The organism is Streptomyces sp. NPDC046215 (assembly GCF_040646215.1).
GTDB lineage: Bacteria > Actinomycetota > Actinomycetes > Streptomycetales > Streptomycetaceae > Streptomyces > Streptomyces stramineus.
Genome location: NZ_JBEYZW010000023.1, coordinates 1 through 55,714 on the forward strand (window position 1 = coordinate 1; position 55,714 = coordinate 55,714).

Consider the following 55,714-nt stretch of genomic DNA (forward strand, 5'->3'; position numbering starts at 1 on the left):
CATCGAGGCACGTTGGGGGCGGTGCAGCTATGGCCAGGGGGGTTCCACAACTGGAGCGGCTGGAGCCGCATGTCCGGTTGGTCGTATGTTGTTCCGGGTGCCCTCGCGGGCGCCCGGACGCTCCGGCTCTTCGCCGGGGCGGATGTACGAAGCCGGTCGAACAGCCGAGAGAGGCACCCCCCATGGTCGAGATCAAGACCCCGGACCAGATCGCGAAGATGCGCGAGGCGGGGCTGGTCGTCGCCGCCATCCACGCGGCCACCCGGGAGGCGGCCGTGCCCGGTGCCACGACCAAGGACCTCGACGAGGTCGCCCGCAAGGTGCTGGCCGAGCACGGCGCGAAGTCGAACTTCCTGGGCTACGGGGGCTTCCCGGCCACCATCTGCACCTCGGTGAACGAGGTCGTGGTCCACGGCATCCCCGACACGAAGACCGTCCTGAAGGACGGCGACATCATCTCCATCGACGCCGGCGCCATCGTGGACGGCTGGCACGGTGACGCGGCCTTCACGGCCTTCGTCGGCACCGGTCACGCTCCGGAGCTGATCGAGCTGTCGCGCGTGACCGAGGAGTCGATGTGGGCCGGCATCGCGGCGGTGAAGAACGGCAACCGCCTGGTCGACATCTCCAAGGCCATCGAGGGCTACATCCGCCGCCAGCCGCGCCCGGCCTCGGGGAAGTACGGGATCATCGAGGACTACGGCGGGCACGGCATCGGCTCCGAGATGCACATGGACCCGCACCTGCTGAACTACGTCTCCCGCAAGCGCGGCAAGGGCCCCAAGCTGGTCCCGGGCTTCTGCATCGCGATCGAGCCGATGGTGAGCCTCGGCACGGCCCGCACGCACGTTCTGGCGGACGACTGGACGGTCCTCACGGACGACAAGACCTGGTCCTCCCACTGGGAGCACTCCGTCGCCCTGACGGAGCAGGGGCCGCTCGTCCTGACGGCGGTGGACGGCGGGCGCGCCAAGCTGGCGGAGTACGGGGTGACGGCGGCGCCGGACCCGCTGGCGTAGCCCGTCCCGGCGGGTCGTGGCTGCACCACCGCTGCGCGGCGGTGTCCTCAAACTCCCCCAGCTACCGCTGGGAGGTGCCCCCAGACGGGCTGTTTTGGCTGAGCTCAGCCGATACCAGCCCGTCCGGGAGCACCCCTAGGGGCACTCCCAGCGGAAGCCGGGGGAGTGACTGCCGTCGGCGTAACGATCTCCGCGGCTGGGCAGTCACCCCTGGATTAGTCTTTCGGGTTGCCCTGGCGTAGACTGACGCGTCGGCTCTCGTGTATCTGCATGCCTGCGTTCGTACGGTGTGCGTATTCGAGAGTCGATCAAGGTAGCCGATTCGAAAGGCGAAGCGTGGCCAAGAAGCAAGGTGCCATCGAGATCGAGGGCACCGTGATCGAGTCTCTGCCGAACGCAATGTTCAAGGTGGAGCTCCAGAACGGTCACAAGGTCCTCGCGCACATCAGCGGCAAGATGCGGATGCACTACATCCGCATCCTCCCCGATGACCGGGTTGTGGTGGAGCTTTCTCCCTACGACCTGACGCGTGGCCGGATCGTCTACCGCTACAAGTAGATCTTGTCGGAGCCCCCGTTTTCGTGGGGCGACGGCACTGACCCGGAGAACCTGACATCCCATGAAGGTCAAGCCGAGCGTCAAGAAGATCTGCGACAAGTGCAAGGTGATCCGCCGCCACGGTCGGGTCATGGTCATCTGCGACAACCTGCGCCACAAGCAGCGCCAGGGCTGACGCAGAACCTGCATTTCGCAGTTCTTCGCGCGACGCGAGCAAAAACGTACATACGCAGAGCCCGTCCAGCCATGGCTGGCGACACCTCCGGCGGGGGCCGGGGACCCGGAACGTACCTCGTACGGCGGCCGGGACCGGCTCTGCGTCAGACCCCCGAGAACATCTGGAGCCATTGAATGGCACGCGTTTCCGGTGTTGACATCCCGCGTGACAAGCGCGTGGAGGTCGCACTCACCTACGTCTTCGGTATCGGCCGCACCCAGTCGCAGAAGACCCTCGAAGCCACTGGTGTGAACCCCAACACCCGCGTTCGCGACCTTCCCGAAGAGGACCTGGTCAAGATCCGCGAGTACGTGGACGCCAACCTCAAGACCGAGGGTGACCTCCGTCGCGAGATCCAGGCCGACATCCGCCGCAAGGTCGAGATCGGCTGCTACCAGGGTCTGCGTCACCGTCGTGGCCTGCCGGTCCACGGTCAGCGCACCAGCACGAACGCTCGTACCCGCAAGGGCCCGCGTCGCGCCATCGCCGGCAAGAAGAAGCCGGGCAAGAAGTAGTCCGCAGCGGACGCTCATCAGCGGTCTTCGCTGTAGGACCGACCACCTCCCTCCATCAGGAGTAAGACATGCCCCCCAAGGGTCGTCAGGGCGCCGCCAAGAAGGTGCGCCGCAAGGAAAAGAAGAACGTCGCTCACGGGCACGCCCACATCAAGAGCACGTTCAACAACACCATCGTCTCGATCACGGACCCCTCGGGCAACGTGATCTCCTGGGCCTCCGCCGGTCACGTCGGCTTCAAGGGCTCGCGCAAGTCCACCCCCTTCGCCGCGCAGATGGCCGCCGAGTCGGCCGCCCGTCGCGCGCAGGAGCACGGCATGCGCAAGGTTGACGTCTTCGTCAAGGGTCCGGGTTCCGGTCGTGAGACCGCCATCCGTTCGCTGCAGGCGACCGGCCTCGAGGTCGGCTCCATCCAGGACGTCACCCCCACCCCGCACAACGGCTGCCGTCCGCCGAAGCGCCGCCGCGTCTGATCCGGGGGCCGCGAGGCCCGCTGATCATCTTCGCGCCGCTTGAACGGCACACGGGCGGTACGGCTCCTTCGGGCCGTGCCGCCCGTACCCTTGACCTAGGCATCAAATAGTGGGTGCCTAAGACTGGAAGGCAACATCTCATGCTGATCGCTCAGCGCCCCTCGCTGACCGAAGAGGTCGTCGACGAGTTCCGCTCCCGGTTCGTGATCGAGCCGCTGGAGCCGGGCTTCGGCTACACCCTCGGCAACTCCCTGCGTCGTACGCTCCTCTCCTCGATCCCGGGTGCGGCGGTCACGTCCATCCGCATCGACGGTGTCCTGCACGAGTTCACCACCGTGCCGGGCGTCAAGGAGGACGTCACCGACCTCATCCTGAACATCAAGCAGCTGGTCGTCTCCTCGGAGCACGACGAGCCGGTCGTGATGTACCTGCGCAAGCAGGGCCCCGGCCTGGTCACCGCTGCTGACATCGCCCCGCCGGCCGGTGTCGAGGTCCACAACCCCGACCTGGTGCTCGCGACCCTGAACGCCAAGGGCAAGCTGGAGATGGAGCTGACCGTCGAGCGCGGTCGCGGCTACGTCTCCGCCGTCCAGAACAAGCAGGTGGGCCAGGAGATCGGCCGTATCCCGGTCGACTCCATCTACTCGCCGGTGCTCAAGGTCACGTACAAGGTCGAGGCGACCCGTGTCGAGCAGCGCACCGACTTCGACAAGCTGATCGTCGACGTCGAGACCAAGCAGGCCATGCGCCCGCGCGACGCCATGGCGTCCGCCGGTAAGACCCTGGTCGAGCTGTTCGGTCTGGCCCGCGAGCTCAACATCGACGCCGAGGGCATCGACATGGGCCCGTCCCCCACGGACGCCGCCCTCGCCGCCGACCTGGCGCTGCCGATCGAGGAGCTCGAGCTCACGGTCCGCTCGTACAACTGCCTCAAGCGTGAGGGCATCCACTCCGTGGGTGAGCTCGTCGCCCGCTCCGAGGCCGACCTGCTCGACATCCGCAACTTCGGTGCGAAGTCGATCGACGAGGTCAAGGCGAAGCTGGCCGGCATGGGCCTGGCCCTCAAGGACAGCCCGCCCGGATTCGACCCCACCGCCGCCGCGGACGCCTTTGGCGCCGACGACGACGCGGATGCGGGTTTCGTGGAGACCGAGCAGTACTGATCGGTCTTCGGCTGCGGACCGGTTTCGGCCCGTCGCGCCCACGCGGCGGAGCCGCAGATCGATTCCGCCCCGCGCCCCTTCGGGGGCGCGGTTTCCGGCAGGCGGCCGCCTGCTCGGATACTGACTCCGGTACCTGATACGGCCGGGGCAGACACCTAGGAGAAACACCATGCCGCGTCCCGCAAAGGGTGCCCGTCTGGGCGGCAGCGCCGCGCACGAGAAGCTGCTCCTGGCGAACCTCGCCAAGTCGCTCTTCGAGCACGGCCGCATCACCACCACCGAGGCCAAGGCCCGTCGCCTGCGCCCCGTCGCCGAGCGTCTGATCACCAAGGCGAAGAAGGGCGACATCCACAACCGTCGCCAGGTGCTGCAGGTCATCACGGACAAGAGCATCGTGCACACGCTGTTCACCGAGATCGGTCCGGGCTTCGCCGAGCGTCCGGGTGGCTACACCCGCATCACGAAGATCGGTAACCGTCGTGGCGACAACGCCCCGATGGCCGTGATCGAGCTCGTCGAGCGCGAGATCGCGAAGAAGGCCACCGTCGCCGAGGCCGAGGCGGCCACGAAGCGCGCGGTCAAGGAGTCCGAGGCCGCGGCCGAGGCTCCGGCCGAGGAGTCCAAGGACGCCTGACGCATCTGATGCGTGAACGGACGGGCCCGCTCCCTTTCACCGGGGGGCGGGCCCGTCCCGCTTTTTCCGTGGCTGTGTTGTACAGAAGAAGGAATTCTCGGTGAGTGACGAGGTTGAGCCCGGCTTCGTACGGGTGCGGCTGGACCTGTCGTACGACGGCAAGGACTTCTCGGGCTGGGCCAAGCAGCGCACCCAGCGCACGGTCCAGGGCGAGATCGAGTCGGCGCTGGCGACGGTGATGCGGCTGAAGGAGCCGGTCGAGCTGACGGTCGCCGGCCGTACGGACTCGGGTGTGCACGCCCGCGGGCAGGTCGCGCACGTCGATCTGCCGGCCGAGGTGTGGGCCGAGCACGAGGAGAAGCTGCTGCGCCGGCTCGCCGGCCGGCTGTCGCACGACGTGCGAGTGTGGAAGGTCGCGGAGGCGCCGGCCGGTTTCAACGCGCGGTTCTCGGCGATCTGGCGGCGGTACGCCTACCGGGTCACCGACCACATCGGCGGTGTCGACCCGCTCTTGCGCGGTCATGTGCTGTGGCACGACTGGCCGTTGGACGTCGAGGCGATGAACTCCGCGTCCAGGCCGCTTCTCGGCGAGCACGACTTCGCCGCGTACTGCAAGAAGCGCGAAGGCGCGACGACCATCCGCACGCTGCAGCAGCTGAGTTGGGAGCGCGACGCGTCCGGTGTGGTCACCGCGACCGTGCGGGCCGACGCCTTCTGCCACAACATGGTGCGGTCGCTGGTGGGCGCGCTGCTGTTCGTCGGCGACGGGCACCGGCCGGTGGACTGGCCCGGCAAGGTTCTCGCCGCCGGCGTGCGCGACTCGGCCGTCCATGTCGTCCGGCCGCACGGCCTGACGCTCGAAGAGGTCGGCTACCCGGCCGACTCCGAGCTGGCCGCGCGCAATATCGAGGCACGCAACAAGCGGACGTTGCCGGGGGCAGGGTGCTGCTAGGGCCTGTTCGGCGGGCCTCGGGAACGCCGGAGGGCCGGTAGCCGCTGACCTCAGCGGCTACCGGCCCTCCGGCTGATGTTCCGTCAAGCCGCCTCAGGTGCCGGGCAGTTGATGGCCAGATCGCTGTTGACCGTGAAGTACGGCTTGATGCCGTCGATCTTCGGGTAGAGGTCGGTCTTGTTCCGGTCGACGATGTCACCGATGAGCCGGGCGACCTTGATCGGCTCGGCGTCGGGGGTCAGCCGCAGGGCCACGTCCCAGACGGTGTTCTCGTCACCGGCGCGGGCGGCCCGCAGCTCGGCGTACGGCAGGGTCACGCTGAAGGACGTGGCGTCCACGACGGTGACCTGCGCCGTGACCTTCTCGGCGGCTTCGACGCGCGGCGTGCACACCACGACCGGGTTGCTGTCGGAGGTGAACTCCGTGCCGTGCAGGGTGCCTTCGACGGTCAGGGCGGTGTCGCTCTGCCGGACCGCGCGGGCCTCGGCGTGTGCCGTGCGGTGCCAGGCGCGCAGGGCGAGGAAGCCGTCGACGGTCGGGTAGGGCACCCACCAGGTGAACGGCGCGCCGGGCAGCGGCTCCAGCTCCACCAGGCCGCGGCCCTCGGCGAGGTGCGAGACCACGCGGCGGCGGGCGCCGTCGTCGCCCCGGACGACGTGCAGGTCCCAGCGGCCCTCGCCGAGCCGCAGCTCACGGCGGTCGAGGACCGCCGTCCACGGGCCCTTGGGGGTGGCCGGTGCCGTGAGGGGCACGCTGACGGGCTTGCCCTCCTTGCGGCGGGTGACCGTCAGGGACAGCTTCTCGCCGGAGAGGCCCTTGCGGTCGACGGAGACGACGATGTTGCCGTCGGCGTCGACGCGGCAGGAGGCGGTGCAGCGCAGCGGCTTGCGGACGATGTCCTTGATGACCGCCTTCACCGCGGGCGTGGCGGGCTTGGCCACGGAGCGGCGCAGCGGGCGGAGGATCTTGCCGGCGGTGCGGCGCAGCATCTTCGACAGCGGCACGGGCGCGGGCTTGCGCTCACCCACCGTGTCGCCGGCGCCGGCTGCGGCTCCGGCGGCCGGGGCGGTGCCGGTGCCGGTGTCGCCGCCGAGGCTCGCGATGAGCTCCTCGTAGCGGCGGGCGATGGCGTCGGGGTGGTAGCGCTCGGCGGAGACGCGGGCGGCCCGGCCCATGGCGCGCCGCAGCTCGTCGTCCTCGATGAGCTTGAGGAGGCCCTTGGCGATGCCGTCGGCGTCGCCGACGGGCACGAGGAGGCCGTCCTTGCCGTCGCTGATGATCTCGCCGGGGCCGTGCGGGCAGTCGGTGGCGACGACCGGGACGCCGCAGTTCATGGCCTCCACGATCGTCATGCCGAAGGACTCCTCGCGGGAGGTCACGGCGGCGATGGAGCCCTTGGCCCACTCGGTCTCGATGGGGGAGTGGGCGCCCATGAGCGTGACGTGGTCGTTGAGGCCGAGGGTGTCGATCTGCTCGCGCAGCTTCGCCTGCTGGGGGCCGCGGCCGTAGATGCGCAGCTTCCAGTCGGGGCGGGTGGCGGCCACCGTGGCCCACGCCTTGACGAGCAGGTCGTAGCGCTTGACCGGGATGAGGCGGCCCGCGGCGACGACGAGCTTGGCGCTGCCGTCGGAGGGCTCGACCTCGGAGGCCGGGACGCCGTTGGGCAGGGCGATCAGCTTGGTCTTGATCCCGGGGAACTGCTCGCGGTGGGTGGCGGCGTCCGCGTCGGAGACGGAGGTGTGCGCGTCCAGGTGCGGGATCGCGAGGTCCTGGGCGGCGCGGATGTTCGGCTCGTGGGTGCCGTAGATCCGGTGCTCCTGGCCGATCCGCAGGTAGCGGTCCTGCCCGTACTCGGCGAGGTACATCACCAGGCCGGGGCGGGTGGCGATCACGACGTCGGCGTCGGTGCGGGCGAGGTGCTCGGCGACGCGCTTGTCGGTGAGGGCGCTGAAGTGCGCGCCCTTCGCCTCGACGGGCGGGACGAGCGCGCTGTCCTGCTGGAGCAGGGCGTTGTCCCGGTCGGCGCCGGTCTCGGCGCGGGTGTCGATGAGGTGGACGAGCTTCACCTTGCGGTGCAGGGGGAGCTTGGGCGTGCCACCGGTCCGGTGGATCGACACGATCTCCACGTCATGGCGCGTCGCGAGCGCGCTCGCGACGTTGAACGTGGAGCGGATCGTGCCGCCGATGCCGTAGGCGTTCTGCAAAAGGAAAGAGATCTTCATGGCGGTGTGTGCGCGGCCGGTCCGTCTCGGGCGCCGCGTCCGTCCTTCCCCCTGGCCTGGGTGTCCGGGTCATCCCTTGTAGGCGGACCGCTCGGCCGTGGGTGGTCGAGTGCGGTCCGAACCGTCGATTAAGACCGTTGGGAGGGATTTCGGTTGCCTGCGAAGGCTACATTGTGGCCTGAGTCACAGCCCTGGAGTCAAGGGTGACCGGCGTCCGCCGGGCCGCGGGCGCCTGCCCGTTGCCGCCGGGACGAATGCAGCACGCGGACGAACGTAGCCCATCCGTTCGGACGGGCGGGGCCCGGGGGCCGCCCGGAAGGATCAGACGGGCCGCCGCGTCGGACAGCCGTCCAGAGGGTAACCGTGCAACCGGGCGTGGCGTACGGCCGGACCCCCGGGGCGCTGGGAGGGTGGGCACGTGAAGGCGATGGTGGCGGTCTCCGCGGTCGTGGCCCTCGGGCTGGCGGCCGGGTGCAGCAGTGGCGGCGGCGTCCCGTCCGGGTCCGGTGGGTCCGGGCGTCCGGGCGGCGGCAGGGGCGAGGGCAAGGATTCGGGCGAGACCGTGCGGGTGCTGAGCCCCGCCCAGCTCAGACACGTGGAGCTGGGGCCCCGCGAGGTGCCCGGCTTCCTGATCGAGCGGGCGTCCGCGCTGGCCGCGGGCGGCGGCAGGCCCCGCACCGACAGCGAGCCCTGCCGGCCGCTGGTGGACGCCCTGGGCTCCCAGCCGAGCCCCGCGCCCGCCGCGTCGGTGGTCAACACCTTCGCCAAGGCCCGGGAGGACCAGCACTTCGAGGGCCTGCTCGGCATGATCAGGGTCTCGACGTACGGGCGGGACGGCGCGTCCGCCACGGTCGACGGCCTGCGGTCGGCCGCCCGGGCCTGTGCGCACGGCTTCCGGATGCGCACCGGCGAGGGCGAGCAGCAGAAGTTCGAGTCCGTGCGCGCGCTCCCGGCGCCGGAGCTGGGGGAGGACGCGGTGGCCTACCGCCTGGAGAACGCGACGGACCGGGCCCCGAGCCTGATCACGGTCGTGCGCTCCGGGTCCACGCTGTCGATGTTCTTCGCCACGAGCCTCTCGGACCCGGACGGCGTGGAGATCCCGCCGGAGCTGGTGCGGGCGCAGGTGGCGAAGGTGGAGCGGGCGGAGAAGAAGGCCCCCACGGTGCCGCCGCCGCCTTCGACCCCGGGGCCCGGTGAGGGCGGCGAGGCCGGGGACAGCGTCGGCTGACGGCCCCCGCGGCCGTCGGCTACGCCTGTTTCTTCTGGCTCGGCTTCGCCACCGACGCGTCCGCCTGCTGCTGCGCCCGGATCATGATGCGGCGGAAGGTGTAGCCCGCCACGTCCCGGCCGGCTTGCAGCGCGTCCTTGTCCTCCGAGGTCACGGCCTTGCCGTTGGTGTAGCCCGCCACGGTGAAGTACGCGTAGCGGCCCTCCGCGTTGCTGGTCAGCCGGCAGGCCGTGGACCGGCAGAAGGACGCGACGTCGTCGCCGGAGAGGGATTCGATGTTGCCCGCGGACTGCTCCTTGGCCTTGTCCGCCGCGGCCTTGGTGTCGAAGACGGCGACGCCGACGGTGACGGCGACCCCGTCGCGCACGTAGGTGGCGCGCAGGACCTTGCGACAGCCGTTGCCGGTGAGGACGGAGCCGAGCTCGCCCTGCGCGGCGGTGGCGCACTTCTCGGTGGTGGCCGTCGCGGCGCGCTGGTACTTGCGCTTGTCGAGCACCGGCTTGGTGTGCGGGAAGAGCGTCTTGGTGCTCAGCGGTGCCTTGTCCTTATCCGCGCTCGCGATGAAGTCCCGCGGGTTGGGCGGCGGAGGCGGGGCGACCTGGGAGAACGAGGGCTCCGGGGTCTTGGAGGCGCCGGGGACCTTCGCGGGGGCCGGGCCGGACGCCTGCTCGCTCTTGTGCGAGCCGGCGACGGTCACCGCCACGAGCGCGGCGATCACCCCGGCGGCCACGACGCCGCCGCCGGCGAACAGCAGCCGCTTGCGGCGCCGGCCGCGCTGGGCGCTGTCGTCGGCGAGCGCGGCCCAGTCCGGCGTCTGCGGCGCGGGCGGCACCGCGCCCCACGGCGGGGGCGGCGCCGGCGGCCCCTGTGGCGGCGGTGCCTGCGGCGGTGGGGGCCCCCACTGCGGTATCGGCTGGTGCGGATCCCCCGGGGCCCCGTGCGGCCCTCCCTGCCCAAAGCTCATGGCGTGCATCGTAAACCGGGTTGGTCGCAGCCCCCTCCGACGGAGAGAATCCCCCCATGGGACATGTGGAAGCGGGACACCTGGAGTACTACCTGCCGGACGGCCGGGTTCTGCTCGGCGATGTCTCCTTCCGGGTCGGCGAGGGGGCCGCGGTCGCGCTCGTCGGCGCCAACGGCGCGGGGAAGACGACACTGCTGCGGCTGCTCGCTGGTGAGCTCCAGCCGCACGGCGGCTCGGTCACCGTCACCGGCGGGCTCGGGGTGATGCCGCAGTTCGTCGGCTCCGTGCGGGACGACCGCACCGTCCGTGACCTGCTGGTCTCCGTCGCCGGGCCGAGCATCCGGCAGGCCGCGGCGGCCGTGGACGAGGCCGAGCACGCGATCATGACGCGGGACGACGAGGCCGCGCAGATGGCTTACGCCCAGGCCCTCTCCGACTGGGCGGAGGTGCGCGGGTACGAGGCCGAGACCACCTGGGACATGTGCACGATGGCCGCCCTCGGCGTCCCCTACGAGCAGGCCCAGTGGCGCCAGGTGCGCACCCTCTCCGGCGGTGAGCAGAAGCGGCTCGTCCTGGAGTCGCTGCTGCGCGGCACGGACGAGGTGCTGCTCCTGGACGAGCCGGACAACTACCTCGACGTCCCCGGCAAGCGCTGGCTGGAACAGAAACTGCGCGAGACGAAGAAGACGGTGCTGTTCGTCTCCCACGACCGCGAGCTGCTGGCCCGCTCAGCCGAGAAGATCATCAGCGTCGAGCCGGGCCCGGCCGGGTCGGACGTGTGGGTGCACGGCGGCGGCTTCGCCACGTACCACGAGGCCCGCAAGGAGCGCTTCGCGCGCTTCGAGGAGCTGCGCCGCCGCTGGGACGAGAAGCACGCCCAGCTGAAGAAGCTGGTGCTCAGCCTCCGCCAGGCCGCGTCCATCAGCCATGAGCTGGCCTCCCGGTACGCGGCCGCGCAGACCCGGCTGCGGAAGTTCGAGGAGGCCGGCCCGCCCCCGGAGCCGCCCCGCGAGCAGGACATCCGGATGCGGCTGCGCGGCGGGCGGACCGGTGTCCGCGCCGTGACCTGCGAGGGCCTGGAGCTGACGGGCCTGATGAAACCGTTCGACCTGGAGGTCTTCTACGGCGAGCGGGTCGCCGTCCTGGGCTCGAACGGCTCCGGCAAGTCCCACTTCCTGCGGCTGCTCGCCGGCGGGGACGTGGCCCACACGGGCCGGTGGAAGCTGGGCGCCCGGGTCGTGGCCGGCCACTTCGCGCAGACCCACGCCCACCCCGAGCTGCTGGGCCGCACCCTCGTCGACATCCTGTGGACCGAGCACGCCAAGGACCGCGGCGGGGCGATGTCCGTGCTGCGCCGGTACGAGCTGGAGAAGCAGGGCGACCAGCCCTTCGAGAAGCTCTCCGGCGGTCAGCAGGCCCGCTTCCAGATCTTGCTCCTGGAGCTGGCCGGCACGACGGCGCTGTTGCTGGACGAGCCGACGGACAACCTGGACCTGGAGAGTGCGGAGGCGCTGCAGGAGGGCCTGGAGGCGTATGAGGGGACGGTGCTCGCCGTCACCCACGACCGTTGGTTCGCTCGTTCGTTCGATCGTTTTGTGGTGTTCGGTGCGGACGGGCTCGTCCGGGAGGTTCCGGAGCCGGTGTGGGACGAGGCGCGGGTGGACCGGGCGCGGTAATACCGCCGGGCCCGCCCGCGGGGCCATCCGGGTGGCCCCGCCCGGGAGCCGGTGGGACCATGTTTTTGACCCTGCCGGTGCAGGACGGGTACTCTACGAGTTCGTTATGCGTATTGGCTTGGTCGTTCTCACGCGAGGGGCCCTTACGCTTGTCCACCCGGCCGATGACCAGCGGCTGGCAGGCGGGTTGCGTCCCCGTTTGTCGCCAAGGCTGTCGTGATCGTCCAGGTGGCCTTGTCAGGACCCGTCCCCTCGGCCCTTGTGGGCTTGGGGAGACCCCACTCTGAAGAAGCGAAGGCTACGACCGTGCGTACGTTCAGCCCCAAGCCCGGCGATGTCCAGCGCCAGTGGCACATCATTGACGCGCAGGACGTTGTCCTGGGCCGTCTGGCCTCTCAGGCCGCCAACCTTCTCCGCGGCAAGCACAAGCCTGTGTACGCGCCGCACGTTGACACCGGTGACTTCGTCATCATCATCAACGCCGACAAGGTGCACCTGTCCGGTAACAAGAAGACCCAGAAGCTGGCGTACCGCCACTCCGGCTTCCCGGGTGGTCTGCGCTCCGTCCGTTACGACGAGCTGCTCGACAAGAACCCCGAGAAGGCCGTCGAGAAGGCCATCCGGGGCATGGTGCCCAAGAACTCCCTCGGCCGCCAGATGCTCTCGAAGCTGAAGGTGTACTCGGGCAGCGAGCACCCGCACGCCGCTCAGATGCCGGTCCCGTTCGAGATCACCCAGGTCAAGCAGGGCTAGTCCCGGCCACCGCCGACCAGACAGAAAGTATCTGAGGAGAATCGTGGCTGAGACCACCGCCGAGACCCCCGTCGTCGAAGACGAGGCCGTCGAGGAGTACACCACCGAGACCGAGGTCGTCGAGTCGGAGTACACCTCCGAGTCCCTCGCCTCCCGCTTCGGTGACCCGCAGCCGGCCGCCGGCCTGGGCCGTCGCAAGAACGCCATCGCCCGCGTCCGGATCGTCCCGGGCACCGGCAAGTGGAAGATCAACGGTCGCACCCTTGAGGACTACTTCCCCAACAAGGTGCACCAGCAGGAAGTCAACGAGCCCTTCAAGGTGCTCGAGCTCGACGACCGCTACGACGTCATCGCCCGCATCGCGGGTGGCGGCGTGTCCGGCCAGGCCGGCGCCCTGCGCCTCGGCGTGGCCCGTGCGCTGAACGAGGCGGACGTGGACAACAACCGCGGCGCGCTCAAGAAGGCCGGCTTCCTCTCCCGCGACGACCGTGCGGTCGAGCGCAAGAAGGCCGGTCTCAAGAAGGCCCGCAAGGCTCCGCAGTACAGCAAGCGCTAAACACGCGCTTCGCTGCTCCTGCTCGAACGCCCCGGCGGCACGATCCGTGCCGCCGGGGCGTTCGGCTATCGACGGCACGGGGCGTATACCTGGATGTACCCGGATGCAACGCTCCGGTCCCGGACTCGACATCTTTCTCTGCGGGGGCCTCGCGGGCCCCTACTCCCGCGTTTTTTCGGAGGACACCAGTGGGACGACTCTTCGGTACGGACGGTGTGCGCGGCGTTGCCAACGCAGATCTGACGGCTGAGCTCGCGCTCGGCCTCTCGGTCGCCGCGGCGCACGTGCTCGCCGAGGCGGGCACGTTCGAGGGCCACCGCCCCGTGGCCGTGGTCGGCCGAGATCCGCGTGCGTCCGGGGAGTTCCTGGAGGCCGCCGTGGTGGCCGGGCTGGCCAGCGCGGGCGTCGACGTCCTGCGGGTGGGCGTCCTGCCGACGCCGGCCGTCGCCTACCTGACCGGTGCTCTGGGCGCCGACCTCGGCGTGATGCTCTCCGCGAGCCACAACGCCATGCCGGACAACGGTGTCAAGTTCTTCGCCCGCGGCGGCCACAAGCTCGCCGACGAGCTGGAGGACCGCATCGAGCGCACCTACCGCGCCCACGCCTCCGGTGAGCCCTGGGACCGGCCCACCGGCGCCGGCGTCGGCCGGGTCCGCGACTACGACCAGGGCTTCGACAACTACGTCGCCCACCTGATCGGTGTGCTGCCCAACCGTCTCGACGGCCTCAAGGTCGTCATCGACGGCGCCCACGGTGCCGCCGCCCGGGTCTCCCCCGAGGCGTTCGCGCGCGCCGGCGCCGAGGTCATCACCATCGGCACCGAGCCCGACGGCCTCAACATCAACCACGAGTGCGGCTCCACCCACCTGGACAAGCTGCGCGCCGCCGTCGTCGAGCACAGCGCCGACCTGGGCGTCGCCCACGACGGCGACGCCGACCGCTGCCTGGCCGTGGACGCCAAGGGCGAGGAGGTCGACGGCGACCAGATCCTCGCCGTCCTGGCCCTCGCCATGCGCGAGGCGGGCTCGCTGCGCAAGAACACCGTCGTCGCCACCGTGATGTCCAACCTGGGCTTCAAGCTGGCCATGGAGCGCGAGGGTGTCGACTTCATCCAGACGGCGGTCGGCGACCGCTACGTGCTGGAGGAGATGAAGGCCCACGGCTACGCCCTGGGCGGCGAGCAGTCCGGGCACGTCATCGTCCTCGACCACGCCACCACCGGCGACGGCACCCTGACCGGCCTGATGCTGGCCGCGCGCGTCGCCGCCACCGGCCGCACCCTCGCGGATCTCGCCGGGGTCATGGAGCGGCTGCCGCAGGTCCTGATCAACGTCCGCGATGTCGACAAGAGCCGGGTGAACTCCTCGCCGGAGCTCGCCGCGGCCGTCGCCCACGCCTCCGACGAGCTGGGCTCCACCGGCCGGGTGCTGCTGCGCTCCTCCGGCACGGAGCCGCTGGTGCGCGTCATGGTCGAGGCCGCGGACATCGAGCAGGCGCGCGCGGTGGCGCAGCGGCTGGCCGACGTCGTGAAGTCGACGCTCGGCTAAGGCCTTTCCGGCGGGAGGTGGGTGCACCACCGCTGCGCGGCGGTGTCTCAAATGCCGGACGGGCTGAAAGCCCGTCCGGCATTTGAGGACGCGCCCGCAGGGCGCTCGCCGCCGCAGGCGGCAACGACGCGCCGCAGTCAGACGGCTCGCCGCTGTCGCGCCCAGGACCACTTCTGGGCGAGGAGCGTCAGCGTCCCCGCCGCGATGATCCCCAGCAGGTTCAGCGCCAGCTGCACCGCCGAGCCGCGGGTCTCGGACCAGTTCCCGTACGACAGGGCGACGGCCGCGTTCGCCGCGGCCGGCACGGTCGTCACCGAGATCGCCACCCCGATCAGTGCCCCGGACTTCGCCGAGGTCAAAGAGAGAATGCCGGCGATTCCGGCCAGGAACGCCACCACGAAGGAGAAGGCGTCCGGCTGCCAGATGAACGCGGTCTGCGGGCGGTCGCCGAGGAACCTGGCCTCGTCGAAGAGCCCCAGCGCGTCCATCAGCACGCTGAAGCCGCCGGTCAGCAGCATCGCCGCGGGGAAGCCCACGAGCAGCGCGATCAGCGAGCGCCACGCCAGCCGCGGCGCCCGGCGCACCATGGCCGTGCACAGCCCGGCCAGCGGGCCGAACTCCGGGCCCACCGCCATGGCGCCCACGATCAGGATCGCGCTGTCGATCATCACGCCGCAGGCGGCGAGCATCGTGGCGACGGTCAGGAACGCCAGGAAGGTGACGGTGAGCGTCGACTCCTCGTGCGTCTCCTCGACGAGCGACTCCCAGACGATCGCGTCCGCGCCCTCGCCCGGCGCGTCCCGCTCCGCCCGGTCGGCGCTGCGGGAGAGCGTCAGGCCGACGTTCTCGGCCGAGATCGCGCCCCACTCCGGCAGGCCGGTCGCGCGCAGCCGCTCCAGCAGCTCGTCGGCGGCCTCCCGTGCCACGTCGCACAGCACGACGTCGCCCCGCGGGTCGCGGGCGGCCCCGGTGAGTACGGCCAGATGGGTGGTGCCGACGCTCTGCTCCACGAGGGCGACGATCTCGTCGGTGCGGTCGGCGGGAGTGATCATCCGCAGATGCAGCAGGGGCACCTGGTGGGTCCGTCCTGTCGGGCCGGGCGTGCCGGGCGGGTCAGAGCTTGCGCAGGGAGAGCCGCTGGACCTTGTGGTCCGGGCCCTTGCGCAGGATGAGGTTGGAGCGGCCGCGGGTGGGTGCCACGTTCTCCAGCAGATTGGGCTTGTTGATGGTGCGCCAGTTCCGGTGGGCGTACTCCAGGGCCTCCTCCTCGGAGACCTGGGTGTACCGGCGGAAGTAGGAGTCCGGGTCCTGAAAGGCCGTCAGGCGCAGCTTCTTGAAGCGCTCGTAGTACCAGCGCTCGATGTCCTCCGAGCGCGCGTCGACGTAGACGCTGAAGTCGAAGAAGTCGGCGAGCCCGACGCGGGTGCGCCCGTCCTTGCCGGGGAGGGCCGGCTGGAGGACGTTGAGGCCCTCGATGATGAGGATGTCCGGGCGGTGCACGGTCAGCCGTTCGCCGGGCACGATGTCGTAGATGAGGTGGGAGTAGACGGGCGCGGTGACCTCGTCCTTGCCGGCCTTCACGTCGGCGACGAAACGGGTCAGGGCGCGCCGGTCGTAGGACTCGGGGAAACCTTTCCGCGACATCAGGCCGCGGCGGTGCAGCTCGTCGTTGGGGAGCAGGAAGCCGTCCGTGGTCACCAGTTCGACGCGGGGGTGCTCGGGCCAGCGGGCCAGCAGCGCCTGGAGCAGCCGGGCGGTGGTCGACTTGCCCACCGCGACACTGCCCGCGACCCCTATGACGAAGGGGGTGCCGGGCTGTGAGCCGTGCCCGCGGTCGCCCGCCTCGCCCAGGAAGGTGTTGAGGGTGCCGCGCAGCCGGCTCGTGGCCTCGACGTAGAGATTGAGCAGCCGGGACAGCGGCAGGTAGACGTCCCGGACCTCGTCGAGGTCGATGACGTCGCCGAGCCCGCGCAGGCGCTCGACCTCTTCCGCTGTCAGGGGCAGCGGGGTGTTCTCCCGCAGGGCGCTCCACTCGGCGCGCGTCAGGTCCACGTAGGGCGACGAGTCGGCGCGGCGGCGTTGCTGCGGGTGCTCTGTGGTGGTCGGCACGTCGCCCATTGTGCGCGGGTGAGGCCCGGCGTTCACTTCCGGGGGGTGCTCGGTACGGGTGTTCTTGTGCGGTTCGGGTGGCTCGTGCGGCACCGGACGGTGAAGTTCGGCAGCGAGCCTGTACCTACTGGCCGGTCAGTACTAGCGTCCCAGCCTCCGCGCCCCGACCACGCTAGGGATGCCGTGTTCGCTCTGCTGCTCGTACGGGCCGCCGCCCGCCGGATCGTCTGCCGTGACCCCCGCCCCGCCGCCCGGGCCGCGCACCGCCCGCACCGCCCCCGCGTCCGCCGCCGCGCCCCGGACGACTTCGCCGCGCGGGTGTGCGGCGAGCTGGCGGCCGAACTGCCCGAGGAGGACCTGGGCCAGGACCTCGCCGACTGCCTCGACCGCTATGAGCTGGGCAGCAAGCCGCGCTGCGAGGAGGTGGAGTACCTCGAACTCCTCCAGGAGGCCATCGACCGGATCGAACGCGGGCGTTGAGCCGTTGGGGCCACCCGCGGGGCCGCCCGGGCCGTACGCTGCTCCGCATGTGCGGAATCGTTGGCTATGTGGGAGGGCAGTGCGCCCTCGACGTCGTATTGGCAGGGCTGCGGCGGCTGGAGTACCGCGGCTATGACTCGGCCGGGGTCGCGGTGCTGGCCGACGGCGGCCTGGCGGCCGCCAGAAAGGCGGGCAAGCTCGCCAATCTGGAGAAGGAGCTGGCCGACCGGCCCCTGCCGTCCGGCCCGACCGGCATCGGCCACACCCGGTGGGCCACCCACGGCGGCCCCACGGACGCCAACGCCCACCCGCACCTCGACAACGCCGGGCGCGTCGCCGTCGTCCACAACGGCATCATCGAGAACTTCGCCGCCCTGCGCGCCGAGCTCGCCGAGCGCGGCCACGTCCTGGGCTCCGACACCGACACCGAGGTCGTCGCCCACCTGCTCGCGGAGGCGTTCTCCTCCTGCGGCGACCTCGCCGAGTCGATGCGGCAGGTGTGCCGGCGGCTGGAGGGCGCGTTCACGCTCGTCGCCGTCCACGCGGACGAGCCGGACGTCGTCGTCGGCGCCCGCCGCAACTCCCCGCTGGTCGTCGGCGTCGGCGACAACGAGTGCTTCCTCGCCTCCGACGTGGCCGCCTTCATCGCCCACACCCGCGAGGCGATCGAGCTGGGCCAGGACCAGGTCGTGGAGCTGCGCCGGGAGGGCGTGACCGTCACCGACTTCGACGGCGCCCCCGCGGAGGTCCGCGCCTACCACGTCGACTGGGACGCCTCGGCCGCCGAGAAGGGCGGCTACGACTACTTCATGCTGAAGGAGATCGCCGAGCAGCCGAAGGCGGTCGCCGACACCCTGCTGGGCCGCATCGACGCGGCGGGTTCGCTCTCCCTGGACGAGGTCCGCATCCCGGCCTCCGTGCTGCGCGAGGTCGACAAGGTCGTCATCGTGGCCTGCGGCACGGCCTACCACGCGGGAATGATCGCCAAGTACGCCATCGAGCACTGGACGCGGATCCCGTGCGAGACGGAGCTGGCCAGCGAGTTCCGCTACCGCGACCCGATCCTCGACCAGCGGACGCTGGTGATCGCCATCAGCCAGTCGGGCGAGACGATGGACACCCTGATGGCGCTGCGGCACGCGCGCGAGCAGGGCGCCCGGGTCCTGGCGATCTGCAACACCAACGGGTCGACGATCCCGCGCGAGTCGGACGCCGTGCTGTACACGCACGCGGGCCCGGAGGTCGCGGTCGCCTCGACGAAGGCGTTCCTGACCCAGCTCGTGGCCTGCTACCTGGTCGCCCTGTACCTGGGCCAGGTGCGCGGCACCAAGTGGGGCGACGAGATCGTGTCGGTGATCCACGAGCTGTCGGAGATCGCGACCCAGGTGGACGAGGTACTGGAGACCATGGAGCCGGTGCGCGAGCTGGCCCGGTCCCTGGCCGGCAAGAACACCGTCCTCTTCCTCGGCCGCCACGTGGGCTACCCCGTGGCCCTGGAGGGCGCGCTGAAGCTCAAGGAGCTCGCCTACATGCACGCCGAGGGGTTCGCGGCCGGGGAGCTCAAGCACGGGCCGATCGCGCTGATCGAGGAGGACCTGCCGGTGGTCGTCGTCGTCCCCTCGCCGCGCGGCCGGTCGGTGCTCCACGACAAGATCGTCTCCAATATCCAGGAGATCCGGGCGCGGGGGGCGCGCACCATCGTCATCGCCGAGCGGGGCGATACGGCCGTCCGCCCGTACGCCGACCACCTCATCGAGATCCCGCCGACCCCGGTGCTGCTCCAGCCCCTCGTCGCCACGGTGCCGCTCCAGGTCTTCGCCTGCGAGCTGGCGACCGCGCGCGGCAACGAGGTCGACCAGCCGCGCAACCTCGCCAAGTCGGTGACCGTCGAATGATCATCGGAGTGGGGATCGACGTCGCCGAGATCGACCGCTTCGGCGTCTCGATGCGCCGCACGCCGGGCATGGCCGAGCGGCTGTTCGTCGAGCGGGAGCTGTACCTGCCCAGCGGCGAGCGGCGGGGCACGGCCTCGCTCGCGGCCCGCTTCGCGGCCAAGGAGGCCCTGGCGAAGGCCCTGGGCGCCCCGGCGGGCCTGCTCTGGACCGACGCCGAGGTCGTGACGGAGGACAGCGGGCAGCCCCGGCTGGTCGTCTCGGGCACGGTGGCGGCGCGGGCGGAGCTGCTGGGGGTGCGGTCCTGGCACGTCTCGCTGAGCCACGACGCGGGGGTGGCGTCGGCGGTGGTGATCGCCGAGGGATAGCGGGACCGGCCCGGGATGTACCGCTCCGACCGGGCCCGAACCGCGCATGTCGCCTTTCCCCACGCCGCTCCAACTTCCCTCCCGTATCGTCGGATCGGCTGTTCGGCTGTTCGGCGAGGGACGGGGCGGGGGACGAGGCATGCATCCGGCGAGGGAACGGATCGCGGCCGTCTTCGGGCGGCGCCAGGGCAGCGGCTACCTCCTCACGCCGCGGCTCGTCCTGACCGCCGCACACGTCGTCGGCGACTGCGAGACGCCCCGGGTGATCGTGCCGGGCGGCGCCGGGCCGGTGCGCTGCCGCCTCGCGTGGGCGCGGGACGACAGCCGCCGCTGTGACGCCGCGCTGCTGACCGCCGAGCGGGATCTCGTCCCCGAAGAGGCGGCGGCCGCCTTCGAACCGCTGGTCTGGGGCCGCTCCTACGACCTGAGGGCGTGGCCGGGGGCCCAGGCCGTCGGTTTTCCGCAGGTCCAGCGGGACGCCGAGGAGGAGCTCGACACCGAGCAGGTCGTGGGCACCTTCAAGCCGGGCAGCAGCATGCTCAGCGGCCGGCACGTCCTCGACAGCGAACACCGCGCGCCGGAGCCGCCCGACGGCGGCGGCTCGCCGTGGGCGGGGATGTCCGGCGCCGCGGTCTTCGTCGACGGGCTGCTCGCCGGGGTGGTGTGCGCGGACCCGGCCGGCTGGGGGCACGGGCGGCTGACGGTGACGCCCTCGGCGACGCTCTGGTCGGACTTCCAGTTCCTCAAGGAGTGCCTCCTGGCCGGGCACAAGCCGGAGTCGCGGTCGCTGACCTCCCACCGGGAGCTGGAGATCGAGGCGTTCGAGGGGAGGCTGCGGGACTACGTCGTGGGGAAGGCCGGTGAGCTGACGATCATCGGGCTCACCCTCTCCGACAGCGAGGGGGAGAGCTGGCCCCTCGACGCCGCCTATCTCAGCCTGGAGCTGACGGACACGGACCCCGACCGGGCCGTGGCCGCGGAGGGCTTCGGGGCGGCGGAGGCGGGTTCCCGGCCCGGTCCGGCGCCGCGGCGGGCGGAGGAGGCGCTGTCCGGGCGGCGGCGGGTGCTGCTGCGCGGGGCCGCGGGTTCCGGGAAGACGACGCTGCTGCAGTGGCTCGCCACGATCACCGCGCGCGGTGACCTGCCGCCCGGGCTCGGGCACTTGAGCGGCTGCATGCCGCTGCTCCTGCCCCTGCGGACCCTGATCCGCCGGGGCGAGCTGCCCCGGCCCGAGGAGTTCCTCGCCACCGCCGCCGCACCGCTGGCCGGGCTGCCCGCGGCACAGGGGTGGGCGACGCGCCGGCTCGCCGAGGGAACGGTCCTGCTGCTCGTCGACGGGGTGGACGAGGTCCCCGAGGCCGACCGTCGCCGCACCCTGAGCTGGATCAAGGACCTGCTGGCCGCCTACCCCGACGCGCGGTACGTGCTGACGACGCGCCCCTCCGCCGTACGGGAGGGCTGGCTCGCGGACGCCGGGTTCACGGAGCTGGAACTGCTGCCGATGGGCCGCGGGGACGTCCTGGCCTTCATCGACCGCTGGCACACGGCCGCCGGAGCACAGCGGAACGCGCAACTGCGCGAGATGGGGGAGGCCCTGGCCGCTGCGGTCGTCGCCAAGCGCGACCTGGGGAGGCTGGCCACCAACCCCCTGATGTGCGCGCTGATCTGCGCCCTCAACCGCTCCCGGCGCGGCTACCTGCCGCACGGCCGGATGGAGCTCTACCGCGCCGCGCTGGAGCTCCTCCTCGTCCGCCGGGACCGCGAGCGCGACATCGCCGTCGGCCTGGAGAGCCCGGAGCTGGAACAGGCGCAGACCGCGCTGCTGCGGAAGATCGCCTACTGGCTGATCCGCAACGGCCGCCACGAGATCGCCTGGCACAAGGCCGTGGAGATCCTGGAACGGGCGCTGCCCGCGATGCCGGCCGTCGCGGCACGCGGCAGCGCGGAGGACATCCTGCGCCATCTGGTACTGCGCAGCGGCCTGCTGCGCCAGCCGACGAGCGGCACGCTGGACTTCATTCACCGTACTTTCCAGGACTACCTGGGCGCCCAGGCCGCCGTGGACGACTGGGACTTCGACGTCCTGGTCGAGCACGCGCACGACACCCAGTGGGAGGACGTCCTGCGGATGGCGGTCGGGCACGCGGCGCCGCGCGCCCGGGCGGAGCTGCTGCACCTGCTGCTGGAGCGGGGGGACCGGGAGGAGCCCGCCCGGCACCGGCTGCACCTGCTGGCCGCGGCCTGCCTCGAACACGCCACGGAGGTCGACCCGGAGATTCGGACCCGGGTGGAGAAGGCCGCGGCGGAACTGGTCCCGCCGCGGGATCCCGAGTCGGCGAAGGAACTGGCGGCGGCGGGCCGCGTGGTGCTGGATCTGCTGCCGGGGCCCGAGGGGCTGGAGGAGGAGGTGGCGCACGCGGTGGTCGTGGCGGCGACGACGGTGGCGGACGACCACGCGATCCCCCTGCTGTCCCGCTACGCGACCCACCGCTCCCTCCGGGTCCGGGCCCAGCTCGCGTGGGCGTGGGACCGTTTCGACACGGAGCAGTACGCGGAGGCGGTGATCGGGAGGCTGCCGTACGCGGATGAGGGGGAGGGGGAGCTGCGCTTCGTGGCGAAGTCAAGGGAGCACGAGCGGATGCTCAGGAAGCTGGGCGGGAGCCGGCTGGTGCAGTACCGGGGCTTGGACGCCACCACCCAGAACCTGACTGACTTCCTGGTGAGGCTTCCCGGGCCCCGCCAGAAGTAGTGCCGCTCACTCGTTCCGGACCGTGAGTGGCACGCGCATGGTCATGGATTGATGTCGAGCAGCCGTACGGGGTGGTTTTCCCAGCGCTTGGGCGCGGCCGTGGCGATGAACGCCCCATCCGGTCGTTCAGGCATCGGCTCCGCCGCGTACCGGGTGTGCGCGACAGCCCAGCTGTCGTCGCGGGCGACGGCCAGGGCGGCGGGCAGGTCCAGGTCGAGAACGGTGATGCCGGGCATGGAGACGAGGTGCTCGGCGGCGCCGGGTCGGGCCCGGTCCGCTTCCACCAGGGCACAGGTTGTGACGTACACGTACCAGCCTGCTTCGGCATGTGCACGGTGAATGAGTCGGGAGACGACGAAGTTGCCCTGCCCGGCGGCGACCATGGCCGTCTCGTCGAGCAGGACATGGATCTGATCGCTCACCGCATGGCCTCGGCGAGGCGCCGGTCCAGCTCGGCGTCCAGTCGCGCCTCTTCGTCCGCGGTGGGGTTGTAGCCGTTCCACTCGTACAGCAGCTGTCGGGCCCGTTCGGCCCGTTCGGCCCGTTCGGTCGGGGTGAGGGCCTGTTCGGCCAGGCGGGCAAGGTAGGCGCGCAGCGACAGACCTTCTGCCGCGGCTACCTCTGCGAGGCGATCGCGGGCGTCGGTGGAGATGCGGATGTTGGCGTCAGCCATGCTCGGTCCTTCCGGTCGTCCCGTCAGGGTACGGGTACGCACCCGTACCCGTCATCCCCCGATCGGGCGTACCTCACCCACCACCTCCCGCCACACCCCCCGCACCGCCTCCGCCACCCCCGACGCCGTCAGGGGCGCCGTGCCCAGGGAGCGGGCCGCCAGGCCGTGGAGGTAGGCGGCCACCGACGCCGCGTCGAGGCCGCGCAGGCCCGACGCCAGCAGGGCGCCCGTCAGGCCCGACAGGACGTCGCCGCTGCCGGCCGTCGCCAGCCACGGCGTGCCCGTCGGGTTCACCCGGACGGGCGCGGAGCCCGAGGCCACCACCGTCGTCGAGCCCTTGAGGAGGGCGGTCACCCCGTAGCGCTCCGCCAGCGTCCGGGCCGCGTGCAGGCGCGCCGACTCCACGCGCTCGCGGGTCAGGCCCAGCAGGACGGCGGCCTCCCCGGCGTGCGGGGTGAGGACCGTTTCCGCCTCCCGGGACCGGATCTGCTCCGCCGACAGCAGCCGCAGGCCGTCGGCGTCCACCAGAACCGGCACGTCGGAGGCCAGGACGTCGGCCAGAGCCTTCGGCGCGTCCGGGTCGTCGCCGGCGCCGGGGCCGATGACCCACGCCTGGACGCGGCCGGCCTTCGACGGGGGGCCCGCCGAGACGAGCGTCTCGGGGAAGCGGGCGAGCACGGCCTCCGCCGCCGGGCCGACGTACCGCACCGCCCCCGCGCCGCCGTGCAGCGCGCCCGCCACGGCCAGGACCGCCGCGCCGGGGTAGCGGGCCGAACCCGCGACGACGCCGACGACACCGCGCCGGTACTTGTCGCTCTCGGCCCCCGGGCGCGGCAGCAGCGCGGCCACGTCGGCGTGCTGGAGGGCCTCGGCGTCCGGCCGGGCCGGGAGCCGCAGGCCGATGTCGACCAGGCGCAGGGCGCCCGCGTGCTCGCGCGCCGGGTCGATGAGCAGCCCCGGCTTGTACGCGCCGAAGGTGACCGTCGCGTCGGCCCGTACGGCCGAGCCCCGGACCTCGCCGGTGTCCGCGTCGACGCCGCTCGGCAGGTCGACGGCGACGATCAGCGCCCGCCCGGCCGCGGCGGCCCGTACCAGCGCGTCCGCGTCCGGGCGGAGCCCGCCCTTGCCGCCGATGCCGACGATCCCGTCCAGGACGAGGTCGGCGCGGCGGACGGCCTGGTCGGCGGCCTCCGGCGAGGCGACGGTCCCGCCCGCGGCCCGCAGCGCGGCCAGGCCGCCCGCGTGGGTCCGGTCGGGGGCGAGGAGCACCGCGCGCACCCCGGCGCCGCGCCGGGCGAGCCGGGCGCCCGCGTACAGGGCGTCGCCGCCGTTGTCGCCGCTGCCGACGAGCAGGACCACCCGGGCCCCGTACGTGCGTCCCAGCAGGCCGGCGCAGGCGGCGGCGAGCCCGGCGGCGGCGCGCTGCATCAGGGCGCCGTGGGGGAGTTCGGCCATGAGCGTGCGCTCGGCGGCCCGGACGGTCTCGACGCGGTGGGCGGTCCTCATGCCCCCCAGTGTGACCTTCGGCCCGCTCCCGCGCCCCGCCGAATCGGACACCCCTGCTTGTCCGGAAATATGGGGGATTGCTCGCTGCCCCTCACCTCCTGCCCCGGCGTCCTGAGACACTGACGGGGATGAACGAGACACCGATGCGCGCCCGTGCCCAGGTCGACCTGGCCGCCCTGCGGGCCAATGTGCGCACCCTGAAGGCCCGCGCGCCCCAGGCTCAGCTGATGGCCGTGGTCAAGGCGGACGCGTACGGCCACGGGGCGGTGCCCTGTGCCCGCGCGGCGCGCCAGGCCGGTGCGGAGTGGATCGGCACGGCCACTCCGCAGGAGGCGCTCGCGCTGCGCGCGGCGGGCGACACGGGCCGGATGATGTGCTGGCTGTGGACGCCCGGCGGCCCCTGGCAGGAGGCCGTCGAGGCCGATGTCGACGTCTCCGTGAGCGGCGTGTGGGCCCTCGACGAGCTCCTGCCGGCCGTGCGCGCGGCCGGGCGGCCCGCCCGCGTCCAGCTGAAGGTCGACACCGGTCTGGGGCGCAACGGCTGCCAGCCCGCCGATTGGCCGGAATTGATCGCGGCCGCCCGGGCCGCCGAGGACGCGGGCCTGATCCGCGTCACCGGCCTGTGGTCGCACTTCGCCTGCGCGGACGAGCCCGGCCACCCCTCCATCCAGGCGCAGCTCGCCGTCTTCCGGGAGGCCGTGGCGTACGCCGAGAGCCGGGGCATCGCTCCCGAGGTGCGGCACATAGCCAATTCCCCGGCGACCCTGACCCTCCCCGAGGCCCGTTTCGACCTCGTCCGGACCGGGATCGCGATCTACGGCGTCTCTCCGAGCCCGGAGATCGGCACCCCCCAGGACTTCGGCCTCAGGCCGGTCATGACCCTCTCGGCGTCCCTGGCCTTGGTCAAGCGGGTACCGGCCGGGCACGGTGTCTCATACGGGCATCACTACGTCACCCCCGGGGCCACTACTCTCGCTCTGGTTCCCCTCGGGTACGCGGACGGGATCCCGCGGGCCGCCTCCGGCACCGGCCCGGTGCTGATCGGCGGCAAGTGGCGGACGGCCGCGGGCCGGGTGGCCATGGACCAGTTCGTGGTCGACCTGGGCGGCGACACCGCCGAGGTGGGTGACGAGGCGGTGCTGTTCGGCCCGGGCGACCGGGGCGAGCCGACGGCCGAGGACTGGGCCCGGGCCACGGGAACCATCGCCTACGAGGTCGTCACGCGCATCTCGAACCGCGTTCCGCGCGTCTATGTCGGTGAAGAGCCGGACATGGACCGGAACGCGGCCGGGCACACGCACGCAGATGTGCACGCGAACGTGGACGATGTGAACGTGAACGACGTGGACGATGTGAACGTGGTCGGGCAGGAGAGCTAGGACACGGGGGCACGGCATGAGCGACAGCACGGGCAGCGGCCGGGACGTGGTCGATGCCGTGGCGGGCGGAACGGGCACCTGGCGGCGCGGCGCGGGCGTGGCGGGAGCCGCGATCGGCGTCGTGGCGGCGGGGGCCGCGGTCGGGGTGGCCGTCGAGCGGCTGACGGTGGGGCGCGGCATGCGCCGCAAGGCGCGGCTCGCCCTGGACGCGGCGGGCCCCTACGGGACGCTGCGCGGCACACCGGGCCGGGCGGTCGCCGCGGACGGCACGGAGCTGTACTACGAGGTCGACGAGATCGCCGACCACGCCGCCGCGGGGCCCGCGGGCGCGGCCTCCGGGTCCGCGGAGTCCGCCCCGCGCGAGCCGGGCAGGCGCCTCTTCGGCCGCCGCCGGCCGCCGCTGACGGTGGTCTTCAGCCACGGCTACTGCCTCGGCCAGGACGCCTGGCACTTCCAGCGGGCCGCCCTGCGCGGCGCGGTGCGGACCGTCTACTGGGACCAGCGCAGCCACGGCCGCTCCGCGCGGGGGCGCACCGACCCCATTTCCATCGACCTCCTGGGCCGCGACCTCAAGGCCGTCATCGACGCCGCCGCCCCCGAGGGCCCGCTGGTCCTGGTGGGGCACTCGATGGGCGGCATGACGATGATGGCGCTGGCCGCCCAGTACCCCGAGCTGGTCGCCGAGCGCGTCGTGGGCGCCGCGTTCATCGGGACCTCGGCCGGCCGGCTCGCCGAGGACACCTACGGCCTGCCGGTCGCGGCGATGAACGTGGTCCGCCGCCTGCTGCCGGGGGCCTTCAAGCTGATGTCCGCCCAGCCCGAACTGATCGAGAAGGGCCGGCGGGCCACCGCCGACCTCTTCGCGGGGATCGTCAAGCGCTACTCGTTCGAATCCGAGGACGTGGACCCGGCGGTGGCGCGGTTCGCCGAGCGGCTGATCGAGTCGACGCCGGTCGACGTGGTCGCCGCGTTCTACCCGGCGTTCGCCCTGCACGACAAGGTGGAGGCGCTGTGCGCCTTCGACCACCGGCCGGTGCTCGTCCTGGCCGGGCAGCAGGACCTGATCACGCCCAGCGCGCACAGCGAGGCCATCGCCGAAGCGCTGCCGGACGGCCGGCTCGTCCTCGTGCCGGACGCCGGGCACATGGTGATGATGGAGTACCCCGACCTGGTCTCCTCCCACCTGGCCGAGCTGCTGGTGGCGGCCGGCGCCTCCGGGGCGCGCGACGGGCGGCGCCACGCGGCCGGAGCACGGCAGTGGGGCTGAGCCCCGTACCATCGGGGGGTATGAACGCCCCGCATGCCCCTTCCGCCGCCGTTACCGCGCAGGTCACCGTCAAGTCCGCCGAGGACATGCGGGACTTGGGTCGCAGACTGGCCGCGCTGCTGCGCCCCGGCGACCTGGTCCTGCTCACGGGTGAGCTGGGAGCCGGCAAGACGACGCTGACCCGCGGGCTGGGCGAGGGGCTCGGCGTGCGCGGCGCCGTCACGTCCCCGACGTTCGTGATCGCGCGCGTCCACCCGCCCCTGGGGGGCGGCCCGGCCCTCGTCCACGTCGACGCCTACCGCCTTTCCGGCGGCCTGGACGAGATGGAGGACCTGGACCTGGACGTCTCGCTGCCCGAGTCCGTGATCGTCGTGGAGTGGGGCGACGGCAAGGTCGAGGAGCTGTCCGAGGACCGGCTGCACGTCGTCATCGAGCGGGCGGTGGGCGCGGACGCCCTTGCGCTGCCGGAGGCCGACGACGTGCGGGGGGTGACCGTGACCGGGGTCGGCGCGCGGTGGACGGGCGTGGACCTCTCGCCGCTGGGCTGACCGGTACGGGCGCGCGCCCGCAAGGTTCCGACAAGCCGTCGGGAAGATGTTGCGCGGGCGGTATCCGGCGTGGTCACATGGAGGCAGAGACACGGTTAGGTCTACCTAACCTTGCCCATCTGTCCCAGGAGGCACTCATGCCGGGTCAAGAGCCTGCTGACGCCGTGGCGAACCGCTCCGGGAACGACGCCGATGAGCGGCCCCCCTCGATGCGCGACCTCCTCGCGGCGTGCGCGGCGGCGGACGCGGTCTCGACCCCACCGCGGGCGCCCGCGGCGCCGTCGGCGCCGGAGGATCGCCCGAGGGAACGGGACGCGGCGTAACGGCACCGGGGCCGCGAGAATTCACCCGCCCGTGTGAGGGTGTGCGGCGGCGCGCGGCCTTTCCATGACGATGGCGCCCGGCGGCCGGGTGGGGTGTGCCCTTCCGCCGCGATGGCGCTTGGCCGCCGCCGTGGTGCGGTGCGGCGGGCGAGCTCGGCCGGCGTGGCATCCCGGCCCCGGGGCCGGTCCGGCACCGCCGGATCGCGCCGTTGCGGCGGGTTTGGGTTGCGGCCCTCGTTGATCTAGGCGATGACGCTCCGCGTCAATTCCCGCCGCGACGGCGATTCGCCACGATGTTGCTGTTCGGCGGTGCCGGACGGGCGGGGCTGCCGGGAGCCCGCTGCCCGGCCCTTCTGCCGCGATGGCGCTTGGCCGCCGTGGTGCGGTTAGGCGGGCGTGTTCTGCCGCGCCACCTGCACCGTCGTGTCACCCCGGCCCCTGGGGCCGGTTCGGCACCGCCGGGCCACGCCGTTGTGCGGGCGCGCCGTCGCGGCGGGTCCGGGTTGTGGCCCTGCGCCGCCCCAGGCGGCGACGTGTCGCCCCGCCTTCTCCGCCGCGTCGCCGCCCAGGCGAAGACGCTCCGCGTCAATTCCCGCCGCGACGGTGATCCGCCACGACGTTGCCGTCCGGCGGTGTCGAATCGGCAGGAGGGCCTGGAACCCGTCGCCCCGCCAGTCGGCGGGCCGGGCCTGCCGGCTCCGGCTGCCGCGCGGGTCAGCGGGCGTGGGCTGCCGTGCCACCGCCTTCACTGCCGCGGCATCCCGGCCCCGGGGCCGGTTCGGCACCGCCGGATCGCGCCGTTGTGCGGGGGCGCCGTTGCGGCGGGTTTGGGTTGCGGCCCTCGTTGATCTAGGCGATGACGCTCCGCGTCAATTCCCGCCGCGACGGCGATTCGCCACGATGTTGCTGTTCGGCGGTGCCGGACGGGCGGGGCTGCCGGGAGCCCGCTGCCCGGCCCTTCTGCCGCGATGGCGCTTGGCCGCCGTGGTGCGGTTAGGCGGGCGTGCCCTGCCGCGCCACCTGCACCGTCGTGTCACCCCGGCCCGCGGGGCCGGTTCGGCACCGCCGGGCCACGCCGTTGTGCGGGCGCGCCGTCGCGGCGGGTCCGGGTTGCGGCCCTGCGCCGCCGCAGGCGGCAGCGTGTCGCCCCGCCTTCTTCGCCGCGACGCCGCCCAGGCGAAGACGCTCCGCGTCAATTCCCGCCGCCATGGTGATCCGCCACGACGCTGCCGTCCGGCGATGCCGAACCGGCAAAAAAGCTCCCGACCCCGCCGGCCCCGCCAGTGCCCCGGTGCCGAACCGGCAAAAACTCCCCAAAGCTCCAGAACCCGGCGCCCCGCCGGCCAGGCGCCCGTTACGGGACGACCACAACCGGCGTCTTGTTCACCGCGAACTCCCACATCGCCCTGCCGTCCGCCGGCCTCTCGCGGATGCCGCCCGTCTTCTTCGTCGACGACGGGTTCGGCGACGAGCCGTCGACCGCCGCGCTGAAGCCGAAGACGATGCCGTTCTTGTCCTGGTGGAAGCGCACGATGTGCTCGACCGGGATGCCGTCCGAGCCGGTCGCGTTCGGGTCGCGGGAGGTCACCTTGTACGGGCCCGGCGGCGGGTTCACCGTGCTGGGCGCGACCTCGAAGGTGCGGGTCGCCTTCCCGTCCGCGCCCACCAGCCACACCCGCTTCCGGGCGAGCCCGTAGACGACCCGCGCCCCGGTGCCGGAGTTCGCCGGCACGGCCGTCGCGTCCGCCTCCTGCTTGCCGGGCTTGTCCGCGGAGCCCGCGTCCGGCCCCGAGTCCTTGGCGGAGGGCGAGGCCGCGGCGGCGCTCGGGCGGTCGGGTGCGGCCTCGGCCTGGAAGGCGAGGAATCCGACCGCGGCCAGGGCCGCGGTCGTGAGCGCGGCCACTATGGCCCCCGAGCTGCTGCGTGCCACGGCTGCGCACCCTTTCGTCCTGCGTACGGCTATGCGGCTGACCGTAGCATTCGCGTACGCCCCCGCCGCGCCCTCGGCGCGGGCGGGCGCGGGCGCCGTCCGCCCCGTGGCGCGCCGTAGGCTGTCAGTGTGCTGCTGCTCGCTCTTGATACCGCCACCCCCGCCGTCACCGTCGCCCTCCACGACGGCGACAGAGTCATCGCCGAATCGCGCCAGGTGGACGCCCGCAGGCACGGTGAGCTGCTGCTCCCCGCCGTGGACCGGGTGCTCGGCGAGGCGGGCCACACGCTGGACGCCGTGACCGGCATCGTCGTCGGGGTCGGCCCGGGCCCCTACACCGGCCTGCGCGTCGGCATCGTGACCGCCGCCACCTTCGGCGCCGCCCTCTCCGTGCCCGTCCACGGCCTCTGCTCGCTCGACGGCATCGCGTACGCGGCCGGGCAGGCGGGGCTGGAGGGCGAATTCGTCGTCGCGACGGACGCCCGGCGCAAGGAGGTCTACTGGGCCCGCTACGCCGACGCCCGCACCCGTGTCACCGAGGCCGCCGTGGACCGCCCCGCCGACCTCACCGAGCCGCTCGCCGGCCTGACTGCCATCGGCGCGGGCGCCACCCTCTACCCCGACGCCTTCACCGACGTCCGCGCGGACATGCCCGAGCACCAGTCGGCGGGCGCCCTGGCCGCGCTCGCGGCGGAGAAGCTGCGCACGGGCGGGGAGTTCCTGCCGGTCCAGCCGCTGTACCTGCGCCGCCCCGACGCCCAGGTGCCCGCGAACTACAAGGTGGTCACCCCCAAGTGACCGCGACGGTGCAGATCCGTGAGATGCGCTGGTGGGACATCGGGCCGGTGCTGGAGCTGGAGCGCGCCCTCTTCCCGGACGACGCCTGGTCCAAGGGTTTGTTCTGGTCCGAGCTGGCCCACGCGCGCGGCGCCAACGCCAACCGCCGCTACGTCGTCGCCGAGCGGATCGGCGGCACCGACGAGCCCGCACCGGCCGCAGGCCCGCCGGCCGCCCCGGGCGCCGGGGACTCCGGGGCGGCCGGCCGTCACGTGGGCGCGAGCAGCGCGCCGGACACCCCCGCGGGCAGCCGTATCGTCGGCTACGCGGGCCTCGCCGCCATCGACGGCACCGGTGACGTCCAGACGATCGCGGTCGCCTACGACCACTGGAGCACGGGCCTGGGCGCCCGTCTTCTGGCCGAGCTGCTCGCCACCGCGACGGCCTTCGAGTGCCGCGAGGTGCTCCTGGAGGTGCGGGTCGACAACACCCGCGCCCAGCGGCTCTACGAGCGGTTCGGTTTCGAGCCGGTCGGGGTGCGCCGCGGCTACTACCAGCCGGGCAATGTGGACGCCCTCGTCATGCGGCTGACCAAGGACGCCGACACCGGCGACACCCCCGGCCCCTCCGATTCCCCCGATGTTTCACCTGAGCAAGGAACGACCAATGGCTGACTCCCGCGGTGGACCGCTCGTACTCGGCATCGAGACCTCGTGCGACGAGACCGGCGTCGGCATCGTCCGCGGCCACACCCTGCTCGCCGACGCGGTCGCCTCCAGCGTCGACGAGCACGCCCGCTTCGGCGGCGTCGTCCCCGAGGTCGCCAGCCGGGCACACCTGGAAGCCATGGTCCCGACGATCGAGCGGGCCCTGAAGGAAGCGGGGGTGAGCGCGAAGGACCTCGACGGCATCGCGGTCACCGCGGGCCCCGGCCTCGCGGGCGCCCTGCTCGTCGGCGTGTCGGCGGCCAAGGCGTACGCGTACGCCCTCGGCAAGCCGCTCTACGGCGTCAACCACCTGGCCTCGCACATCTGCGTCGACCAGCTCGAACACGGCCCCCTGCCCGAGCCGACGATGGCCCTGCTGGTCAGCGGTGGCCACTCGTCGCTGCTGCTGGCGCCCGACATCACCTCCGACGTCCGCCCGCTGGGCTCGACCATCGACGACGCGGCGGGCGAGGCGTTCGACAAGGTCGCCCGCGTCCTGCACCTCGGCTTCCCCGGCGGGCCGGTCATCGACCGCTACGCCCGCGAGGGCAACCCCGACGCGATCCGCTTCCCCCGCGGCCTCACCGGCCCGCGCGACCCGGTCTACGACTTCTCCTTCTCCGGTCTGAAGACCGCCGTCGCCCGGTGGATAGAGGCCAAGCGGGCCGCGGGCGAGGACGTGCCCGTCGCGGACGTGGCCGCGTCCTTCCAGGAGGCGGTCGTGGACGTCCTCACGCGCAAGGCCGTCCGCGCGTGCAAGGACAACGGCGTCGACCACCTCATGATCGGCGGCGGTGTCGCGGCCAACACGCGCCTGCGCGCCATGGCCCAGCGCCGCTGCGAGGACGCGGGCATCACGCTGCGCGTGCCGCGCCCGAAGCTGTGCACGGACAACGGCGCGATGGTCGCCGCGCTCGGCGCGGAGATGGTGGCGCGGGGCCGGTCGGCGTCCTCGTGGGACCTGTCGGCGGACTCGTCGCTTCCGGTGACGGAGACGCACGTCCCCGGCCACCACGACCACGACCATGACCGCGACGGCGAGGAGGGGCACTCCCACTCCCACGGACACGGTCACGGCCATGGCCACACGCACGACCACGACCACGTCCACGAGCTGAGCAGGAAGAACCTTTACGACGCGTAGGGCCTTCGGCTCACGAGGGGGCCGGGGCCTCGGCCGAGGCCCCGCTCAGCCGGACGACGGCGGCGTGCGCCTCGTCCGGCGTCTCGGCGAGGGCGACCGCGGCACGCAGGTCGTCCGGGGTGTGCGCGTACCGCGGGACGGACGGGACGGGCGGGGCGTCGTGCTCATGCATCACATCGGCGCTCATACCGGGATGATTTCGCGACAGGGGCCCCGAAGGCGGTAAGACGCGCTGGGGGACGGCCGATTGAGCTCCTGAGCTTCGGGCCCCGGGGGTCGGAACCCGAGCTCTTTTTCTGAGGAATGGACGGCGGGTGAAACCCACCCGCCCTCCCAACCTCCGCGTATACCACGCGGGTTCACTTTAGGTGAGCGGCTTGCGACGACGCGTTGCGGCGCCCTACCGTTCAGGACAGCAAACGACCCCGGCGGTGTTGACAGCACCTGACCCGGGGTCTGACCAGCAAGATCGACACACCGAGTAAGGAAACCGATCTCATGGCTTCCGTCTACCCTAACGCCGGCGCGCCCTCCGCGCAGCCCCACCCCACCGCGAGCCCCGGCTACGGCAAGCGCAGCGCCCCCGGTCAAGCCCCGCGCAGCCGCAGCGACTTCGCACACCTGCCCGCCCGTGAGGCGTCGATCGCGACGTTCGTCGACCGCCTGCCCGACGGCGCGGCCATGGACGCCAAGACCCTCGCCGCCCACATCCCCGCCTACGGCCAGGCGGCCTGCCGCACCGCCGTGAAACGCCTGTCGGAGGCGGGCCACCTGCGCAGAGTGCGGGAGCACCGCAAGAGTGACAGCGGAAGCCTGCACTGGGTGACGCGGACGTACTTCTCCCGGACGCCGCGGGACGACGCCTGGTGGAACGCGTTCCTCAAAGGGGACGTCCCTGGAGCGGGAACGGGAGCGGTGCCACCCGTGGCGGCGCGGCCCGCGCGCTCGGCCGCGTACGACGCGCTCGCGTCGACCGGCCGGGCCGACCCCAGGATGACGCTGTCGGCGTCGGACTGCCGCGCCCTCGAAGAACTGGCCGGAGAATGGCTCGCCCGCGGCTCCACACCGGCCGACCTCGTCCGTGAACTGACCGCCGGACTCCCGCCCGTGGTGCACCACGCGGCGTCCCTGGCCCGCAACCGGCTCACGGCCAAGATGCCGCCGGAACCCCTGGCGGCGCCCGCCCCGGCCGCCGCGCCCCTGCGCGTCATGGAGTGCACGGTCTGCCGCACACCGGGCCGCCCGGAGGCACTCCCGGGCGGCCTCTGCCGCGACTGCCGGGGCGAGCCGCGGCGGGAGTTCCCCCAGGGCATCCCGCCGGGAGAGATCCACCGCCGCGTGGCGGCGATCCGCGCGGCCGTCCGCACCACGGAAAGGAGCATCAGATGACGACCTCGCGATCCGCGCCCCCTGCGGGGGCGCAGCCCACGTTCCTCCATGCCACCGGCAAGGCGCAGATGTCGGCAGCGGACTTCGAGGAGCTCGCCCGGACCGCCCCGGAGGGCGTGAAGTTGGAATTCACCAAGGGAAAGCTTGAGGTCAAGCCGGTGCCGGACGGGGATCACGACGACATCGCTATGTGGCTCGTAGAGCAGTGCCTGCGGCTGCGCCCTGACTTGTGGCTGTATCGGGAACGGCGCCTGAGGGTCGAGGACGGCGGCAAGGGCCGCTCGATCCCGGATGGCACGCTCGCACCACGGAAGCACTTCCGCGGGAGGCAGGACGAGTGGCCCGATCCGACGGACGTCCTGATGACGGTGGAGATCACGCCCCGCGACCCGGATACGGACCGGCGCGACCGCGGGGAGAAGCGTGACGGCTACGCCGAAGCCCGCATCCCGGTCTACCTCAGGGTCGACCGGCGAGCCTGCACCTTCACCGTCTACAGCGAGCCGCAGGACGGGAAGTACCGGAACCGCAGGACGCATGCGTACGGAGATACCGTGAAGCTCCCCCACCCGGTCGCCATCACCCTGGAGACAGAGGAACTCAAGGACTACCTGCCTTGACCTTCCCCCCAAGGGCAAGGTCTACCGTTCGGGACATGCACGGCGGCGGAATGCGAATCGGGGAAGCGGCGCACCGCGCCGGCGTGACGGTCAAAGCGGTGCGGTACTACGAATCGCTCGGGCTGATCACGCCCGCCCGGCTGGCCAACGGCTACCGCGACTACGGCGAGGGCGACGTACGGCTCCTGCGGGAGATCAAGACCCTCAGCCTGCTGGGGATCCCCGTCGAGCGCACCCGGCCGTTCCTGGACTGTCTGACGGCCGGCAGCGCGCACGCCGACGACTGCCCGGCGTCGTTGGCCGGGTACCGCGAGGTTATCGACGAGCTGACGGCACGGATCGACGGGCTCACCGCCCGCCGGGCGGCCCTCGCCGCGCAGCTGCGCGAGGCCGCCTACCGCAACAGCGCCGCCCGACCGCCCGACGACGCAGGAGAGACGATGCACGACTACAGCCAACTGCCCCCCGGTCTGCCCGTACCCGAGGACGACGGCGCGGCCGACCACCTCCCCGGTCTGAAGCTGCCGCATATCGAACTGGGCGACACCACCGGCGGCACGGTCGTACTCGACGCGCTGGGCACCGGACGGACGGTCCTGTACATCTACCCGCTGGCCGGGCGCCCGGACACCGACCTGCCGGAGGGCTGGAACGCCATCCCCGGCGCCCGCGGCTGCACCCCCGAGACCTGCGGATTCCGCGACCACCACCAGGAGCTGACCGACGCCGGCGCGGCGCGGGTGTTCGGGCTGTCCAGCCAGGACGGGGACTACCAGCGGGAGTTCGCCGACCGGCTCGGTCTGCCCTTCCCGATCCTCTCCGACCCGGACCGCCGCCTGGCGGACGCGCTGGATCTCCCCACGTTCCGGGCGGGGTCGCTGACGCTGTTCAAACGGCTGACGCTGATCGTCCGCGACGGGGAGATCGAGCACGCCTTCTACCCGATCTTCCCGCCGGACCAGCACGCCCGGCAGGTCCTGACCTGGCTGCGCGAGAACCCCCTCCCGGCCGGCTGAGACCGCCGGTCAGAGCACCGCGGACTTCTCCACGGCGCCGAAGAGCGCGCCGTCCGCCGCGGAGAAGCCCGTGGTCACGTGCACACGGTCGCCCGCGGCGAACCTGCCCGACAGCGGCCGCAGCGTGAGCGCCAGCGAGTGCTCCGCGAAATCGCAGGTCAGCCGGCTGTTGGGGACGGTGACGGCGGCGACGGCCGCCTTGCCGCCCCGGACCGGGCCGGTCACGGCCGTGACGATGTCGACGTCGGAACCCGTGTCACAGATGTAGGTGAGACCGACAGCGACGGCCGACCGGGCCTGCGCGCTCGGGGTGACGGCCCCGAGGGTCAGGGTGTGGGCCTTGGCGGAAGCGGGCGCGGCGACCGCCACCGCACCGGCGGTCAGCAGGAGAGCGACGGCGGTGGCTCCGGCGGCGCGGAAACGCATCGGATTCATGAGACGGCTGTCGCTTTCTGGAGACGGGCAAAGTCCCCCAAGGTCAACACGAGTTGACCGACCTCGACAGCCACTATTCGGGCACAGGAGTGAACAAGGGGCCTGGAATGGCCGGTTCAGGGTACTCGCCCGGCGCACCTGTAGCCTGCACGCATCGCTCCCGAGTGTGAGGGCAGGGTGAAATCATGGATTACCTACCGCATTTCCGTCGCGAAGCCCAGGCGTTCGAAGACGCGATCCGGCAGGCCGCGGACATCGGCGGAGCGCCGACCGTGCCGTCCTGCCCCGACTGGTCCGTGGCCGACCTGACCCTGCACCTGGGCGGGATCCACCGGTACGTCGGCCTGATCGTCCGGGAGCGGCTGCAGGAGCCCCCGGACACCGCCGACCTCACCGTCTTCCGGCTTCCCACGGACCCGGAGGGCTGGCCGTTGCCGGGGCCGCCCGGACGGGAGCCGCTGACGGGCGAGCTGATCGCCTGGTTCGCGGACGGCGCGCGGGCCCTGGAGGCGCTGTTCGGCAGCCGCGCCGGGAGCGAGGCGGTGTGGACGTGGTCGGCGGAGCGCAGCGTCGCGTTCTGGCTGCGGGTGCAGACCATCGAGGTGGCCGTCCACCGGTGGGACGCCGAGAGCACCGTCGGCGCGTCCCCCCGGCCGGTCGACGCCGAGCTGGCGGCGGACGCCGTGCACCACACGCTCACCGTCATGGCCCCGGCCCGGCGCGCGTGGAAGCAGGCCCCCGACGGCACGGGGGAGCGCTTCCGGTTCCGGCAGACGGACGGCCCGGGCCGCTGGACGGCACACTTCGAAGGCGGCGACGTCCGGCTCACCGAAGGCGAGGACGGCGGCTGGGACGTCGAGCTGTCCGGCACCGCGTCGGACCTGATGCTCTTCCTCTGGCAGCGGATCCCCGTCGGCGAACGGCTCAGGGTGGCGGGCGATCAGACCGTCCTCGACCGCTACTTCACCCTCGTCCCACCCGTCTGAGCGCTCACACCCGCGCCGGGTGCCCCAGCAGCATCGTCGGGGCACCCGCCACCCGCGTCAGCAGGATCGTGCAGGAGTTCTTCCCCTCCAGCTTCAGCTTCTTGCGGAGCTCCTCCGGCTCGACCGCCGAACCGCGCTTCTTCACGGTGACCACGCCGACCTTCCGCTCCCGCAGCAGCGCCTTGAGCTTCTTCAGGTGGAACGGCAGCACGTCGGTGATCTCGTACGCCGCCGCGTACGGCGTCTCCACCAGGTCGTCCGAGGTCACGTACGCGATGGTCTCGTCGATCAGCCCGCCGCCGACCTCCTCGGCGAACTCCGCGACGAGATGCGCCCGGATCACCGCGCCGTCCGGCTCGTAGAGGTAGCGGCCCACCGGCCGCACGGCCGGGTCGGGCAGCCCCCGGCCCACCAGGGAGTGGCCGCCCGGCAGCAGCGTCGCCCGGTAGGCGCCTGGCGCCGTGCCGAACCACAGCACGGCCTCTTTCACGTCTCCGCCGTCCGAGATCCACTCGGCCTCCGCTTCGGCGGGAACGGCCTCGTGCGGCACCCCGGGCGCGATCTTCAGCGCGGCGTGCGGGGCCGTCCGCGCCGCACCGACCGCCCAGGACAGCGGCGGCGAGTACGCCTCCGGGTCGAAGATCCGGCCCCGGCCGCCGCGCCGCGCGGGGTCCACGAAGACGGTGTCGTACGAGGACGTGTCGACCTCGGCGACATCGGCGCAGCGCACCTCGATCAGGTCGCCGAGGCCGAGCGCCTCGGCGTTGGCCCGGGCGACCGCGCAGGTCAGCGGGTCACGGTCGACGGCCAGGACGAAGATCCCGGCCCGCGCCAGGGCGATCGCGTCACCGCCGATGCCGCAGCACAGGTCGGCGACCCGGCGGACGCCGAGCGCGGCGAAGCGCCGGGCCCGGTACTCGGCCACGGACTTGCGCGTCGACTGCTCGACGCCGTTGGGCGTGAAGAACATGCGGAACGCGTCCTCGGTCCCGAACTTCGCGACCGCGCGCTGCCGCAGCCGGGCCTGCCCGAGCGCCGCGGACACCAGCTCCGCGGGGTGCTCGCGGCGCAGCCGGGTGGCCGTGGCCAGCTCCTGGGCGGGGTCGTGGTCGCGCAGGTCCGCGAGGAGCCTGCGGCCCTCGTCGGTGAGGAGGGCGGCGAAGGCCGCGGTGGGCTCGGCGGCGTCGGCGGGCGGGTTCGGTGCGGGCACGTGTCTCATTCTCGCCGACGGGCGGGCCCGCCGAGCGCGGCGCCCGCCTGCCCTTCCCGCGCGCCCCCGCCGCGCGCTTCGCTCACCCCGGGGCTGGCCGGTGCGGGGGCGCTCGCCGCGCTCCTGGCCCTGGCCGCCCTCCCGGCCGCCGACCGCACCTGCGCGGCCGTGCGGCCCGGGTAGCCGCCGGCCCGTCCCGCCGGGCACCCGCCGGCGGGACGGCGGCCGCGTTCCGTCTCTTCGAACGCATGCACAACAATCGGGCGGGTGCTCACGCCGATATCCGGCCGCCTCCGGGCCGCCCTCGCCCCCCTGTCCGCCGCCGCCGTGCTCGCCGGCCTGCTCGCCGGGTGCTCGGGCTCCGGTGCGAACTCCCCCGCCGGAGCGGACAAGGCGGGAGCCTCCGCCCGCACGGAGTCCCCCGCCGCGCGGGCCACCGCCCCCGACGACGGCGCCTACCGCCGCTGGGGCCTGGACAAACCGCTCGCCGCACCGCCGGCCCCGCCCGCGGCGCGGATGACGCGGGAGGTGAAGGAGGGCGGCGCGCCGCTGGTCGTGCGGCGCGTGCCGACCAAGGACAAGGTCGTCTTCGTGACGATCGACGACGGGGCCGAGAAGGACCCGGAGTTCGTGAAGATGGCCCGGGAGCTCAAGCTGCCCTTCTCGATGTTCCTCACCGACGACATCGCCCGCGCGGGCAGCGGCTACGGCTACTTCGGCGGCCTCCGCGACGCCCCCGGCGGCAAGGCGGCCGCGAACGGTGTCCACAACCACACCCTTTCCCACCCCAACCTGCGCACCCTCGCGCCCGAGGCCCAGCGCCGGGAGATCTGCGGGCAGCAGGACGCCCTGGAAAAGCGGTTCGGCACCCGTCCGGCCCTCTTCCGGCCGCCGTACGGCAACTACAACGACGCCACGCTCACCGCGGCCGGGAGCTGCGGGGTGAAGGCCGTCGTGCTGTGGGAGGTGACGATGCAGATCAACGACATGCGCTACGCGCAGAGCGGCGGGCTGCGCCCCGGCGACATCGTCCTCGCGCACTTCCGCGGTCCGCAGGAGCTCAAGGGCACCTCGATGACCAAGATGGTCACCAACATGCTGCGCAGCATCCAGGCGCAGGGCTACACCGTGGCCCGCCTGGAGGACTACCTCTGACCTGCCCGGCGAATGACCTGCCCGGCGAATGACCCGTCCGGCGAAGGGTTACCCCCGGCGGCGCGCGGGAAGATCCACCCCTGCGCCGCGCCGCGGCCCGCCCGGGAACGCCACCCCAGGGGGTGGAAACGAGGCGCGCGGCGCACAGCGAATTGGCACTCCGCTTGACCGAGTGCTAACCGCGTCATAGTCTCGGCTCCGTTGGCACTCTCCACCCGGGAGTGCCAAACGAGGCGACACGCAGATCCGGCACCCGCGACGACGGTTCCGCACAGGTCGCCACCTCAGACAGTTAACCCCGTGAGATCTCCGAAGGGGGAGGTCGGATCGTGACGACCGCCAGCTCCAAGGTTGCCATCAAGCCGCTCGAGGACCGCATTGTGGTCCAGCCGCTCGACGCCGAGCAGACCACGGCCTCTGGCCTGGTCATCCCGGACACCGCGAAGGAGAAGCCCCAGGAGGGCGTCGTCCTGGCCGTGGGCCCGGGCCGCTTCGAGGACGGCAACCGTCTTCCGCTCGACGTTACCGTCGGCGACGTCGTGCTCTACAGCAAGTACGGCGGCACCGAGGTGAAGTACAACGGCGAGGAGTACCTCGTCCTCTCGGCCCGCGACGTTCTCGCGATCGTCGAGAAGTAAAAGCCGGGGGTCCGGGGGTCGCTCCCCGGATCAGTACTGAACCCCGTTTGATGTGATCTGCGCCCCTGGTTCCCGCGTCTAAACACCCGGGCGCCCGGGGCGTAGTTCGTTTGAGAGGACTTGAAGCAACCCATGGCGAAGATCCTGAAGTTCGACGAGGACGCCCGTCGCGCCCTCGAGCGTGGCGTCAACAAGCTGGCCGACACGGTCAAGGTGACGATCGGCCCCAAGGGCCGCAACGTCGTCATCGACAAGAAGTTCGGCGCCCCGACCATCACCAACGACGGTGTCACGATCGCCCGCGAGGTCGAGCTCGACGACCCGTACGAGAACCTCGGCGCCCAGCTCGTCAAGGAGGTGGCGACCAAGACCAACGACATCGCGGGTGACGGCACCACCACCGCCACCGTGCTGGCCCAGGCGCTGGTCCGCGAGGGTCTGCGCAACGTCGCCGCCGGCGCCTCCCCGGCCTCCCTGAAGAAGGGCATCGACGCCGCGGTCAAGGCCGTCTCCGACGAGCTGCTCGCGACCGCCCGCCCGATCGAGGACAAGTCCGACATCGCCGCCGTCGCCGCCCTGTCCGCCCAGGACAAGCAGGTCGGCGAGCTCATCGCCGAGGCGATGGACAAGGTCGGCAAGGACGGTGTCATCACCGTCGAGGAGTCCAACACCTTCGGCCTGGAGCTCGACTTCACCGAGGGCATGGCCTTCGACAAGGGTTACCTGTCGCCCTACATGGTCTCCGACCAGGAGCGCATGGAGGCCGTCCTGGAGGACCCGTACATCCTCATCCACCAGGGCAAGATCTCCTCGATCCAGGACCTGCTGCCGCTGCTGGAGAAGGTCATCCAGGCCGGCGCCAGCAAGCCGCTGCTGATCATCGCCGAGGACGTCGAGGGCGAGGCGCTCTCCACCCTCGTCGTCAACAAGATCCGTGGCACCTTCAACGCCGTGGCCGTCAAGGCCCCCGGCTTCGGTGACCGCCGCAAGGCGATGCTCGGCGACATGGCCACCCTCACCGGTGCCACCGTCATCGCCGAGGAGGTCGGCCTCAAGCTCGACCAGGCCGGTCTGGACGTGCTGGGCACCGCCCGCCGCGTGACCGTCACCAAGGACGACACGGTCATCGTCGACGGTGGCGGCAGCCACGACGACGTCGTCGGCCGCGTCAACCAGATCAAGGCCGAGATCGAGTCCACCGACTCGGACTGGGACCGCGAGAAGCTCCAGGAGCGCCTCGCCAAGCTCGCCGGTGGCGTCTGCGTCATCCGCGTGGGTGCGGCCACCGAGGTCGAGCTCAAGGAGAAGAAGCACCGTCTGGAGGACGCCATCTCCGCGACCCGCGCCGCGGTCGAGGAGGGCATCGTCTCCGGTGGTGGCTCCGCGCTCGTCCACGCCGTCAAGGTCCTCGAGGGCAACCTCGACAAGACCGGCGACGAGGCCACCGGTGTCGCCGTGGTCCGCCGCGCCGCCGTCGAGCCGCTGCGCTGGATCGCCGAGAACGCCGGCCTCGAGGGCTACGTCATCACCGCCAAGGTGGCGGAGCTCGACAAGGGTCAGGGCTTCAACGCCGCGACCGGCGAGTACGGCGACCTGGTGAAGGCCGGCGTCATCGACCCGGTCAAGGTCACCCGCTCCGCGCTGGAGAACGCCGCGTCCATCGCGTCGCTGCTCCTCACGACCGAGACCCTGGTCGTCGAGAAGCCGGCCGAGGAAGAGGCCGACGCCGGCCACGGCCACGGTCACTCCCACTAAGGCAGTACCGGGCTGAAAAGCCGAAAAGGGCCGAGGCCCGGCACCCTTCCGGGGGCGCCGGGCCTCGGCCTTTCCGCTGTCCTGCTTCCGGCTTCCTGCTTCCGGTTTCCGGGCTTACTTCGGCCCGTACTTACGGCCCGTCGTGGACGACGCCCGCGACACCACCCGGTGCGGCGCCAGCTTCATCAGACCGGTGATCGCCTTGTACCGCGGGTCGGGCACGGACAGCGTCTTGCCGTGGCCCAGGTCCCGCAGCGCCGCGCCGACGAGTTTGTCCGCGTCCAGCCACAGCCAGCCGGGCACGTTGTCCGTCCCCATGCCGGCCCGCTCGTGGAACTCCGTCCGCACGAAGCCGGGGCACAGGGCCATCAGCCGCACCCCGCTGCCGGCCAGGTCGCGCGCCACGCCCTGGGTGAACTGCACGACCCACGCCTTGCTCGCCCCGTACGTGCCGCGCGGCACGAACGCCGCCACCGACGCGACGTTGATGACCGCGCCCCGGCGCCGCTCGCGCATCGTCTCCGTGGCCGCCGTCGTCAGCCGCAGCACCGCCTCGCAGTGCACCTTGAGCATCTTCAGCTCGTCGGCCGTCGAGACCTCCAGGAAGCGGCCCTTGTTGCCGAAGCCCGCGTTGTTGACCAGCAGGTGCACCGGACGCGCGGTGTCGCGGAGGCGGGCCTCCACCGCCTCGATGCCCTTGTCCTCGGACAGGTCCGCGCTGAGCACCTCCACCTCGACGCCGTGCCGGTCGTGGAGTTCGGTCGCCTGCTCGCCGAGCCGTTGCTCGTTGCGCGCCACCAGCACGAGGTCATGGCCCTCGCCCGCCAGCCTGCGGGCGAACGCGGCGCCGATCCCGGCGGTTGCCCCTGTGATCAATACAGTCGTCATACAGGCACGTTAGAGCCCTGCGGCGTCCCGTGACGATCGGTTGCGCAGACAGGACGCCTCTCCGGCCACCGTCACCGGCTCGCCCGGTAGGCCAGGGCCCGGTCGCGCATTCTGTCCGAAAGGGCGTCACCAGCTGCCAAAACGTCCGCCATCAGGGCCCGTTCGGTGGTGGCGGCACGGAAGAGGAAGGAAACCGTCACGGCGTGATCCGGGCGGTGGACGACCGAGACGGGATCACCCGCACGGATCTCCCCGGGCTCGATCACCCGAAGGTAGGCGCCGGGGGCCGCGGCCTGGGTGAAGCGCTTCATCCAGCCCTCCTCGCCCAGCCAGCCCACGAAGGTCCGGCAGGGGGTGCGGGGCGCGCTCACCTCCAGCAGCACGTCCGCGCCGATCCGCCAGCGCTCTCCGATGAGCGCGCCGTTGACGTCGACACCGCTGGTGGTGAGGTTCTCCCCGAAGGCGCCGTGGGGGAGGGTGCGGCCCAGCTCCCGCTCCCACCGGTCCAGATCCTCGCGGGCGTACGCGTAGACGGCCTGGTCGTCGCCGCCGTGCAGGCGCAGGTGGACGATGGTGTCCCCGGCCAGTCCGCTGCCGCCGGCGCCCGAGGGGCCGGGGGCGGTGACGGCCACCGGGCCGTCGGCCGGGCGCTTGTCGATACCGGTGTCCATACCGGCCTCGAAGCCGGGGCGGTCCGCGGTCTTCGCGCGGCCGACGTTCACGGAGAGCAAGTGCATGGGCAAAGGCTAGCGGCGAACACTCAAAGGAGTGAAGGGATATTTCGTTGGTGCCCCAAGGGGGCCTTATGCTCGAAGAATGATCGAGGCTCGTCATCTGAGGGTGTTGCGCGCGGTGGCCGCCACCGGTTCGTTCTCCGCGGCGGCGCGGGAGCTGGGCTGTACCCAGCCGGCCGTCAGCCAGCAGATGAAGGCGCTGGAGCAGTCCACGGGCACCCCGCTGCTCATCCGCACCGGCCGGGAGATGCGCCTCACCCAGGCGGGTGAGGCCCTGGTCCGGCACGCCTCCGGGATCCTGGCCGGGCTGACCGCGGCCGAGGAGGAGATCGCCGCGATCGCCGGGCTGCGGGCGGGCCGCGTGCGGATGGTGTCGTTCCCCAGCGGCAGCTCGACGCTCGTGCCCAGCGCGCTCGCGGAGATGCGGGCCGCGCACCCGGGCACCCGGGTCTCCCTGGTGGAGGCCGAGCCCCCGCGCTCGGTGGAGATGCTGCGCGACGGCGACTGCGAGATCGCGCTGGCCTTCCGCTACCCCCAGGTGCGCGGCGCGGACCCCGCGGTCGGCCCCGAATGGGAGGACCTGGTCGTCCGTCCGCTGCTGACGGACCGCCTGATCGGCGTCGTGCCGGAGGGGCACCGGCTGGCCGGCGCGGAGCGGATCGGGATCACGGAGCTGGCCGGGGAGCCGTGGATCGCGGGCTGCCCGCGGTGCCGCCGGCACCTGGTGGAGATCTGCGAGAGCGCGGGCTTCACCCCGCGGATCGACTTCGCGACCGACGACTACCCGGCGGTGTTCGGGCTCGTCGGGGCCGGCCTCGGGGTCGCGGTGATGCCCGAACTGGCGCTGGAGTCCGTCCGCCCCAAGGGCGCCCGGATCGTGCCGGTCGAGCCGGTGGTGCACCGCGAGATCGTCGCCCTCACGCTCCCGGACCTGGCCCGGGTACCGGCCGTGGCGGCCATGCTGGACCGTCTGGCGACGGCCGCCGCGCGGTAGGCCTTGCCGGCCGGGGCTCTGTCATTTTGCCGCCTGCGGCGGCGAGCGCCCTGCGGGCGCGTCCTCAAGCGCCGGACGGGCTGATGTGGCTCAGCCTCAGCCGAATCAGCCCGTCTGGGGGCACCTCCCAGCGGTAGCTGGGGGAGATTGAGGACACCGCCGCGCAGCGGTGGTGCACCGGGCCCTCGAAACGTGGCATCGCCGCAGGCGTCACGTACCGCTCACGGCGATGACCCGGTGTCGCGCGCGGCCCATCAGCTCCTCGCGTTCGTCCTCGGTGAGGCCGCCCCACACGCCGTAGGGCTCCCGCACGGCCAGCGCGTGCGCCGCGCACTCCGCACGGACGGGACAGCGCATGCACACCTCTTTCGCCGAGGTCTCACGGGCGCTGCGGGCCGCGCCGCGCTCGCCCTCGGGGTGGAAGAACAGGGAACTGTCGACGCCGCGGCACGCCGCCAGGAGCTGCCAGTCCCACAGGTCGGCGTTGGGGCCGGGAAGCCGGGAGAAATCTGCCATTGCTATCCCCTCGAAGCGATCCGCCGGAGGCGCTCCGCCGGTGTGGTGACCGGCGGCGACGCCCCGGCACGAGCGATCTGATGCGGACGCACTGCCTGGTGCCGATACACCCGCTGTAGAAGCAGATGTAAATATGACTGATTGCGAATCTAGTCATAGACACCAGCAAATGGGAAGAAAAACCGCGCTGCGTGGGCAAATGGGGCATAGCGTGAGCGCCGCCAAGGGCGCCCCCAATGCGCCCTGCTCCGTGTCCGAGCCCTCACGTAGAGTGCCGAAGGTGGCCGACCGAGCCCGTAACTCTTTCGGGTGACCGTCGTTGAGAGGGCGGAGGCGGTTGACGGATGAAGCAGTCGGGCAGATGTCCGAACTGGCCATGGAGCCGTCGATCGCACAGGTGACGATCAGTACCAGCCTGGAGGCTCAAGGTGACGCGCATCAGCTGCGGAGGACGGTCATGACATCCGTCCTCGTCTGCGACGATTCCCCGCTTGCCCGAGAGGCGCTCCGCCGTGCGGTGGCGACCGTGCCCGGCGTCGAGCGTGTGACGACGGCGGCCAACGGCGAGGAAGTCCTCCGCCGCTGGGGCGCCGATCGTTCGGACCTCATTCTGATGGACGTACGGATGCCCGGGCTCGGCGGTGTGGAGACGGTGCGCCGGCTGCTCTCCGCGGACCCCGGCGCCCGCATCATCATGCTCACGGTCGCCGAGGACCTCGACGGTGTCGCGCTCGCGGTCGCCGCCGGGGCGCGCGGCTACCTGCACAAGGACGCCTCGCGCGCCGAGCTGCGGGCCACCGTGACGCAGGCGCTCGCCGACCCGACGTGGCGGCTCGCCCCCCGGCGGCTGCGGTCGGCGGAGATGGGGGCCGCGCCCACGCTCACCGCGCGGGAGATCCAAGTGCTCGAAGGGATGAGCCACGGACGCTCCAACGCCGAGATCGGACGTGAGCTGTTTCTCTCCGAGGACACGGTGAAGACCCACGCCCGGCGCCTCTTCAAGAAGTTGGGCGCCTCGGACCGGGCCCACGCGGTGGCCCTCGGATTCCGCTGGGGCCTGGTGCGCTGAGCCCGAGGTGGCGCGCAGCGTCGTGAGGTCACGGTGCGCGCCGCTCAGGCCCGGTGGCGGGCCCCGTGATCTCACCGCGTCGGCGTCTGACGCCGAAACTCCGAGGAATGCCGCATCCTTGGAGTGTGACTCCTCCCCGGCGGAGGCCGAGGCTTCTCGCTCGGCCAGACGAGACCTCATGACGGACAAGCCCTGTCCGGTGCCCTTCGGCACGGGCACAAGCTATCGGTGGAGTCGTGAGAGTCGGGGCGGGTATACCCGAAAGGGGGAGACGCGAGACGTGGGTACGAGGACACCGGCGCGTAACGGTTCGGCGCACGACTTCGAAGGCGGTGCCGTGGATCCCATGGCGTCAAGGCACCATGGACCGATGCGCGACGACGATACGACGGGGCACCCGGCGGCCACCGCCCCGGGGGAGATCGGCGCACTCGTCACCCTCGCTGTCGAGGGGGACCGGCGGGCCACCCACGATCTGCTGGCACTGGTGCACCCGCTCGCCCTGCGCTACTGCCGCACCCGGCTGTCCCGGCTGCCCGGTGACGCCCGCCACTTCGTGGACGACCTCGCCCAGGAGGTCTGCCTCGCGGTGCTGTGCGCCCTGCCGCGCTACCGCGACACCGGACGGCCCTTCGAGGCGTTCGTGGTGGCCATCGCCGCGCACAAGGTCGCCGACCTCCAGCGCGCCGCGATGCGGCACCCGGGCAGCACGGCGGTGCCGTCCGACGAGATGCCCGAGCAGCCCGACGACTCGCTCGGCCCCGAGGAGCGGGCGCTCCTGAGCAGCGATGCCGAGTGGGCCAAGAAGCTCCTGGCCAACCTCCCGGAGCACCAGCGCGAGCTCGTGCTGCTGCGGGTGGCCATCGGGATGACCGCGGAGGAGACGGGGCAGATGCTGGGCATGTCGCCGGGCGCCGTCCGCGTCGCCCAGCACCGGGCGCTCAGCAGGCTCCGGGCGCTCGCGGAGCAGTGAGCGGGACGGCGGCAGGGCGGGGCAGGGCAGAAACAGTGCGGGGGAAGCAGCAGTGACAGGAGCGGGGACAGCGGCCGTTTTTGGTGTGAAGCTCCAAGTGACGCGGGACTCAGCCGTCGTGGAATGGGACACGTGTCACGGCCGTTAGCATGGGAGTCCGCGCTGGGGCAAGACCATTGGGAAGGTGTCATGACTGACAACGTCGACGGAATGCCCGGGAAATTCGCGATGCTCGGTCTGACATATGACGACGTCCTGCTGCTGCCGGGCGCCTCCGAGGTCCTGCCGAACGGCGTCGACACCTCCTCCCGGGTCTCGCGCAACGTCCGGGTGAACATCCCGCTGCTGTCCGCCGCGATGGACAAGGTCACCGAGGCGCGCATGGCGATCGCCATGGCCCGTCAGGGCGGCGCGGGCGTGCTGCACCGCAACCTCTCCATCGAGGACCAGGCCAACCAGGTCGACCTGGTCAAGCGCTCCGAGTCCGGCATGGTCACCGACCCGATCACGGTCCGCCCGGACGCCACGCTGGCCGAGGCGGACGCGCTGTGCGCGAAGTTCCGCATCAGCGGCGTGCCGGTCACCGACCCGGCGGGCAAGCTGCTCGGCATCGTCACTAACCGCGACATGGCCTTCGAGCTGGACCGCAGCCGTCAGGTCCGCGAGGTCATGACGCCGATGCCGCTGGTCACGGGCAAGGTCGGGATCTCCGGCGAGGACGCCATCGAGCTGCTGCGCCGCCACAAGATCGAGAAGCTGCCGCTGGTCGACGACGCCGGGCTGCTCAAGGGCCTCATCACGGTCAAGGACTTCGTCAAGGCCGAGAAGTACCCCAACGCCGCGAAGGACTCCGAGGGCCGGCTGGTCGTCGGTGCCGCCGTGGGCGTCGGTGACGAGGCCTACGACCGCGCCCAGGCGCTCGTCGAGGCCGGTGCCGACTTCCTGGTCATCGACAGCGCCCACGGCCACAGCCGCGGCATCATCGACATGATCGCCAAGGTCAAGTCCAACATCAGTGTCGACGTCGTCGGCGGCAACGTCGCCACGCGCGACGGCGCCCAGGCGCTGATCGACGCCGGTGTGGACGGCGTCAAGGTCGGTGTCGGCCCCGGTTCCATCTGCACCACCCGCGTCGTCGCCGGCATCGGCGTCCCGCAGGTCACCGCGATCTACGAGGCCGCCCGGGCCTGCCACGCCGCGGGCGTGCCGCTCATCGGCGACGGCGGCCTGCAGTACTCCGGCGACATCGCCAAGGCGATCGCGGCCGGCGCGGACACGGTGATGCTCGGCTCGCTGCTCGCGGGCTGCGAGGAGTCGCCGGGCGAGATGGTCTTCATCAACGGCAAGCAGTTCAAGTCCTACCGGGGCATGGGCTCGCTCGGCGCCATGCAGTCGCGCGGCCAGGCCCGCTCGTACTCCAAGGACCGCTACTTCCAGGACAACGTCCTCTCCGAGGACAAGCTCGTCCCCGAGGGCATCGAGGGCCAGGTTCCCTACCGCGGCCCGCTGGCCTCCGTCGCCCACCAGCTCATCGGCGGCCTGCGCGCCTCCATGGGCTACGTCGGCTCGGCGAACGTCCAGGAGCTCAAGGACAAGGGCACCTTCGTCCGCATCACGTCCGCGGGCCTCAAGGAGAGCCACCCGCACGACATCCAGATGACCACCGAGGCACCGAACTACTCCCGCCGGTAGTAGTCCGCGTCTCCAGGGAGCCCGCGACCGTGACGGCCGCGGGCTCCGCCGCGTCGGGGATACTGGATGACGGCAGACTGGAGCGCCGAGGAAATTGAAAGGCCACACACGTGACTGAGATCGAGATCGGGCGCGGCAAGCGCGGCCGCCGGGCGTACGCATTCGACGACATCGCCGTCGTCCCGAGTCGCCGTACGCGCGACCCGAAGGAGGTCTCGATCGCCTGGCAGATCGACGCCTACCGCTTCGAGCTGCCGTTCCTGGCCGCTCCCATGGACTCGGTCGTCTCGCCCGAGACCGCCATCCGCATCGGTGAGCTGGGCGGCCTGGGCGTCCTGAACCTCGAGGGCCTGTGGACCCGCTACGAGGACCCGGAGCCGCTGCTCGCGGAGATCGCCGAGCTGGACGAGACCGCCGCCACCAAGCGCCTCCAGGAGATCTACGCGGCTCCCATCAAGGAGGAGCTGATCGGGCAGCGCATCAAGGAGGTCCGCGACTCCGGCGTCGTGACCGCCGCCGCGCTCTCCCCGCAGCGCACCGCGCAGTTCTCCAAGGCCGTCGTCGACGCCGGCGTGGACATCTTCGTGATCCGCGGCACGACCGTCTCCGCCGAGCACGTCTCCGGCGCCGCCGAGCCGCTGAACCTCAAGCAGTTCATCTACGAGCTCGACGTGCCGGTCATCGTCGGCGGCTGCGCGACCTACACGGCCGCGCTGCACCTGATGCGCACGGGCGCGGCGGGTGTCCTCGTCGGCTTCGGCGGCGGCGCCGCGCACACCACCCGTAACGTCCTGGGCATCCAGGTCCCGATGGCGACCGCCGTGGCCGACGTGGCCGCCGCCCGCCGGGACTACATGGACGAGTCCGGCGGCCGCTACGTGCACGTCATCGCCGACGGCGGCGTGGGCTGGTCCGGCGACCTGCCCAAGGCCATCGCCTGCGGTGCGGACGCCGTGATGATGGGCTCCCCGCTCGCCCGCGCCACCGACGCGCCGGGCCGCGGCCACCACTGGGGCATGGAGGCCGTCCACGAGGACGTGCCGCGCGGTAAGCGGATGAACCTGGGCGCCGTCGGCACGACCGAGGAGATCCTCCTCGGCCCCTCGCACACCCCCGACGGCTCCATGAACATGTTCGGCGCGCTGCGCCGTGCCATGGCCACCACGGGCTACAGCGAGCTCAAGGAGTTCCAGCGGGTCGAGGTGACGGTCGCGCCGTCGCAGCACGACAACCGCTGACCCCGGATCGCCGAAGGGCCCGGACCACCGCGTGGTCCGGGCCCTTCGGCGTCCCCCGGTGCGGGGGCCCGGACGTCAGCTGCCGAGCTTGCGGGCGGTGGTGTAGGCGCCCGCGCCGCCGAGTATGTAGAAGAGGGCGTCGATGGGCTCCAGGAACTCCTTCCACGCCTTGCTGACCAGGTCGAAGTGGTCGAAGTAGACCTCGGTGAGCGGGATGCCGGCGCCGTCGCTGAACGCCAGGCCGATGCCGAAGATCTGGCCGAGGTAGACGCCGAGCAGGCCGAGGGCGGCGCCGATCACCGGCAGGACGGGGTTGCGGCCGCCGACCTTGCCGAGCGCCGCGCCGATGAGCGCGCCGACACCCACGGCGAGGTAGCCGATCTGGGCGCCGTCGGACGCCTTGAGGATGCCGCCGTAGACACCGGCGGCGACGAGCATGGCCACGACGCCGAGTGCGACGGCGAGGCCGGTCTTGCCCTGGCGCACGGGCGGGGGCGGCGGGAAGCCGCCGGGTGCGCCGTACTGCGGGGGCTGCGGGGCGCCGTACTGCGGGGGCTGCTGCCCGTACCCGTAGGGCTGCTGGGGCTGGGGCGGCTGCTGCTGGCCGTAGGGGTTCGGCTGCTGCTGCGGCTGCTGCCAGGGCTGGCTCATGTGGTGTTTCCCCCGATAAGAGAAGTACGAGCGACTGATTGCTCTGCGTGAAATGAGGGCCACAAGTTAGCAGCCCGGACTGACAGCGCGACAAACCGTTTCGCCGGGTGATGACATGGGAGTGATCACCGACAGCGAGCACAGGGCTGTGAACTCCGTATAAAAGTTCGACGGTAAGGAATAATGGCAACTTATGGCGCAAAGCAAGTCGTTCAGCGGCAGGGACATGGGCATCGACCTGGGCACGGCGAACACGCTGGTGTACGTCCGGGGTAAGGGGGTTGTGCTCAACGAGCCATCGGTGGTCGCCGTCAACGCCGAGGACGGCAGCGTGCTGTCGGTCGGCTTCGAGGCCAAGGAGACGATCGGGCGCACCCCTTCGAACATCGTCGCCGTCCGCCCGCTGCGCGACGGCGTCATCGCCGACTTCGAGATAGCCGAGCGCATGCTGCGGCACTTCATGAAGAAGGTGCTGGGCAACCGCCGGTTCTCCCGCCCGCGCGTCGTGGTGTGCGTGCCGTCCGGCATCACCGGCGTCGAGCGGCGCGCGGTCATCGAGGCCGCCACCCAGGCCGGCGCCCGTCAGGTGCACCTCGTCGAGGAGCCGATGGCGGCGGCGATCGGCGCGGGGCTGCCGGTCAGCGAGCCGACGGGCTGCATGGTCGTCGACATCGGCGGCGGCACCACCGAGGTCGCGGTGATCTCGCTGGGCGGGATCGTCACGGCCCGTTCCGTGCGGACCGCCGGTGACGCGATGGACGTGGCGATCACCTCGTACGTGAAGAAGAAGTTCGCCCTCGCCATCGGTGAGCGCACCGCCGAAGAGATCAAGATGAGCATCGGCTCGGCCTCCCCCACGGGTTCCTGGACCGCGGCCGGGCTCAGCGCGCTCGCCAAGCAGCTGGAGAAGAACAACGGCCTGGAGGACGCCGGGGGCGACCCGGAGGAGACCCAGGGCCTGCTGCCGCCGGACCGCTTCACCATCCGCGGCCGCGACCAGGTCAGCGGGCTGCCCAAGACGCTGGAGCTGACGGCGGACGAGATCCGGCACGCGCTGGCCGAGCCGGTGGACGCCATCGTCATGGCGGTGCGCCAGACCCTGGACGAGACCCCGCCGGAGCTGGCGGGCGACATCATGGACCGCGGCATCGTCCTCACCGGCGGCGGCGCGCTGCTGCGCGGCCTGGACGTCCGGCTGAGCAAGGAGCTCGACATCCCGGTTCTGATCGCGGAGGAGCCCCTCGACTGCGTGGCCATCGGCACCGGCCGCTGCATCGAGGACTTCGCCTCGCTCAAGACGGTCCTGGACGCCCAGCCCGGCCGCCTCCTGGGCACCGGACGGCTGTAGCGGGGCTGGGGGAGCCGGGGGCCGCCTCCGCGGGGAGGCGGGCTTACAGCCGGTGCGCGGTACCCGCGGGGCTCGCCCCGCGGGTGTCCAGCAGCAGCTGGGCCTTGACCGCCAGCCCCTGGAGGTCGTACGTGCGGTGGTTCTGGAGCAGCACCGTCAGGTCGGCGGCGGCCGCGGCCTCGTAGAGCCCGTCGGCGCGCGGCACCGGCCGGCCCATGACACGCCACTGCGGGACGTAGGGGTCGTGGTAGCTGAGCTGGGCGCCCAGCTCCAGCAGCCGGGTGGCGATCTCGCGGGCGGGCGAGCCCTCCTCGTCACCGGTGTCGGCCTTGTAGCTGACCCCCAGCAGCAGGACGCGCGCGCCGCGGGCCGACTTGCCGTGCTCGTTCAGGAGCGTGGCGCAGCGCTGGGTCACATAGCGCGGCATCCGCCCGTTGACCTCTTGCGCCAGTTCCACCATGCGCAGCGGATAGCCGAGGCTGCGGCCCTTGTAGGCGAGGTAATTGGGGTCGACGGGCACCCCGTGGCCCCCGACGCCGGGGCCCGGCCGGAACGCCTGGAAGCCGAAGGGCTTGGTCTCCGCGCAGCGCACGACGTCCCACAGGTCGACGCCGATGTCGTGGCAGAAGACGGCCATCTCGTTGGCGAGCGCGATGTTGACGTGCCGGTAGTTGGTCTCCAGGACCCGGACCGCCTCGGCCTCGCGTGGGCCCTTGGCGCGGACGACCTTCTCGCAGAGCCGGCCGTAGAAGGTGGCGGCGGCCTCCGTGCAGGCCGGGGTGAGGCCGCCGATGACCTTGGGGATGGTCGCGTAGCTGTGCCGGCGGTTGCCGGGGTCGATACGGCTGGGGGAGTAGGCGAGGTGGAAATCGCGGCCCGCGCGCAGCCCGGAACCGGATTCGAGGAGGGGACGCAGATATTCCTCCGTGGTTCCCGGGTATACGGCTGATTCCAGGAGAACAGTGGTGTGCGGGCGCAGTCGGCCCGCGAGCGCCCGGGCCGCGTCGCCCAGGGCCCCGAGGTCCAGCGCCCGGTCCTCGCCCAGCCGGGTGGGGGCGCAGATCACGGCCGTGCGCACCCTGCCGAGCTCGGCGTCCGCGGTCGTGGGGGTGAAGCCCGCGGCGAGCATGCGGCGGACCTCGGCCGCGGTCAGGGAGCCGTCGGCGCCCTCGGGGGGCAGCCGGCCGGCCCGGAGCTCGGCGACGGCGTGCGGATCGGGGTCGTAGCCGATGGTGCCGATGCCCGCGGCGGTGGCCGCCTGGGCGAGCGGGAGGCCGAGGTGGCCGAGTCCGATGACGGCGAGATCTGCGGGCATGGCGTGCCGGTCCTTCCCGGAGGGCCGATCCCTGGACGTGTGACATCACGTTAAGCGGATATATGACAGTTATTCGGGATTATCGCGGCGCGGCTCGCCCCGGACCGGTTCCCGGCCCGGCCGGAACGGCCGATCTGGGGCAGCATCGAGAGGAGAGCCCCGGCCCGGCTCCCCGCGAGGCGCGGGCACGGCACGAACGGGACGGACACCGGCAGCGGCGGAGAGCGGCCACGGGAACGGCAGCGGCATCGGCAAGCGGCATCGGCAAGCGGGAGGCAGCGGTGAGGACAGCGACACTCGGGCCGGACGAGCGCGGCGAGGCACTCGCCCGGATGGCGGAGCGGGAACTCGACATCCTGGTGGTCGGCGCCGGAGTGGTCGGCGCGGGCACCGCGCTCGACGCCGCCACCCGCGGCCTGACGACCGGCCTCGTCGAGGCGCGGGACTGGGCGGCCGGCACCTCCAGCCGCTCCAGCAAGCTCATCCACGGCGGACTGCGCTACCTGGAGATGCTCGACTTCGCCCTCGTCCGCGAGGCGCTCAAGGAGCGCGGCCTGCTGCTGGAGCGGCTGGCCCCGCACCTGGTGAAGCCCGTGCCCTTCCTCTACCCCCTCCAGCACCGCGCCTGGGAGCGCTTCTACGCGGGCTCCGGCGTGGCCCTCTACGACGCGATGTCGCTGTCTTCGGGCCACGGGCGCGGGCTGCCCGTCCACCGCCACCTCACCCGCAAGAAGGCCCTCAGCGTCGCGCCCTGCCTGAAGAAGGACGCGCTGGTCGGCGCCCTGCAGTACTACGACGCCCAGATGGATGACGCCCGCTACGTCACCACCCTCGTGCGCACCGCCAGGGCCTACGGCGCCGAGGTGGCCAACCGGGCGCGCGTGGTGGGGTTCCTGCGCGAGGGCGAGCGCGTCGTCGGCGCCCGGGTGCGCGATCTGGAACAGGGTGGCGAGTTCGAGATCCGCGCCCGGCAGATCGTCAACGCCACCGGGGTGTGGACCGACGACACCCAGAAGCTCATCGCCGAACGCGGCCAGTTCCACGTCAGGGCCTCCAAGGGCATCCACCTGGTCGTGCCGAAGGACCGCATCCACTCCACCACCGGGCTGATCCTGCGCACCGAGAAGAGCGTGCTCTTCGTGATCCCGTGGGGCCGGCACTGGATCGTCGGGACCACCGACACCGACTGGGACCTGGACAAGGCACACCCGGCCGCGTCGAGCGCCGACATCGACTACCTGCTGGAGCACGTCAACGAGGTCCTCGCCGTGCCCCTCACCCGCGACGACGTCCAGGGCGTCTACGCCGGGCTGCGGCCCCTGCTGGCCGGAGAGTCCGACGCGACCAGCAAGCTCTCCCGCGAGCACACAGTGGCGCACCCCGTGCCTGGCTTGGTGGTCGTCGCCGGCGGCAAGTACACGACCTACCGGGTGATGGCCAAGGACGCCGTGGACGAGGCGGTGCACGGCCTCTCCCAGCGCGTGGCGGAGTGCGTCACGGAGGACGTGCCGCTGGTCGGCGCCGAGGGCTACAAGGCGCTGTGGAACGGCAGGGCACAGATGGCCGAGCGCACGGGCCTGCACGTGGCGCGCGTCGAACACCTGCTCAACCGCTACGGATCGATGGTCGGCGAAGTGCTGGACCTCGTGACGGAGGACCCGGCCCTGGGCAACCCCCTCACCGGCGCCGAGGACTACCTGCGGGCCGAGGTCGTCTACGCCGCGTCCCACGAGGGCGCCCGCCACCTGGACGACGTCCTCACCCGCCGCACCCGGATCTCCATCGAGACCTTCGACCGGGGCACGCGCTGCGCCCGGGAGGCCGCGGAGCTGATGGCGCCGGTGCTCGGCTGGGACGCCTCGCAGGTGAAGAAGGAGGTCGAGCGCTACGAGAAGCGGGTGGAGGCGGAGCGCGAGTCGCAGCGGCAGCCCGACGACCTGACGGCCGATGCGGCTCGGCTGGGGGCGCCGGACGTCCAGCCCGTCTAGAGCCTGTGCTTTCCAGGGCCCCGGGTTCCCCGGGTGGCCGTCAGCGGGCGGGGCCCGGACAGAACTCAGCGGTCAAAAGCCGCTTTTCGGCTGCCGCGTCGAGAGGGGTGTCGCTGTTGACGCGATAGCTGAACACCTCGCGCCCCCCGGCGGTGCCGAGGGCGTGCGCGTAGGAGCCCTTCATCCTGCCGTTGTGGCCCCACAGCGTGCGGCGGCAGGGCAGCCGCACCGGGTACAGACCCAGGCCGTACCGGCCCTGCGAGGCGGTGGTGTCCTGTATGGCGCGCAGCCCGGACGCGGGGAGCAGCGCTCCGCTCAGCAGGGCGGCGAGGAAGCGGTTGAGGTCGGGGAGGGTGGTGACCATCTCCCCGGCCGCGCCGGCGGCGGAGGGATCGAGGTCGGTGACGTCGGCGGCTCCGGAGTAGGCGCGGCCGTGCGGGGTGGGGAGCGTGCTCCGGGTGCCCGGGAAGCTGGTGCCGGTCAGGCGCAGGGGAGTGATGACGCGCCGTCGGGCCTCGGCGGCGTAAGAGTGGCCGGTGACCTGACGGATGACCATGCCGAGGAGCAGGTAGTCGGTGTTGGAGTAGCGGTAGGCGGCACCGGGCGGTGCGTACGAGGGGTGCGTCAGGGCGGTTCGTACCAGAGTGTCGGCCTGGTGGGAGGTGAAACGGTGCGCGGCGAACCCCTGCCCGAAGAAGGTGCGGAAGAACCTGGCGTCGTCGGTGTAGGAGAACAGACCGCTGGTGTGGGCCAGGAGTTGGCGCACCGTGACCGC

Annotated in this window: 55 protein-coding genes (1 of these 55 cut by a window edge); 38 read left to right on the top strand and 17 right to left on the bottom strand. The window is 72.1% G+C overall.

From position 1 onward, the window contains the following. Positions 1 to 182: 182 nt before the first annotated feature. From map to truA, 8 genes are all read left to right on the top strand, one after another. A complete protein-coding gene (gene map, locus ABZ951_RS12850; protein WP_344090734.1) occupies positions 183 to 1,019 on the top strand; it encodes a type I methionyl aminopeptidase in 837 nt (278 codons plus the stop codon). 336 nt (positions 1,020 to 1,355) lie between these two features. After that, positions 1,356 to 1,577 carry a translation initiation factor IF-1 gene (gene infA, locus ABZ951_RS12855; RefSeq protein ID WP_003956442.1) on the top strand — a complete coding sequence of 74 codons (222 nt, stop codon included), beginning with the start codon at positions 1,356 to 1,358 and terminating at the stop codon, positions 1,575 to 1,577. Positions 1,578 to 1,638: 61 nt separating this feature from the next. Next, the gene (gene rpmJ, locus ABZ951_RS12860; RefSeq protein WP_003956441.1) at positions 1,639 to 1,752 is read left to right on the top strand and encodes a 50S ribosomal protein L36; all 114 of its coding nucleotides are present in this window, start codon (positions 1,639 to 1,641) and stop codon (positions 1,750 to 1,752) included. Between the two features lie 176 nt (positions 1,753 to 1,928). Next, a complete protein-coding gene (rpsM, locus tag ABZ951_RS12865) occupies positions 1,929 to 2,309 on the top strand; it encodes a 30S ribosomal protein S13 (RefSeq protein WP_344090736.1) in 381 nt (126 codons plus the stop codon). A gap of 68 nt (positions 2,310 to 2,377) precedes the next feature. Next, positions 2,378 to 2,782 (top strand): 30S ribosomal protein S11, encoded by a 405-nt coding sequence (gene rpsK / locus ABZ951_RS12870; protein WP_003956432.1) that lies wholly within the window; start codon positions 2,378 to 2,380, stop codon positions 2,780 to 2,782. Positions 2,783 to 2,922: 140 nt separating this feature from the next. After that, positions 2,923 to 3,945: a DNA-directed RNA polymerase subunit alpha gene (locus tag ABZ951_RS12875; RefSeq protein WP_004946635.1), complete on the top strand. Its 1,023-nt coding sequence runs from the start codon at positions 2,923 to 2,925 to the stop codon at positions 3,943 to 3,945. Between the two features lie 169 nt (positions 3,946 to 4,114). Then, entirely contained in the window at positions 4,115 to 4,579 is a 465-nt protein-coding gene (rplQ, locus tag ABZ951_RS12880; protein WP_344090738.1) for a 50S ribosomal protein L17, read from the top strand. Between the two features lie 100 nt (positions 4,580 to 4,679). Further along, positions 4,680 to 5,531 (top strand): tRNA pseudouridine(38-40) synthase TruA, encoded by an 852-nt coding sequence (gene truA, locus ABZ951_RS12885; protein ID WP_344090740.1) that lies wholly within the window; start codon positions 4,680 to 4,682, stop codon positions 5,529 to 5,531. A gap of 83 nt (positions 5,532 to 5,614) precedes the next feature. On the opposite strand, the gene ABZ951_RS12890 is transcribed toward truA, so the two are convergent. Then, positions 5,615 to 7,753, bottom strand: coding sequence for a glycosyltransferase (locus ABZ951_RS12890; RefSeq protein WP_344090743.1), 2,139 nt, complete (start codon positions 7,751 to 7,753; stop codon positions 5,615 to 5,617). Between the two features lie 418 nt (positions 7,754 to 8,171). On the opposite strand from ABZ951_RS12890, the gene ABZ951_RS12895 reads away from it, so the two are divergent. Then, positions 8,172 to 8,981 carry a hypothetical protein gene (locus ABZ951_RS12895; RefSeq protein WP_344090745.1) on the top strand — a complete coding sequence of 270 codons (810 nt, stop codon included), beginning with the start codon at positions 8,172 to 8,174 and terminating at the stop codon, positions 8,979 to 8,981. Positions 8,982 to 9,000: 19 nt separating this feature from the next. Here the strand turns inward: ABZ951_RS12895 and ABZ951_RS12900 are convergent, their stop codons facing one another. Then, positions 9,001 to 9,945 (bottom strand): hypothetical protein, encoded by a 945-nt coding sequence (locus ABZ951_RS12900; protein ID WP_344090748.1) that lies wholly within the window; start codon positions 9,943 to 9,945, stop codon positions 9,001 to 9,003. Between the two features lie 56 nt (positions 9,946 to 10,001). Between ABZ951_RS12900 and ABZ951_RS12905 the strand changes: the two genes are divergently transcribed. From ABZ951_RS12905 to glmM, 4 genes are all read left to right on the top strand, one after another. Next, positions 10,002 to 11,621: an ATP-binding cassette domain-containing protein gene (locus ABZ951_RS12905; RefSeq protein WP_344090751.1), complete on the top strand. Its 1,620-nt coding sequence runs from the start codon at positions 10,002 to 10,004 to the stop codon at positions 11,619 to 11,621. Positions 11,622 to 11,927: 306 nt separating this feature from the next. Beyond that, positions 11,928 to 12,374 (top strand): 50S ribosomal protein L13, encoded by a 447-nt coding sequence (rplM, locus tag ABZ951_RS12910; RefSeq protein WP_344090753.1) that lies wholly within the window; start codon positions 11,928 to 11,930, stop codon positions 12,372 to 12,374. A 43-nt stretch (positions 12,375 to 12,417) separates the two neighbouring features. Further along, entirely contained in the window at positions 12,418 to 12,930 is a 513-nt protein-coding gene (rpsI, locus tag ABZ951_RS12915; RefSeq protein WP_344090755.1) for a 30S ribosomal protein S9, read from the top strand. Between the two features lie 188 nt (positions 12,931 to 13,118). Then, on the top strand, positions 13,119 to 14,477 hold the full coding sequence (gene glmM / locus ABZ951_RS12920; RefSeq protein ID WP_344090758.1) for a phosphoglucosamine mutase: 1,359 nt from the start codon (positions 13,119 to 13,121) through the stop codon (positions 14,475 to 14,477). A 137-nt stretch (positions 14,478 to 14,614) separates the two neighbouring features. Here the strand turns inward: glmM and ABZ951_RS12925 are convergent, their stop codons facing one another. Together ABZ951_RS12925 and coaA are read right to left on the bottom strand one after the other, a co-directional pair. Further along, positions 14,615 to 15,544 (bottom strand): DUF389 domain-containing protein, encoded by a 930-nt coding sequence (locus ABZ951_RS12925; protein ID WP_344090785.1) that lies wholly within the window; start codon positions 15,542 to 15,544, stop codon positions 14,615 to 14,617. 46 nt (positions 15,545 to 15,590) lie between these two features. Then, positions 15,591 to 16,586: a type I pantothenate kinase gene (gene coaA / locus ABZ951_RS12930; protein ID WP_344090761.1), complete on the bottom strand. Its 996-nt coding sequence runs from the start codon at positions 16,584 to 16,586 to the stop codon at positions 15,591 to 15,593. Between the two features lie 183 nt (positions 16,587 to 16,769). Between coaA and ABZ951_RS12935 the strand changes: the two genes are divergently transcribed. From ABZ951_RS12935 to ABZ951_RS12950, 4 genes are all read left to right on the top strand, one after another. Then, positions 16,770 to 17,066, top strand: coding sequence for a hypothetical protein (locus ABZ951_RS12935; protein ID WP_344090764.1), 297 nt, complete (start codon positions 16,770 to 16,772; stop codon positions 17,064 to 17,066). 47 nt (positions 17,067 to 17,113) lie between these two features. After that, positions 17,114 to 18,961, top strand: a complete 1,848-nt coding sequence (gene glmS / locus ABZ951_RS12940; RefSeq protein WP_344090766.1) for a glutamine--fructose-6-phosphate transaminase (isomerizing) — start codon at positions 17,114 to 17,116, stop codon at positions 18,959 to 18,961. Further along, positions 18,958 to 19,326, top strand: a complete 369-nt coding sequence (locus ABZ951_RS12945) for a holo-ACP synthase (protein ID WP_344090768.1) — start codon at positions 18,958 to 18,960, stop codon at positions 19,324 to 19,326. The genes glmS and ABZ951_RS12945 overlap by 4 nt, the downstream gene beginning before the upstream one ends. Before the next feature lie 139 nt (positions 19,327 to 19,465). Further along, positions 19,466 to 22,075, top strand: a complete 2,610-nt coding sequence (locus tag ABZ951_RS12950; RefSeq protein ID WP_344090770.1) for an NACHT domain-containing protein — start codon at positions 19,466 to 19,468, stop codon at positions 22,073 to 22,075. A 41-nt stretch (positions 22,076 to 22,116) separates the two neighbouring features. On the opposite strand, the gene ABZ951_RS12955 is transcribed toward ABZ951_RS12950, so the two are convergent. The 3 genes from ABZ951_RS12955 to ABZ951_RS12965 are packed head-to-tail and all read right to left on the bottom strand — an operon-like array spanning position 22,117 to position 24,254. Further along, entirely contained in the window at positions 22,117 to 22,497 is a 381-nt protein-coding gene (locus tag ABZ951_RS12955; protein WP_344090772.1) for a hypothetical protein, read from the bottom strand. Then, a complete protein-coding gene (locus tag ABZ951_RS12960; RefSeq protein WP_344090775.1) occupies positions 22,494 to 22,748 on the bottom strand; it encodes a hypothetical protein in 255 nt (84 codons plus the stop codon). The genes ABZ951_RS12955 and ABZ951_RS12960 overlap by 4 nt, the downstream gene beginning before the upstream one ends. Before the next feature lie 51 nt (positions 22,749 to 22,799). Next, on the bottom strand, positions 22,800 to 24,254 hold the full coding sequence (locus ABZ951_RS12965; RefSeq protein WP_361279816.1) for an NAD(P)H-hydrate dehydratase: 1,455 nt from the start codon (positions 24,252 to 24,254) through the stop codon (positions 22,800 to 22,802). Positions 24,255 to 24,382: 128 nt separating this feature from the next. On the opposite strand from ABZ951_RS12965, the gene alr reads away from it, so the two are divergent. Genes alr through tsaE form a run of 3 tightly spaced genes read left to right on the top strand, consistent with a single transcriptional unit; the run spans position 24,383 to position 27,448 of the window. Continuing rightward, positions 24,383 to 25,633: an alanine racemase gene (gene alr, locus ABZ951_RS12970; protein ID WP_344098142.1), complete on the top strand. Its 1,251-nt coding sequence runs from the start codon at positions 24,383 to 24,385 to the stop codon at positions 25,631 to 25,633. Between the two features lie 16 nt (positions 25,634 to 25,649). Then, positions 25,650 to 26,900 (top strand): alpha/beta hydrolase, encoded by a 1,251-nt coding sequence (locus ABZ951_RS12975; protein ID WP_344098143.1) that lies wholly within the window; start codon positions 25,650 to 25,652, stop codon positions 26,898 to 26,900. 20 nt (positions 26,901 to 26,920) lie between these two features. Beyond that, positions 26,921 to 27,448: a tRNA (adenosine(37)-N6)-threonylcarbamoyltransferase complex ATPase subunit type 1 TsaE gene (tsaE, locus tag ABZ951_RS12980; protein ID WP_344098144.1), complete on the top strand. Its 528-nt coding sequence runs from the start codon at positions 26,921 to 26,923 to the stop codon at positions 27,446 to 27,448. Between the two features lie 1,677 nt (positions 27,449 to 29,125). Here the strand turns inward: tsaE and ABZ951_RS12985 are convergent. Continuing rightward, complete coding sequence (locus tag ABZ951_RS12985; protein ID WP_344095191.1) at positions 29,126 to 29,701, bottom strand: L,D-transpeptidase; 576 nt, start codon at positions 29,699 to 29,701, stop codon at positions 29,126 to 29,128. A 129-nt stretch (positions 29,702 to 29,830) separates the two neighbouring features. On the opposite strand from ABZ951_RS12985, the gene tsaB reads away from it, so the two are divergent. From tsaB to tsaD, 3 genes are read left to right on the top strand one after another with little or no spacing between them, the layout of a single operon-like run. After that, on the top strand, positions 29,831 to 30,499 hold the full coding sequence (gene tsaB, locus ABZ951_RS12990; RefSeq protein ID WP_344095189.1) for a tRNA (adenosine(37)-N6)-threonylcarbamoyltransferase complex dimerization subunit type 1 TsaB: 669 nt from the start codon (positions 29,831 to 29,833) through the stop codon (positions 30,497 to 30,499). After that, a complete protein-coding gene (gene rimI / locus ABZ951_RS12995; RefSeq protein WP_344095187.1) occupies positions 30,496 to 31,152 on the top strand; it encodes a ribosomal protein S18-alanine N-acetyltransferase in 657 nt (218 codons plus the stop codon). The genes tsaB and rimI overlap by 4 nt, the downstream gene beginning before the upstream one ends. Continuing rightward, positions 31,145 to 32,329, top strand: coding sequence for a tRNA (adenosine(37)-N6)-threonylcarbamoyltransferase complex transferase subunit TsaD (gene tsaD, locus ABZ951_RS13000; RefSeq protein WP_344095185.1), 1,185 nt, complete (start codon positions 31,145 to 31,147; stop codon positions 32,327 to 32,329). The genes rimI and tsaD overlap by 8 nt, the downstream gene beginning before the upstream one ends. A 10-nt stretch (positions 32,330 to 32,339) precedes the next feature. On the opposite strand, the gene ABZ951_RS13005 is transcribed toward tsaD, so the two are convergent. Then, complete coding sequence (locus ABZ951_RS13005) at positions 32,340 to 32,516, bottom strand: hypothetical protein (RefSeq protein ID WP_344095183.1); 177 nt, start codon at positions 32,514 to 32,516, stop codon at positions 32,340 to 32,342. Positions 32,517 to 32,827: 311 nt separating this feature from the next. On the opposite strand from ABZ951_RS13005, the gene ABZ951_RS13010 reads away from it, so the two are divergent. The 3 genes from ABZ951_RS13010 (at position 32,828) to ABZ951_RS13020 (ending at position 35,354) form a co-directional block, all read left to right on the top strand. Then, positions 32,828 to 33,718: a hypothetical protein gene (locus ABZ951_RS13010; protein WP_344095181.1), complete on the top strand. Its 891-nt coding sequence runs from the start codon at positions 32,828 to 32,830 to the stop codon at positions 33,716 to 33,718. A gap of 68 nt (positions 33,719 to 33,786) precedes the next feature. Beyond that, positions 33,787 to 34,338: a Uma2 family endonuclease gene (locus tag ABZ951_RS13015; RefSeq protein ID WP_344095193.1), complete on the top strand. Its 552-nt coding sequence runs from the start codon at positions 33,787 to 33,789 to the stop codon at positions 34,336 to 34,338. A gap of 35 nt (positions 34,339 to 34,373) precedes the next feature. Beyond that, complete coding sequence (locus tag ABZ951_RS13020; RefSeq protein ID WP_344095179.1) at positions 34,374 to 35,354, top strand: MerR family DNA-binding transcriptional regulator; 981 nt, start codon at positions 34,374 to 34,376, stop codon at positions 35,352 to 35,354. Positions 35,355 to 35,363: 9 nt separating this feature from the next. Here ABZ951_RS13020 and ABZ951_RS13025 read toward each other — a convergent pair whose 3' ends face one another. Continuing rightward, positions 35,364 to 35,789 carry a hypothetical protein gene (locus ABZ951_RS13025; RefSeq protein ID WP_344095177.1) on the bottom strand — a complete coding sequence of 142 codons (426 nt, stop codon included), beginning with the start codon at positions 35,787 to 35,789 and terminating at the stop codon, positions 35,364 to 35,366. 185 nt (positions 35,790 to 35,974) lie between these two features. Here ABZ951_RS13025 and ABZ951_RS13030 point away from each other — a divergent pair, with 185 nt between their 5' ends. Next, complete coding sequence (locus tag ABZ951_RS13030; protein ID WP_344095175.1) at positions 35,975 to 36,775, top strand: maleylpyruvate isomerase family mycothiol-dependent enzyme; 801 nt, start codon at positions 35,975 to 35,977, stop codon at positions 36,773 to 36,775. A 4-nt stretch (positions 36,776 to 36,779) separates the two neighbouring features. Here ABZ951_RS13030 and ABZ951_RS13035 read toward each other — a convergent pair whose 3' ends face one another. After that, a complete protein-coding gene (locus ABZ951_RS13035; RefSeq protein ID WP_344095173.1) occupies positions 36,780 to 37,985 on the bottom strand; it encodes a methyltransferase domain-containing protein in 1,206 nt (401 codons plus the stop codon). Between ABZ951_RS13035 and ABZ951_RS13040 the strand changes: the two genes are divergently transcribed. The 4 genes from ABZ951_RS13040 (at position 37,986) to groL (ending at position 41,533) form a co-directional block, all read left to right on the top strand. Next, positions 37,986 to 38,168, top strand: coding sequence for a hypothetical protein (locus tag ABZ951_RS13040; RefSeq protein ID WP_361279821.1), 183 nt, complete (start codon positions 37,986 to 37,988; stop codon positions 38,166 to 38,168). Positions 38,169 to 38,252: 84 nt separating this feature from the next. After that, positions 38,253 to 39,140, top strand: coding sequence for a polysaccharide deacetylase family protein (locus tag ABZ951_RS13045; protein WP_344095169.1), 888 nt, complete (start codon positions 38,253 to 38,255; stop codon positions 39,138 to 39,140). A gap of 329 nt (positions 39,141 to 39,469) precedes the next feature. Next, on the top strand, positions 39,470 to 39,778 hold the full coding sequence (gene groES / locus ABZ951_RS13050; protein ID WP_010986397.1) for a co-chaperone GroES: 309 nt from the start codon (positions 39,470 to 39,472) through the stop codon (positions 39,776 to 39,778). A 132-nt stretch (positions 39,779 to 39,910) separates the two neighbouring features. Further along, positions 39,911 to 41,533, top strand: a complete 1,623-nt coding sequence (groL, locus tag ABZ951_RS13055; protein ID WP_344095166.1) for a chaperonin GroEL — start codon at positions 39,911 to 39,913, stop codon at positions 41,531 to 41,533. A gap of 114 nt (positions 41,534 to 41,647) precedes the next feature. Here groL and ABZ951_RS13060 read toward each other — a convergent pair whose 3' ends face one another. Next, on the bottom strand, positions 41,648 to 42,421 hold the full coding sequence (locus ABZ951_RS13060; protein ID WP_344095164.1) for an SDR family oxidoreductase: 774 nt from the start codon (positions 42,419 to 42,421) through the stop codon (positions 41,648 to 41,650). Positions 42,422 to 42,492: 71 nt separating this feature from the next. Further along, positions 42,493 to 43,158 carry an MOSC domain-containing protein gene (locus tag ABZ951_RS13065; protein WP_344095162.1) on the bottom strand — a complete coding sequence of 222 codons (666 nt, stop codon included), beginning with the start codon at positions 43,156 to 43,158 and terminating at the stop codon, positions 42,493 to 42,495. A gap of 79 nt (positions 43,159 to 43,237) precedes the next feature. Between ABZ951_RS13065 and ABZ951_RS13070 the strand changes: the two genes are divergently transcribed. Continuing rightward, the gene (locus tag ABZ951_RS13070) at positions 43,238 to 44,149 is read left to right on the top strand and encodes a LysR family transcriptional regulator (RefSeq protein WP_344095160.1); all 912 of its coding nucleotides are present in this window, start codon (positions 43,238 to 43,240) and stop codon (positions 44,147 to 44,149) included. A 210-nt stretch (positions 44,150 to 44,359) separates the two neighbouring features. On the opposite strand, the gene ABZ951_RS13075 is transcribed toward ABZ951_RS13070, so the two are convergent. Then, on the bottom strand, positions 44,360 to 44,665 hold the full coding sequence (locus tag ABZ951_RS13075; protein ID WP_344095158.1) for a WhiB family transcriptional regulator: 306 nt from the start codon (positions 44,663 to 44,665) through the stop codon (positions 44,360 to 44,362). Between the two features lie 457 nt (positions 44,666 to 45,122). On the opposite strand from ABZ951_RS13075, the gene ABZ951_RS13080 reads away from it, so the two are divergent. The 4 genes from ABZ951_RS13080 (at position 45,123) to ABZ951_RS13095 (ending at position 49,637) form a co-directional block, all read left to right on the top strand. Next, positions 45,123 to 45,734, top strand: a complete 612-nt coding sequence (locus tag ABZ951_RS13080; RefSeq protein WP_003948568.1) for a response regulator transcription factor — start codon at positions 45,123 to 45,125, stop codon at positions 45,732 to 45,734. Between the two features lie 370 nt (positions 45,735 to 46,104). Further along, positions 46,105 to 46,707, top strand: a complete 603-nt coding sequence (locus tag ABZ951_RS13085; protein ID WP_344095156.1) for a sigma-70 family RNA polymerase sigma factor — start codon at positions 46,105 to 46,107, stop codon at positions 46,705 to 46,707. Between the two features lie 189 nt (positions 46,708 to 46,896). Then, positions 46,897 to 48,399 carry an IMP dehydrogenase gene (guaB, locus tag ABZ951_RS13090; RefSeq protein ID WP_344095154.1) on the top strand — a complete coding sequence of 501 codons (1,503 nt, stop codon included), beginning with the start codon at positions 46,897 to 46,899 and terminating at the stop codon, positions 48,397 to 48,399. Between the two features lie 110 nt (positions 48,400 to 48,509). Beyond that, complete coding sequence (locus tag ABZ951_RS13095; protein ID WP_344095152.1) at positions 48,510 to 49,637, top strand: GuaB3 family IMP dehydrogenase-related protein; 1,128 nt, start codon at positions 48,510 to 48,512, stop codon at positions 49,635 to 49,637. 75 nt (positions 49,638 to 49,712) lie between these two features. Here ABZ951_RS13095 and ABZ951_RS13100 read toward each other — a convergent pair whose 3' ends face one another. After that, positions 49,713 to 50,288, bottom strand: coding sequence for a hypothetical protein (locus ABZ951_RS13100; RefSeq protein WP_344095150.1), 576 nt, complete (start codon positions 50,286 to 50,288; stop codon positions 49,713 to 49,715). Positions 50,289 to 50,481: 193 nt separating this feature from the next. On the opposite strand from ABZ951_RS13100, the gene ABZ951_RS13105 reads away from it, so the two are divergent. Beyond that, positions 50,482 to 51,636 (top strand): rod shape-determining protein, encoded by a 1,155-nt coding sequence (locus ABZ951_RS13105; protein WP_344095148.1) that lies wholly within the window; start codon positions 50,482 to 50,484, stop codon positions 51,634 to 51,636. A gap of 43 nt (positions 51,637 to 51,679) precedes the next feature. Here ABZ951_RS13105 and ABZ951_RS13110 read toward each other — a convergent pair whose 3' ends face one another. Next, a complete protein-coding gene (locus ABZ951_RS13110; protein ID WP_344095146.1) occupies positions 51,680 to 52,951 on the bottom strand; it encodes a nucleotide sugar dehydrogenase in 1,272 nt (423 codons plus the stop codon). Positions 52,952 to 53,232: 281 nt separating this feature from the next. Between ABZ951_RS13110 and ABZ951_RS13115 the strand changes: the two genes are divergently transcribed. Continuing rightward, positions 53,233 to 54,939 carry a glycerol-3-phosphate dehydrogenase/oxidase gene (locus ABZ951_RS13115; RefSeq protein WP_344095144.1) on the top strand — a complete coding sequence of 569 codons (1,707 nt, stop codon included), beginning with the start codon at positions 53,233 to 53,235 and terminating at the stop codon, positions 54,937 to 54,939. A gap of 40 nt (positions 54,940 to 54,979) precedes the next feature. Here the strand turns inward: ABZ951_RS13115 and ABZ951_RS13120 are convergent, their stop codons facing one another. Continuing rightward, on the bottom strand, positions 54,980 to 55,714 hold the 3' portion of the coding sequence (locus ABZ951_RS13120; RefSeq protein WP_344095142.1) for a serine hydrolase domain-containing protein. It continues 240 nt past the right edge of the window; only the last 735 of its 975 coding nucleotides appear in the window; the start codon falls outside the window, past its right edge — the gene reads right to left on this strand; the stop codon is at positions 54,980 to 54,982.

Coding starts and splice junctions, on each gene's coding strand:
- map (WP_344090734.1), top strand. CDS start 183: ATGGTCGAGATCAAGACCCCGGACCAGATCGCGAAGATGCGCGAGGCG.
- tsaE (WP_344098144.1), top strand. CDS start 26,921: ATGAACGCCCCGCATGCCCCTTCCGCCGCCGTTACCGCGCAGGTCACC.
- groL (WP_344095166.1), top strand. CDS start 39,911: ATGGCGAAGATCCTGAAGTTCGACGAGGACGCCCGTCGCGCCCTCGAG.
- tsaD (WP_344095185.1), top strand. CDS start 31,145: ATGGCTGACTCCCGCGGTGGACCGCTCGTACTCGGCATCGAGACCTCG.
- ABZ951_RS12945 (WP_344090768.1), top strand. CDS start 18,958: ATGATCATCGGAGTGGGGATCGACGTCGCCGAGATCGACCGCTTCGGC.
- rpmJ (WP_003956441.1), top strand. CDS start 1,639: ATGAAGGTCAAGCCGAGCGTCAAGAAGATCTGCGACAAGTGCAAGGTG.
- ABZ951_RS12905 (WP_344090751.1), top strand. CDS start 10,002: ATGGGACATGTGGAAGCGGGACACCTGGAGTACTACCTGCCGGACGGC.
- rpsK (WP_003956432.1), top strand. CDS start 2,378: ATGCCCCCCAAGGGTCGTCAGGGCGCCGCCAAGAAGGTGCGCCGCAAG.
- ABZ951_RS13010 (WP_344095181.1), top strand. CDS start 32,828: ATGGCTTCCGTCTACCCTAACGCCGGCGCGCCCTCCGCGCAGCCCCAC.
- ABZ951_RS13015 (WP_344095193.1), top strand. CDS start 33,787: ATGTCGGCAGCGGACTTCGAGGAGCTCGCCCGGACCGCCCCGGAGGGC.
- ABZ951_RS13110 (WP_344095146.1), bottom strand. CDS start 52,951: ATGCCCGCAGATCTCGCCGTCATCGGACTCGGCCACCTCGGCCTCCCG.
- ABZ951_RS12875 (WP_004946635.1), top strand. CDS start 2,923: ATGCTGATCGCTCAGCGCCCCTCGCTGACCGAAGAGGTCGTCGACGAG.
- guaB (WP_344095154.1), top strand. CDS start 46,897: ATGACTGACAACGTCGACGGAATGCCCGGGAAATTCGCGATGCTCGGT.
- ABZ951_RS13070 (WP_344095160.1), top strand. CDS start 43,238: ATGATCGAGGCTCGTCATCTGAGGGTGTTGCGCGCGGTGGCCGCCACC.
- ABZ951_RS13100 (WP_344095150.1), bottom strand. CDS start 50,288: ATGAGCCAGCCCTGGCAGCAGCCGCAGCAGCAGCCGAACCCCTACGGC.
- ABZ951_RS12900 (WP_344090748.1), bottom strand. CDS start 9,945: ATGAGCTTTGGGCAGGGAGGGCCGCACGGGGCCCCGGGGGATCCGCAC.
- glmS (WP_344090766.1), top strand. CDS start 17,114: ATGTGCGGAATCGTTGGCTATGTGGGAGGGCAGTGCGCCCTCGACGTC.
- ABZ951_RS13005 (WP_344095183.1), bottom strand. CDS start 32,516: ATGAGCGCCGATGTGATGCATGAGCACGACGCCCCGCCCGTCCCGTCC.
- ABZ951_RS13025 (WP_344095177.1), bottom strand. CDS start 35,789: ATGAATCCGATGCGTTTCCGCGCCGCCGGAGCCACCGCCGTCGCTCTC.
- ABZ951_RS13075 (WP_344095158.1), bottom strand. CDS start 44,665: ATGGCAGATTTCTCCCGGCTTCCCGGCCCCAACGCCGACCTGTGGGAC.
- ABZ951_RS12975 (WP_344098143.1), top strand. CDS start 25,650: ATGAGCGACAGCACGGGCAGCGGCCGGGACGTGGTCGATGCCGTGGCG.
- ABZ951_RS13060 (WP_344095164.1), bottom strand. CDS start 42,421: ATGACGACTGTATTGATCACAGGGGCAACCGCCGGGATCGGCGCCGCG.
- ABZ951_RS13105 (WP_344095148.1), top strand. CDS start 50,482: ATGGCGCAAAGCAAGTCGTTCAGCGGCAGGGACATGGGCATCGACCTG.
- ABZ951_RS13080 (WP_003948568.1), top strand. CDS start 45,123: ATGACATCCGTCCTCGTCTGCGACGATTCCCCGCTTGCCCGAGAGGCG.
- ABZ951_RS12965 (WP_361279816.1), bottom strand. CDS start 24,254: ATGAGGACCGCCCACCGCGTCGAGACCGTCCGGGCCGCCGAGCGCACG.
- rplQ (WP_344090738.1), top strand. CDS start 4,115: ATGCCGCGTCCCGCAAAGGGTGCCCGTCTGGGCGGCAGCGCCGCGCAC.
- ABZ951_RS13065 (WP_344095162.1), bottom strand. CDS start 43,158: ATGCACTTGCTCTCCGTGAACGTCGGCCGCGCGAAGACCGCGGACCGC.
- ABZ951_RS13030 (WP_344095175.1), top strand. CDS start 35,975: ATGGATTACCTACCGCATTTCCGTCGCGAAGCCCAGGCGTTCGAAGAC.
- ABZ951_RS12890 (WP_344090743.1), bottom strand. CDS start 7,753: ATGAAGATCTCTTTCCTTTTGCAGAACGCCTACGGCATCGGCGGCACG.
- ABZ951_RS13020 (WP_344095179.1), top strand. CDS start 34,374: ATGCACGGCGGCGGAATGCGAATCGGGGAAGCGGCGCACCGCGCCGGC.
- rpsM (WP_344090736.1), top strand. CDS start 1,929: ATGGCACGCGTTTCCGGTGTTGACATCCCGCGTGACAAGCGCGTGGAG.
- ABZ951_RS13085 (WP_344095156.1), top strand. CDS start 46,105: ATGCGCGACGACGATACGACGGGGCACCCGGCGGCCACCGCCCCGGGG.
- alr (WP_344098142.1), top strand. CDS start 24,383: ATGAACGAGACACCGATGCGCGCCCGTGCCCAGGTCGACCTGGCCGCC.
- ABZ951_RS12950 (WP_344090770.1), top strand. CDS start 19,466: ATGCATCCGGCGAGGGAACGGATCGCGGCCGTCTTCGGGCGGCGCCAG.
- ABZ951_RS12960 (WP_344090775.1), bottom strand. CDS start 22,748: ATGGCTGACGCCAACATCCGCATCTCCACCGACGCCCGCGATCGCCTC.